This is a genomic window from Mesorhizobium sp. (assembly GCF_041661565.1).
GTDB lineage: Bacteria > Pseudomonadota > Alphaproteobacteria > Rhizobiales > Rhizobiaceae > Mesorhizobium.
The window spans coordinates 1-54,863 of sequence record NZ_JBAZUD010000014.1; the positions used below are offsets into that span (position 1 = coordinate 1).

Here is a 54,863-nt window from a genome sequence, read left to right on the forward strand (position 1 = left end):
CGCGAGATGAACCGGCGTTCTCAACTCCATTTTCGAAGCCTTCAAAGCCGCGGCCAGGGCCGAGGCGACGAAGCCCTTCATGTCGGCCGCTCCCCGCCCGTAAAGCCTGCCGTCGCGTTCGGTCATTACGAATGGCGGCACAGTCCAGTCCTGGCCGTCGACGGGGACGACGTCGGTGTGGCCCGACAGCAGAACGCCCCGCACGCCGGTCGGACCCATCGTGGCAAACAGGTTGGCCTTGCTGCCGTCCGGGCTGTAGAGGATCTGGCAGGTGGCTCCCGCCTCTTCCAAAAGGTCGGCTGCAAAACGGATCAACTCGATGTTGGAGTCGCGGCTCACCGTTGGAAACGCGATCAGCTTTTCGAGGATCGTGACACTGTCCATCGTTGCAATTCCGCGGCGTGCATCAATATTGGCCGGCGCCCCCAAGCCTCTATGCGCGGACTTGCAACACGCGCCATCCGGGCCGGCAGACGGGAACGCGTCCCGCGCTTACTTCGGCGCCATCCGGATGGCTCCGTCCAGCCGGATCACCTCGCCATTCAACATGGGATTGTCGATGATCGCCTTGACCAGGCTGGCGAACTCACTCGGCTCGCCGAGGCGTGATGGAAACGGAACTTGCCGCGCCAGGCTTTCCTGCGCTTCTTGCGGCAGGGATGCCATGAGCGGGGTGAGAAACAGGCCGGGCGCGATCGTCATGACGCGAATTCCATGCCGGGCCAGTTCTCTGGCAATCGGCAGCGTCATGGCGGCCACTCCACCTTTCGACGCCGAATAGGCCGCCTGTCCAATCTGGCCATCAAAGGCGGCGACGGAGGCCGTGGTGACGATCACGCCCCGTTCTTCGCCCGCCAGACCGAGGGAGGCGAGAGCCGCCGAGAACTTGGCGATCACGTTGAAGGTCCCGATCAGATTGACGTTGATGATGGCCGCAAAATCCTTCAGCGGCATGGGAGCACCGTTGCGGTCCACGACCTTGGCCGGTGGTGCGATGCCGGCGCAGCTGACGAGGATTCGGGCCTTTCCATGGAGAGCTTCTGCTCTGGCCAACGCTTCTTCGACCGAGCGTTCGCTGGTCACGTCGGTCATCACGAAGGAGGCGCCGATGGCCGCCGCCTTGGCTTCGCCGAGGCTTTGGTTCATGTCCAGGATTGTCACCTTCGCGCCCGCCTTGACCAGCATTTCAGCCGTCGCCGCGCCAAGGCCTGAAGCGCCCCCCGTAACGATTGCCGCGTGTCCCTCGATCTTCATGCGGAGTCTCCTGATCGCTTTGGCCGATGCGTTCGCGGGTCGGTCACTTGACCCACCCAGCCGGTTGCGCGCTTGCAGATTGCCAACTAGTTTACTTGTGAGTATACGTATTACCAGAAAGTCATAAACGTCAAGCATAAGGTGCTTTGTGGAGCTCACCGAAAGCCAGGGATTGATCCAGGACATGGCCAGGCGATTCGCCGCCGAACGGCTGTCGCCCAACTCGGCCGACTGGGACGAGACTGCGCACTTTCCCCGTGAAGTCCTGAGAGAGATGGGTGCTCTGGGATTGATGGGCATGCTTGTCCCCGATGAGTATGGCGGCTCGATGTCCGATACCGTCGCCTATGCCGTCGCCCTGGAAGAGATAGCGGCGGGCGATGGTGCGATCTCAACCATCATGTCGGTCCACAACTCGGTTGGTTGCGGACCAATACTGCGCTTTGGGACCGAAGAACAGAAGCGGCGGTTCTTGCTGCCCATGGCGCGCGGCGAAAACCTGGGCGCGTTCTGCCTGACGGAGCCGCATGCGGGCTCGGACGCATCGGCAATCCGCACCCGCGCCGTAAAGAGCGGCTCCGGGTGGGTCATCAACGGTGTCAAGCAGTTCGTCACCTCGGGGCGGAACGCGGATATCGCCATCGTTTTCGCGGTCACGGACAAGACCGCCGGCAAGAAGGGCATGTCGGCTTTCATTGTCCCGACAGCCAATCCAGGCTGGCGGGTGGCCTCCATCGAGAGAAAGACGGGCCAGCATCTGTCCGATACCGCCCAGATCGCGCTGGAAGATCTGGTGGTACCCGCCGATCATCTGCTCGGTGCAGAGGGCGAGGGCTACAAGATCGCCCTGGCCAACCTTGAAGGAGGGCGCATCGGCATCGCGGCCCAGTCCGTCGGCATGGCGCGCGCGGCGCTCCACGCCGCTGTCGCCTACGCCCGCGATCGCGCCAGCATGGGCGGGCGGCTGATCGAGCATCAGGCTATCGGCTTCCGTCTCGCCGACATGGCGACCAATCTCGAAGCAGCGCGGCAGTTGGTGCTGCATGCGGCGGCTATGAAGGACGCGGGCCGGCCGGCCCTGCAGGCGGCCTCCATGGCAAAGCTTTTCGCGTCGGAAATGGCTGAGAGGGTGGCTTCGGAGGCGATGCAGATATTCGGCGGCTATGGCTACACAAGGGATTTCCCCGTGGAGCGGATCTGGCGCGATGTGCGCGTGTGCCAGATCTACGAAGGCACGAGCGATGTTCAGCGGATGGTCATCGCCCGTTCGCTCGCCGCCTGATCTGGAGAGCCGCGATGATCGCCGATCCCGTCACTATCGTATCCGCCAAGCGCACGCCGCTTGGGGGGGCTGCTGGGCGATCTGAAATCGCTGAGTGCCAGCGAACTGGGAGCTGTCGCGATCCGTTCGGCTGTCTCCGAGGCCGGGATCGCGCCCGAGGCCGTCGACACGGCGCTGATGGGCTGCGTTCTGGGTGCAGGGCAGGGTCAGGCGCCCGCGCGCCAAGCCGCGCTGAAGGCCGGCCTGTCGAAGGCCACCTCCTGCACCACCCTGAACAAGATGTGTGGGTCGGGCATGCAGGCGATGATGCTCGCGCATGACCAGATAATCGCCGGCTCATCCACCTTCGCCATCGCCGGCGGAATGGAGAGCATGTCGAACGCGCCTTTCCTCATGACGCAGATCCGTGGCCGCCTGCGCATGGGACACGGAGAGTTCAAGGATCACATGTTTCTGGACGGGCTCGAGGATGCCTATGACAAGGGCCGGCTCATGGGCACGTTCGCCGAGGATTGTGCTGAGAGCTACGGGTTTTCCCGCGAGGAGCAGGACCGCTATGCCGTGGCCTCGTTGAATCGGGCCCTGGACAGCGAGAGGAGCGGCAAGGCCGCCGCCGAGATCGTGGCTGTCGAGGCCCTCGACACCCATGGCGGCCCGATTCGCATTGAACTTGACGAGCAGCCGGCGCGGGCGCGGCCGGAAAAGATCGCGACTTTGAAGCCGGCGTTCCGCAAGGAAGGCACGGTTACGGCCGCCAATTCGTCATCGATCTCGGATGGTGCGGCTGCGCTGACGATGACGCGGGCGTCGCACGCCGAGCGCCTGTCGCTGGAACCGCTGGCGCGGGTTCGCGGCCATGCCTCCTACGCGCACGAACCGTCGCTGTTTCCGACCGCGCCAGGCTTTGCCATCAAGCGGCTGCTTGAGCGCGTTGGCTGGGCCCTGAAGGACGTCGATCTTTTCGAGGTGAACGAAGCCTTCGCCGTGGTCCCGATGGCCGCGATGCGCGACCTCGGCATCCCGCATGAGCGCATGAACGTGTTGGGCGGGTCTTGCGCGCTCGGTCATCCGATAGGGGCCTCGGGCGCCCGCATCTGCGTTACGCTCATCAACGCGCTTAAGCAGTACGGGTTGAGGCGAGGCGTCGCTGCCGTGTGCATCGGTGGCGGCGAAGCCACCGCCATCGCAATCGAATTGCCGTGAGGCCGCATGTCGCTTGTCCTTACTGATTTCGACGCAAGCACAGGTGTCGGCCGATTGACGCTGAACCGGCCGGATGTCCTCAACGCCATAGACGTGCCGATGGCGCGGGCGTTCAATCGGGCCGTTCTGGAACTGACGAACAGGGAAGGGCTGCGCGTCATCGTTCTGATGGGATCGGGCAAGGCCTTTGCGGCCGGCGGCGACGTGCCGGCCTTCATGGCTGACGGCATCGACAAGGCTTCTTTCGTCATCAACGAGTTGCTGGATTCCTTGAACCCGGCGATCATCGCCCTGCGCGCGCATCCGGCCCCGGTCATCACGGCCATACGCGGCGTTGCGGCGGGCGCCGGCCTGTCGCTTGCAGTCTCCGGCGACTTCGTGATCGCGGAAGAAGGATCGCGTTTCATCGTCGCCTACGATCGCATCGGCGCCTCACCCGACTGCGGCCTGACCTGGTTCCTGCCGCGGCGGGTCGGCCGCGGGCTGGCCTTCCAGATGATGTTCAACAATCGAAGCCTCACTGCCAGCGAGGCGCTGGAGCACGGCCTGATCGACCGCCTGACGACCGAAGCTGCGTTCGAGGAGGCGTTGGACGAAACGGCGCGGGCGATCGCGTCCGGTCCGACGTTTGCCTATGGCGCGTATAAACGGCTATTGGATGGAGAGCTTGGTCTGGCAGAACAGCTGGAAGCTGAACGATCCAGTCTGATCGCGGCGACGGCCAGTTCGGATTTCGCCGAAGGCGTCAACGCTTTCGCAACCAGGCGGGCGGCGACGTTTGCCGGGCGATAGCACTTCCAGGAGTCTTGGAGAATGAGCACAGAGATCGACAGCAAATCCACGTCGCCCTGGCCGACGAAGGTGGAGCGAAAACGCGATCGGGCCGTGAAGCGCGAGGCGGTGCTGCACGCGGCCGTGCAGGCGTTCAACAGCAAGGGGTTTCATGCGACGTCGCTCGACGAGGTCGCGGCGTCGCTGAACGTGACCAAGCCAACCATCTATCATTATTTCGCCAACAAGGATGAGATCCTGTTCGAGTGCGTGCGGATCGGCCTCGACGACATCCAGAAAGCCGCCGACGCCGTTCAGGCCAAGGGTGGCACGGGCTCTCAGAGGCTGATGGCCTTGATGCGCCGATACGCCCTCGTGATGACGCAGGATTTCGGCATCTGCGTGACGCGAACAGCCGACCATGAGCTCTCGGCGCAGACCAAGGAACAATTCCGCGGCCTGAAGCGCGAGATCGACTACGCCGTGCGCCGCGTCGTGGCGGACGGCATGAAGGACGGGTCGCTGGCCGCGGGCGATCCAAAGATCGTGACCTTCACGCTGACCGGAGCGCTCAACTGGATCGCGCGCTGGTACGAACCCGGCGGGCCACTTTCGCCCGAGGAGATCGCCGACGGCTGCGTCGCGACGCTGATGAACGGCCTGTCGCCGCGATCGGATTCCTAGCGCCGTGGCGATCCCGGAACCTCTCCTCAAGGGCTTGCGACTGCCGGCCATCGCGGCACCCATGTTCCTCGTGTCGGGTCCAGATCTCGTTGTCGAGGTCTGTCGATCTGGCTTGATCGGAACCTTGCCGGCACTCAACCAGCGCACGAGCGCGGGGTTCGACGCCTGGCTCGACGAGATAGGCGGCCGGTTGAGCGCGACACCCGATCCTGCATGCTACGGAGTGAACCTGATCGTTCACAAGTCCAATCCACGCCTGGCCAGCGATCTGGAGATCGTCGTCAAGCACCGGGTGCCTCTGGTCATAACGTCGCTCGGGGCGGTTCGAGACCTGGTGGACGCCGTGCATGCCTATGGCGGCCTGGTCTTTCACGACGTGATCAACCGGCGTCACGCGCAGAAGGCGGCGGAAGCCGGGGTCGACGGGATCATCGCTGTCGCCGCGGGAGCCGGTGGCCACGCCGGATTGACAAGCCCGTTTGCCCTGCTGTCCGAGATACGCTCTTTTTTCCGAGGCACGCTCGTGCTGTCGGGGTCTATCGCCAATGGTGGAGACATCGCTGCAGCGCGGGTGATGGGCGCCGACCTCGCCTATATGGGCACACGCTTCATCGCCACGCGGGAGTCGTTGGCGGCGGAAGACTATAAGCGGATGATCGTGGGCGCTTCCGCCGCCGACATTATCTACACCGCCGCGATCTCGGGCGTGAACGCCAACTTCCTGCGCCCCAGTGTCCTGGCGGCCGGGCTCGATCCCGACCAGTTGCCGGCGCATGCCGAACTCGACATGAAGAACGAAGCGAAGGCGTGGAAGAAGGTCTGGTCCGCCGGGCATGGTGTGGGCGCCGTCACCGACATCCCGGCGGCATCGGCCCTTTGCCAAAGACTGTCGGGCGAGTATCGCGATGCCATGTCCATGGCAGGGTTGGACCGCTTCGGCGTCTAGCGGTGGACCGGCCCGGAACTATCAACCAGCAATCCACCGCCGTGCACCGGCGCCGATGGTCCAGGAGATATGAATGACCAAGCATGCCTTTATCGCGGGTTACGTCCGCACGCCCTTCACCTTCGCCCGGAAGGGCGCTTTGGCCGGCGTCAGGCCCGACGACCTCGGCGCGCATGTGGTGCGATCGCTGCTGGAGCGAACCGGCGTCGCCGGCGAAGAGATAGAGGACGTCGTGTGGGGGTGCGCGTTTCCCGAGGGAGAACAGGGGCTCAATATCGGCCGCATTGTCGGCCTGCTCGCGGGGCTGCCCGAAACCACGGCCGGCATGACGGTGAACCGCTGGTGTGGCTCCTCGATCCAGGCCGTGCAGGTGGCCGCCGGAATGCTGCTGATGAATGCAGGGGAGGCCTTCGTGGCGGGCGGAACCGAGAGCATGTCGAAGGTGCCGATGATGGGCTTCAACATGGTGCCGCATCCCTCCTGGTCGGCGCGGCAGGTCGAGGACTTCGCCAATGTCGGATTGACCGCGGAGCGCGTGTCCCGGCAGTTCGGCGTGACACGCGATGATCAAGACCGCTTCGCCCTGGCCAGCCACGCAAAGGCGAGGGCGGCACAGCTGGAAGGTCGCCTCGCGGACGAAATTGCTCCCTATACGCTGGCCGGTTCGGTTATCGATCAGGACGGCTGCGTCAGGGAAACGAGCCTTGAAAAGCTGATGGAACTGAAGCCGGCCTTTATCTCGGACGGGACGGTGACAGCGGGTTCGTCGTCACCCATGACCGACGGAGCCTCGGCGGTGCTGGTCTGCGGCGAAGCGTTCGCAAAGCGCAATGGCCTGGATCTCCTGGCCCGCGTCGAGAGCTTTGCCGTGTCTGGTTGTGCTCCCGGCATCATGGGCATGGGGCCGGTCGAGGCGTCGCGGAAGGCGATGCGGCGCGCCGGCATCACAATGGCGGATATCGACATCGTCGAGATGAACGAAGCCTTCGCCGCCCAGGCGGAGGCATGCCGCAGGGAACTGGGCATTCCCGAAGAGAAGCTCAACGTGGACGGCGGTGCCATAGCGCTGGGCCATCCTCTAGGGGCCACTGGCGGCCGGCTTGTCGGAAAGGCTGCGACGTTGCTCAGCCGCGGAAAGCACGGGCGCGCGCTCGCCACGCAATGCATCGGCGGCGGAATGGGGATCGCGATGGTCCTCGAGGCTGCTTGAACAGGGCGGGCCGGAACTTAGCTCGCCGAAGGGTGAGGCACTGGCCTGCCTCCAGGGGTACGGGGCCTCAGAATGGATCCCGGGACTCGATCAGGTCCAGGGCTCTTCGTGCGATCACGGATGCCAGGCGGCCAAACTTTTCAGCGTTGTCGGCCGCCGCGTTGCCGGTCCTTCCACGCGAAGCGATGCCCTGGAAAATCACGGCGTTGCGCAACAACGCCAACACCATGTGAAACTTGTTCAATCTCATGCCGGACTTGGCGGCTGCGTCATAGCAGGAGATGAAATCCTGCATGCTCGGCAGGCCTTGCTCGGCAAGGTCGAGACCGAGGATGCCGCCATAATCGTCGGGGGCCAGAAACCAGCTGTAGACGCATGTGTGAGCAAGATCCGCCATGGGGTGGCCCAGTGTCGAGAGTTCCCAATCCAGGACCGCAACGACCCGCGGCTCGGTCGGATGAAAAACCAGGTTTCCGATCCTGAAGTCGCCGTGGACGATCCTGGCGGGACTCTCGGGAGGCAGGTTCAAGGGCAGCCATTCGATGAGCTGGTCGATCTCCGGGATATCGCCGGCCTTTGAGAGCTGCCATTGGCGGGTCCAGCGTGCGATCTGGCGCGAGAAGAAATAGCTATGCTGGCCGAACGAGGACAGGCCCACCGCCTTGAAGTCGACCTTGTGCAGCTCGGCCAGCATGCGCGCCATCGAGCGATACATTTCAGCCCGCTCCGCTTGCGGGGCGCTGCCCAGCCGGCTGTCGTGGAAGATACGCCCTTCGACACGCTCCATCACGTAGAAAGGCGTGCCCATCAAGTCGCTGCCCGCGTGGAGAAGCAAGACCCGCGGCACGCATACGCCCGTGCCTCCGAGAGCCTGGAGCACCTGGTATTCCCGCTCGATCGCATGCGCGGACGGCAAGAGAGGACCGTCGGGCTTCTTGCGCACCACCAGCCGGCGATTGTCGAAGTTAGCGAAAAACGTCGGGTTGGACTGCCCCCCTGCGACCGGCTGCAGGTCGAGAGCCCCGGCAAGTCCTGGGATTTCCGACTTCAGGAATGCTTCGAACCGCTGGGTGTCGATCAACTGTGGAAAGCCTCATCTTGTTGGATTGTCCGACAATAGGACTCAAGTATATGGTCGTCAATCGCCTTGGCCTTGCCCACTCTTGACCTGAGTAAAATTTAGCCCGATTATCGGGTTGTCGGACAAACGGGCTGTGAACAGATCCGGACTCGCGGTACCGGCTGCCTGACGCGGGCGGTCCCGCAAGGGTTTGATTTGCAGCTGGCGATCTTGGAACATGCTCAATGTCCGCCACGTGCCCTGAAGGAGCTGAACATGTCGTTTCCCGCCACCAGGAACGAGGTGCACTATCGCGAACGGATCGTGCGTTGCTTTGCGGATCGGCCCGCCAACCTCGACGAGGTTCTTCGCGATGCGGTGCGGCGGGCGCCCGATCGTGTGGCGCTGGTTTGCGACAGCCAGCGGATCACCTATCGGCAGTTGAATGAGATTGCCGACCGGATTGCGCGGAACCTTCTGCATGCCGGCTTCCGCAAGGGAGATCGCCTGGCCCTATTGCTCGGCAACGGCCTCGAATTTGTCTACGCGATAGCCGGCGCCACGCGCTGCGGCATGATCGTGGTGCCAATGAACGTGCGCCAGAAGCGTCCCGAGGTGGAATACGTCCTCAACCAGTGCGAAGCCGCGGGCATCATCTACGACGCCGAATATAGGCCCAGCATCCCAGCCGAGGCGGACGTTCCTTTCCTGCGGCACCGCTACGTCGTTGGCGACGACGATGGGGAGCTCTTTGGCGATCTGTGCGCAGACAGGGCGAGCGTGCCGTTTCCAGAAGTCGCGGAAGAAGATCCCTATTGCCTGCTTTACACTTCCGGCACGACAGGCAAGCCGAAAGGTGCGGTCCTGACCCATCTCAGCACGATCCACACGCTGCTGCACTACGAGCACGGTTTCGCGCTGCAGGAGGGCGACTCGGCGATCCTCGCTGTCCCGGCGTCTCACGTAACGGGTTTGGCTGCCATTATCCTGACGACCATACGCGTTGCCGGCTGCATCGTGATTCAGAGGGCGTTCAAGACGCGCCCATTTCTCGAACTCGCCTCGCGCGAGAAAATCACATTCACCGTTCTGGTGCCGGCAATCTACAATCTGCTGCTGCTCGATCCGGATTTCACGACCTTCGATCTGTCATGCTGGAAGGTGGCGGGGTTCGGTGGAGCCCCCATGCCGGAGGCGACGATAGAAGGTCTGGCCCGTGCCCTGCCGAAGCTCGCCCTTTGCAACATCTATGGCTCGACCGAGACCAGTTCGCCCGTGGCAATGACGCCTTTGGGCACGCAGGGCAGGGCGGCGGCCTCCGTCGGTAAGGTGCTGCCCTGCGCCGACATCATTGTTGTCGACGAGCAGGGCAGGGAAGTCGCGCCGGGAAAGAGCGGCGAACTGCTGATCGGCGGTGCCGTCGTCGTTCCCGGCTACTGGAACAATCCAGCGGGAAATCAAGCGGGTTTTGTCATGGGCTACTGGGTGTCCGGCGACATCGGGGCGGTGGACGAAGACGGCAATGTCCATATCCTGGATCGCAAGAAGGACATGATCAACCGGGCCGGGTTCAAGATTTACTGCGTCGAAGTCGAAGGCACGCTTTCCCACATTCCCGGCCTCGTGGAATGCGCCGTGATAGGCAAGCCGGATCCCGTGCTCGGTGAACGCGTCCATGCCTTCATTGTCACCGACGGGTCACTGACCGACGGCGAGTTTGTCAGGCAGTTCTGCGCCGAGCGGCTGTCCGACTACAAGGTGCCGGACGGGGTGACGTTCCTGCCGCATCCGCTGCCGCGCAATGCAAACGGCAAGGTGCTCAAGAACGAATTGCGGGAACGTCTCGCGCAGAGTGGTGGCTGATCCAATGGACTTCGAATATTCCAACAAAGTAGAGTCCCTGAGGGCCCAACTTCGCCTCTTCATGGAACAGCATATCCTCCCCAGCAACCAGCGCTGGCACGAGATCGCGCGCTCGGGCGTCTACCCGAGCGAGGTGATTGAGCCCTTGAAGGCACAGGCGCGGGCCGCGGGCCTGTGGAACCTGTTCCTGCCCGCACTTCGAACGGACGAACCGGGCACCGCGTTGAGCAACCTGGAGTATGCGCCCCTGGGCGAGCTCATGGGCCGTGTTCCATGGGCATCGGAGGTTTTCAACTGCAGCGCGCCGGACACTGGCAACATGGAGATCCTGCACACGTTCGCCTCGCCAGAGCAGCGCGAGCGATGGCTGGATCCGCTGTTGCACGGCAAGATCCGTTCCGCCGTATCGATCAGCGAGCCCGACGTCGCATCCTCGGACCCGACGAACCTGGCCACCACGATCGACCGTGACGGCGATGAGCTGGTCATCAATGGGCGCAAATGGTTCACCACCGGCGCCCTGCATCCCCTCTTCGCCTTCACCCTTGTTTTCGGCGTCTCCGACCGCTCCGACGGCGCGGCCAGGCATCGCCGCCATTCCTTTGTCATCGTGCCGGTTGGCACGCCCGGATTCAGCATCGTGCGGGATGTCTCCCTGATGCACCATCACTCGCCCGAAGGACATTGCGAGGTGCTGTTCGACAACGTCCGCGTTCCGGTCGCCAATCTGTTGGGAGAGGCAGGGGCGGGATTCGCCATCGCGCAGGCGCGCCTGGGGCCGGGCAGGGTCCATCATTGCATGCGCACCATCGGGCAATGCGAAGTCGCCCTCGAACTCATGTGCGAGCGGGCGTTGGCACGATCGACATTTGGCAAGCTGCTTGCCGACAATGCCAACATTCAGGACTGGATCGCCGAATCTCGCATCGAGATCGAACAGGCGCGGCTTCTAAACCTGAAAACCGCCTGGCTGATGGACGTGGCAGGAACGAATGCCGCCAAGCGCGAAATCTCCGCGATCAAGGTTGTGGCCGCGAGGCTGCAGACGAAAGTGGTCGACCGGGCGATGCAGGTCTTCGGCGCCAAGGGCCTGACCGCGGATACGCCCCTTGCATTTCTGTGGACCTGGGGTCGCGCTCTACGCTACATAGACGGGCCCGACGAGGTGCACTTGCGCGGCATTGCAAAAGAGGAATTGAAGGCCACCAAGCTGCGCTGTGCAGCAGCGGATGCCGTACACCGGAACTAGCCCTTCGGCCTGGCGCCGAGGGATGATAGCCTGGTACGGCGGCTAAGAGAACGCCATGCTGACCATCGAAAAACTGAGCGCTCCTCCGGCCTACCAAGTCGTGTCGAGCGAGTTGCGCCGCCACATTCTTGGCGGTTCGCTTAACCCGGGCGACGCTTTGCCGAGCGAGCTCGCTCTCGCGACAAGTTTCGGTGTCAATCGATCGACGGTTCGCGAAGGCATCAGACAGCTGGAAAGCGACGGTCTCGTCCGGCGCGAGGGGCGCAAGCGGCTTGTCGTCACCGTGCCGAACCATTCGGATTTGACGCCGCGAGCGACGCGGGCGCTGCTCATGAGTGCCGTGACGTTCGTCGAGCTGTGGGATGTCTCGCGCGTGCTGGAGCCGCTCGCCGCGAGGCTCGCCGCCGAAAATGTCTCGAAAAGCGAACTGGACGGGCTCAATCGCAATCTTGATGCCACCAGGGCTTCGGTGAAGCAGGGGCTTTCCCCAGGCAGGCTCGACATGGAATTCCACACCTTGTTGTCGGAAGCGGCCCACAACCACGCACTTCTGCTCTGCCGGCAGCCGATCGGCACGCTGCTGTATCCCGCGTTCGAACAGGTTCACCCGCAATTGCCCCAAGCTGCGGCCCGGCTGATAAAGGCTCATGAAGAGATCGTCGACGGGCTGGAGCGGCGCGATGCGGAGCACGCCGAGCTGTGGGCGACCAGGCATATCGAGGACCTGAAGCGCGGCTGGCTGAAGGCAAATCTGTCGCTCAGCGAGCAGATTGACCGGTCATTGATAAGCTGATCTGCGAGACGATGGATGCCGCCGCAAAATCGCACGGCATCGGCCTCTACACGGCTTCAAGCTGAACTCGCCACACGTCGATAGACGTGGCGATCTCGAATGAAATCATTGAAGAAACGCCCCTTTGACGATGCCTGTCTGAAGGCGGCGTAGGTTTCCGGGGCGACGTCCTCATAGTCATAGCGGTAGCCGCTTGGCACAAACCAGACCGAGAGAATCCTGGTGGCCGGATCGTATCTGGTGTTTCGGATCACGGTCGATGGCATGGCTTGCACCCGACGGATAGTCGGATAAACCCGTCGGCGGGCCGGGAGTTCCGCGGCCGTTATCCTTGCTGCCTGCTGGCATGAGCCCATGGCGGGCAAAATCCGGCGGACGCATTGGCCGATATTGCCTGGTTGGCCGGCGCTCACCATCTAGGCACGATGTCGCCGCCCAAACTGAAAACACCCGTTCGCGCCGCTCCGCTCCAGCCCGATCTCTTTGGCGCCGGCGACGACCTGCCGGAAGGGTTCCTCTACCAGGCCGAGTTGATCACGCCGGATGAAGAGAGCGAACTCACCCGGCATCTTGAAGGCCTGCCTTTCCAGGCTTTCGATTTTCATGGCCATCTGGCAAACCGCCGCGTCGTTGGTTTTGGCCTGCGCTACGACTATGACCGGCGCCAAGTCGTGGAGGCGCCTCCTATCCCCGGCTTTCTGCTGCCTCTGCGCGATAAGGTCGCGGCGTTCGCGAGCCGGCCCGCCGAAGCGTTCGCGCAAGTGTTGATCAATGAATACCGGCCTGGCGCCGGCATCGGCTGGCACCGCGACAAGCCCCATTTCGAAGAAGTCGTAGGCGTCTCGCTGCTGGCGTCCTGCGATTTCCGGCTGCGGCGCAAGAACGGCACGAAGTGGGATCGCCGGACCATCGTCGTCGAGCCGAGGTCGGCCTATCTCATGGCTGGACCGTCGCGCTCCGAATGGGAGCACAGCATTCCACCGCTTGCCGGGCACCGCTATTCCATCACCTTGCGGACATTGCGGATCGAGGGTCGCTGAACACAGCCTGCTGTGAACCAGTCCAGGACGCGGCCACCCTTCTGGTCCCTACGCCATCTAATTGATGACCATGCCGGAGAGCGGCTCGACCCAGAACAGACTATCCGTGACGGCTTTGACGCCGGGGACGTTTTCCGCCGCGACGCGCGCAGCCAGGCGCTCACGTTCGTCGAAGATCGGTCCGCTCAGGTCCACGATGCCTTTGTTCACGCTCACATGGATCGTACTGGTTCCCGCCCAGCTCTGGCCGGCGAGTTCGGCAACGATATTGCGGCGGATCTGTTCGTCATCCCCGTCCTCCGCGTCCGAGGCCGGCAGGACGCGAAGCAATGCCCGCAGAAGATCGGAGCGGGTGATGATGCCGACGACCTTGCCGCCCTCGACCACCGGCAAGCGGTTGACATGATGGCGCGCCATCAGGTCGACAACGTCCTCGAGCGACGCGTCGCGAGTCGTCGCGACGACGTTGTCCGACATCACCTCCGAGACCCGGCGTCCGTTGGCGTGCACGTATTCGTCCGCGACCTTTCCGGGGCTGACGAGAAATTCAAGCCAGCGCGAGCGCTGGCGCTTCGTGCCCAGTTCTCCGCGGCGCAGGAAATCGCCCTCGCTGACGATCCCCACCAGGGTGCCGTCGGCGCGAATGACCGGAAGGCCACTGATCTTCCTGGACAGCATCATTGTCGCCGCCTCGGCGATCGACGCCGAGGGCTCGATACCCACAACGGGTGATGACATGACGGCTTCGGCCCGCATGGGTATCTCCTTCAAGAGGTCGTTGAGCTTCTGACGGGTCAGTCCCGACCCTTTGCGGCAGGTCCTTGTTTCACGCCTCGCGGCACAGCCGGGCGGTCTTCGCGCATCTCGAACCACATGGCGTTGAGGATGGCGAAGGAGCAGGCGAGGCCGACGCCGAGGATCCAGGAAAAGTACCACATGATGTTCCGCTCCTTAGGGCGTTGGATCGTCAATATGCGTTGGGGTTGCGGCCGATGGAGGTGACCGTGACGGTGCCGCGCATGACGCGATAAACCCATGCGGTGTACATCAGCACGAGCGGCAGGAAGACGATCGTCGCCAGCAGCATGATGAACAGGGTCAGGTGGCTGGACGACGCATCCCAGACCGTCAGGCTTGCATTCGGGTTGAGCGAGCTTGGCAAAAGAAAGGGAAAGAGCGACAGGCCGGCGGTCGAAATGATGCCGACGATGGCGAGCGTGCTGCCAAGCAGGGACGTTTTCCAGGCATGTCCCTTCAAACCGGCATAGGCGACGAGCGGGCCAAGCAGTCCGAGGGCGGGTGCGATCATCATCCACGGATGGGCGCCATAATTGACGAGCCATGCGCCGGTGGCGGTCGTCACCGTCTTGCCGAGCGGGTTCGATGGGCCGAGCGGATCCTGCACGCTGGTCACCGCATAGCCGTCCATGGCGAACGACACCCACAGCCCGGCCAGAGCGAACAGGACAATGCTCGCCACGGCGGCATAGCCGCCATAGAGCCTTGCCCGCGCGGCGAGCGCGCCTTCGGTTCGCGCCGCGACGATGACAGCACCGTGCGTCACCAGCATGGCCACGCTGAGGAGGCCTGACACAAGCGCGAAGGGCCGCAGCAGGCCGAAGAAATTGCCGGCATAAGAGGGGCGAAGCGTGGCGTCGAGGTTGAAGGGAACGCCAAGCAGCACATTGCCGACGGCGACGCCGAAGATCAGCGCGGGCACGAAGCCGCCGATGAACAAGGCCCAGTCCCAGACGGAGCGCCAGCGCGGATCCTGAATCTTGCCGCGGAACTTGAACCCTACCGGGCGCAGGATCAGTGCCAGCAGGATGGTGATCATGGCCAGGTAGAAGCCGGAAAAGGAGACGGCATAGAGCGCTGGCCACGCGGCGAAAATGGCGCCGCCGCCCAGCACCAGCCAGACCTGGTTGCCCTCCCAGGTCGGGCCGAGCAAGTTGATCAGCACGCGTCTTTCGTCATCGGTGCGCGCGATGAAGGGCAGCAGCGCGCCGACGCCCAAATCGTAACCGTCCATCACGGCAAAGCCGATGAGCAGGACGCCAAGCAGAAGCCACCAGATCAGCCGGAGACTCTCGTAGTCGAGGGGGATCGTGTTCATATTGCTTGCTCCTCGCTCAGCGGGCGGGATGGGCGAAAGCGCCCTTGGGAATACGGACCACGCTGCCAGCGTCGTCTGTGGCCGCATTGTGCGGGCTTGGGCCGGCCTTGATGGTCTTGACCATCAAGATCACCATGACGACCAGCAGGCTGGTGTAGAGGGTCAGGAAGAAACCGAGGCTGATCACGAGATCGGTCAGCGTCAGTCCCGACGCGGCGTAAAAGGTGGGAAGCACGCCTTCGATCGCCCAGGGCTGCCGGCCATATTCGGCCACCAGCCAGCCCGATTCGATCGCGATCCAGGGTACTGGCAGGCTGAACAGCGCGATCCTGAGCAGCGTGCGGTTCTCGCCGAGCTTGTGACGGGCGCTCAGCAGGAAAGCCGTGGCGAAGAACAGGATCATGTAGAAGCCGAGCCCGACCATGATCCGGAAGCTCCAGAACAGGGTGGCGACGTCCGGAATGGTATCGAGCGCTGCCTTTTGAATTTCTTCCGGAGTGGCGGCCTGCACATCGTCGCGATAGCGCTTGAGCAGAAGCGCGTAGCCAAGGTCATGCCAGTTCCGTGCGAAGTCGGCACGCGCCGTTGCGTCGGCCGGATTCTTGCGGATCGCGTCAAGGTTCGCCGAGGCCACGATGCCGTTGCGGATGCGTTGTTCGGCGTGCTCGACCAGCGGATGGATGCCGGGAACCTCGGTGTCGAGGCTGCGCGTGGTGACAAGGCCCAGCACCCACGGGATCTTGATCTCGAACCGGTTGCCGTCCTTGCCGGGAATGGCGAAGAGCGTCAGGCCGGCGGGCGCGGGCTCCGTCTCCCACATGGCCTCGAGGGCGGCGATCTTCATCTTCTGCTGTTCGGTGGCGACATAGCCGCTCTCGTCGCCCAGCACGACGACGGACAGTGCCGAGGCGAGACCGAAGCTGGCCGCGACCACCATGGAGCGCTTGGCCAGCTCTATATGCCTGCCACGCAGCAGGAAGAACGAGCTGATCGCGATGACGAACATGGCGCCGGTGGTGTAGCCGGCGCTCACCGTGTGCACGAACTTGGCCTGCGCCACAGGATTGAAGATCACGGCCATGAAGTCGGTGACTTCCATGCGCATCGTGTCGGGATTGAAGATCGAGCCGACCGGGTTCTGCATCCAGCCATTGGCGATCAGGATCCACAGCGCCGAGAAATTGGCGCCGAGCGCCACCAGCCAGGTCACGGCGAGGTGGCCGACCCTGGACAGCCTGTCCCATCCGAAGAAGAACAGGCCGATGAACGTCGCCTCGAGGAAGAAGGCCATCAGCCCTTCGATGGCGAGCGGCGCGCCGAAGACGTCACCGACATAGTGACTGTAATAGCTCCAGTTCATGCCGAACTGGAACTCCATGACGATGCCGGTTGCGACGCCCATGGCGAAATTGATGCCGAACAGCGTGCCCCAGAACAGCGTCATGCGCCGCCAGATGTCGCGCCCTGTCATGACGTAGACGCTCTCCATGATGGCCATCAGGAAAGACAAGCCGAGCGTCAGCGGCACGAACAGAAAATGGTACATCGCGGTAGCAGCAAACTGCAGCCGTGAAAGGTCGACAACGGTGAAATCGATCATGCCTGTCTAGCCTTGTTAGATGACCCGGCCGTCTGCCGGGCGTCTCTCCAGCTAGGCCGTGCCCATGCAGGCGGCATTGATCTCCATCAAAGCGATCCGGCGCCCGTATGGGCAAGAGACTTACCAGTTGCGACGCGGCGATCGCTCGCGACATTGGAGCGAACGGATGCTGCGGACAGGGTCAACAGAGGCGGATGCGATGCGTGACCAGGGGCGCTGGATGATGCGTCTGTGGCGGCATGGCCGCGCGCCCATGATGGTCGCGGTCGCGCTGCCGCTGGTTTCCGGCCTGTTGCTCGTCGGGCAGGCCTACCTGCTTGCCTCGGTGCTGCATCGCGCCATCGTGGTGGGCGCTTCGCCGCGTGACCTGCTCACGCCAGTGCTCGCCATTGCCGGCCTTTTCACCATCCGCATCGCGTTGGCTGTCGCCGCCGAGCGCTGCGGCACCGTGGCGGCCGAGCGGATCAAATTGTCCCTGCGAACCGCGTTTCACGCCGACCTGCTGGATCACAGGCCCGACTGGACGGCCGCCCGGTCATCGGGAGCGCTGAGTTCGGCGATCATCGACCAGGTCGAATCCCTCGACGGCTTCCTTGTCCGTTTCCTGCCGGCGATGGCGCAGGCGGCGATCCTGCCGCTCGCCTTCGCGATCATCGTTCTGCCCGTCGATTCGGTCGTGGGCCTGCTGTTTCTCGTCACCGCGCCGTTGATCCCGCTTTTCATGGCGCTGGTCGGCTTGGGCGCGGAAGCCGCCAGCCGGGCGCAGGCCGAGGCGTTCGCGCGTCTCTCCGGCCTGTTCGCCGACCGCTTGCGCGCGATCGTTACCCTGAAGCTGTTTGGCCGCGCCGAGAGCGAGATCCAGACGGTGAGACTGGCGAGCGACGATTTGCGGCTGCGCACGCTGGCTGTCCTCAAGATCGCTTTCCTATCGTCCGCCGTCCTCGAATTCTTCGCCGCGCTCGGCGTCGCCGGGGTGGCGCTGTATGTGGGCCTGACCTACCTTGGTTTCGTCGATCTTCGCCATTCGGCCCTGACCCTTCAGTTCGGGCTGTTCTGCCTGCTGATGGCGCCGGAAGTCTATCAGCCGCTGCGTCTGCTGGCGGCGAATTATCATGACCGCGCCGCGGCCAAGGCGGCCGTTGCCGAACTGGCCAGGCAATTCGACGCCCTGCCGGATTTCGCCGCACCCGAAGGGGTTGAACCGCCGACATCAATCGCCAACCTGGCGGCACCCATCGCGGTGGACATGAATGGCATCAGCTTGCGCACCCCTGATACAAGCCGGCTCGTCATGGACGACGCGGCGCTGCTGGTCCCCGCCGGGCGGCATGTGGCTCTGGTCGGCGAGAGCGGCATCGGCAAGTCGACGCTGCTGGAAGCCATTGCCCGCATGCGGGCGTATGAAGGTACGATCCTGCTGGATGGCCAGGACCTTGCGCGCATTGCCGAGCCTGAATTGCGGACGCGAGTGGCCTTTCTCGGCCAGCGCCCCCGCCTGTTTCACGGCACCATCGCCGAAAACATCAGACTGGGCCGTCGGCATGCCAGCGATGCCGAGGTGCATGAGGCCGCCCGGCGCGCCGAGGTCCTGCCTTTCGCGACCGCATTGCCGGATCGCCTCGACACGCTGATCGGAGAGGGTGGCATCGGGCTCTCGGGCGGCGAGGCGCATCGCGTGGCGCTTGCCCGAATTTTCCTGCGCGATCCCGGGCTTATCCTTCTCGACGAACCCACCGCGCATCTCGACACCGAAACCGAGGCCCGGATCCTCGACGCGTTGATGGATTTCGCCGCCGGCCGGACGATGATCGTGGCAACGCATTCGGCGGCCGTCGCGGCGCGGCTCGACAGGGTCTACCGGATCGTCGGCGGCAAGGTCCTGCCGGGGCCGCACATGCGTGCCGCGCGACCGGCGCCGGCATTGGAGAGCGTGGCATGACGGCATTCTGGTTCTTCCGCCCGCTGTTCCAGCGCCATGCCGCACGACTGGCGTGGACGCTGATCTTGTCCGTCTTCACGCTCGCGGCTGGCATCGCGCTGGTATCGGTTTCCGGCTGGTTCCTGACGGCCGCCGCGCTCACCACCGCCGCCGCGAGCTTCAACCTGTTTGGCCCATCCTCGCTGATACGCGGCCTGTCCTTCATCCGCATCCTGTCGCGCTATGGCGAGAAAGTCTTCGGCCACGACGCCACCCTCCGCCTTCTGGCCGATCTGCGAGGATGGCTGTTTGCCAGCCTGTTTCCACGCGTGCCGCTCGCCGACCGCGGCCTTCGCCACGGCGACCTCGTCAGCCGCCTGACCGCCGACATCGATGCTCTCGATACGGTCTTTCTTGTCGCCATCGGCCCCATGCTCGCCGCGCTTCTGCTCGGATCGGCCATGGCCACGGGCTTATGGGTTTTCATTCCGGCGGCAGGCCTGTCCTATGCCATCCTGGTCGGCCTTGCCGTCCTGGCAGTGCCGGTTGTTCTGATCCTGGCATCCCGTCGCATGGGAAAGGAACTGGTCGAGGCGTCCGCCGCCGCGCGTATCGCGGTGCTGGATGGCATCGACGGTCATGCCGACCTCATTGCCTTTGGCGAAACCGCTACGGCACGGGCGTCCTTTACGAATTCGGCTGCGCGGCTGGCCGGCGTACGGCGCCGATTGGCAATGGCCGGGACGCTGGCGGCAGCCGCCACGCAGGCGCTTGCCGGCGCTGCAATGATCAGCGTGCTCTGGTTCGGCATTGCGGCGGTTCATGCTGGAACGATCGGCGGACCGCTGCTCGCGGGCCTGCTCATGGGAACAATCGCCAGCTTCGAGGCGACCGGCGCCCTCGTTCGCGGAGTCGCCCGACTGGGTGTATCGGCGGCTGCCGCCGCAAGGCTGAAAGCTATTTCGACGGCCAGGCCGATGGTCGTTGATCCGGTCCGTCCGCTCCCCCTGTCGAACGGCGATGTGCGCTTCGAGAAGATTGTCTTCGGCCATGATCCCCGGCGCCCCGTGTTGCGAGGCCTCGACCTGCATGTGAAGCAAGGCAGCCGTGTCGCGATCATCGGCCCCAGCGGCTCGGGAAAATCAACCGTTCTTGCCTTGCTGTTGCGTCTCTACGATCCACAGTCTGGAAGGATCTCCATTGGCGGCGCGGACATCCGGACGGTCGCCCTCAGCGATCTGCACAAGAAGGTCGCGCTGCTGAGCCAGGACTCTCCCGTTCTGCTCGGGACCATCCGCGAGAATCTGCTGATCGGCCGCGCCGATGCCAGCGATGCCGCCATTTGGCGTGCGCTGGCCGGTGCCGGGCTCGCGGATTTCGTGCTGGGCCTGCCGGAGGGGCTCGACGCATTCGTCGGCGAGACCGGCCGAACGCTTTCGGTCGGTCAGGCGCGTCGGCTGTGCCTGGCGCGCACGCTCCTGTCCCCGGCCGGGATACTGGTCTTCGACGAGCCGACTTCGGGGCTCGACCGGGAAGCGGAACTGGCATTCCTGGCCGATCTCGACAAGGCGACGGCGGGCCGCACCGTCATTCTGGCAACGCACGCCGCAATGCCGGCCGGGGCGGCCGATCACATCCTGCGCATGGTCGATGGACGGCTGGAAAGCGCTTGAGGCGGCGCCTTGCGACGAAAGCCTGATAGTGCCCCGTTCCCGGAGCTTCGAGAGCATACCTGACACCGTCTCGATGGGTCAGCCCAAAAGAAGCTGCCAGGCTGCGACCGGCCGGGTGCAATAGGTCCGCAAATTGTTGGGTTATGCGGGCCTGATGGCTGCAGCGGATCCCGCGATCCTGGAGGCGGGGTAGGCGGCCTAGCCGCCATCTCCCGTCAATTCAGGGAATCAACCTTTGATGACGATTCGCGATCCGAGAAGTTCGGTTATGTCCCTAAGCGAGAATACTCAGTGCGCCGAAGTACCGTTCGCGATCACCTGATCGACGGCCTTGATCAGCGCGTTGCCGAGCAGCGGCTTGACCAGGATCAGCACCCCGTCGGGTTCTGGCGCCGCCCATGGGCGATCCACCAGCAGGATGATCGGCCCGGGAAAGCGCGCGAGATCGTGCCTCCCGTTCGCCCAATCCGGCACGGCGGCTTCATCGACGACCGCGCAGCGTATCGACGAAGTGAGCGGAGACGCGATTGCCCTCGCAAGCTGGGCCTGCGAATCCACGACATAGCCTTCGGCCTCGAGCGCGAATTCGAGGGATTTCCGAAACCCCGGATTGGGGGCGATGACAAGAACCATGCTGCCGACGGTCAAAGGACCATATCCTCCAGATAGCGGCCAGGCAGGGTACCGAGTTAGCCGCGATCCGTGAACATAGGGAAACCTGGTGGAGGGCCGCCTTGCGCTGCATCAAATCAGGGCGGAGGCCGGCATATGCTTAGCCGGGGTTGAATTTCACCGCCAATGCCATCCGCACGAGCTCAGGCAGGCTTTTCGCGTGCATCTTCGCCATGACGTTGGCGCGATGGACCTCGACCGTACGCGGACTGATGTTGAGATCGTAGGCAATCGTTTTGTTGGCATGGCCGGCGACGACGCCCGAGAGCACCTGCTGCTCGCGCTCCGTCAGGTCCTTCAGCCGTGCCTGTATGGCCGTGATGTCATTGGCGCCGGAGTGGGCTTCCTGGAGTTGTATCGCCGCGCGCCCTATCGCATCGATGAGCACCTGGTCCTCGAACGGCTTTTCGATGAAGTCGAGCGCGCCCGCCCGCATGGCCTCCACGGCCATCGGCACGTCGCCATGGCCGGTGATGACGATGGCCGGCAGCATCGCGTGCGCTGCCTGAAGCGCGCGCAGCAGTTCAACGCCGCTCATGTCGGGCATGCGCAGGTCCGTCACCAGGCAGCCATTGCTGATGCTGGGTGCGAATGCGAGAAAATCCGTCGCCGAATTGTGCACTCGCACAGCGAATCCATTCATGCTCAGCAGGAACGCAAGCGACTTCCTGACCGCCTCCTCGTCGTCGACGATGTGGACTGTATAATCAGCAATCGCCATTGCGGACGTCATCCTCGATTGTCGGCAGCGTAAAGCGGAAGGTGGCGCCGCCATTGTCGTTCTTGGCCCCCGATATCTTGCCGCCATGCGCCTCGACGATACGCTTGGAGATGGACAGGCCGACCCCCATGCCGCCTGGTTTGGTGGTGACGAAAGGCTTGAACAGCTGCGCCGCGATATCCTCGGAAATGCCGGGTCCGGTGTCCGAAACCTCGATGACGACGGCTCCATCTCCATCGAGCGCGGTGCTGACGACGAGTTCGCGCCGTTCGCTGTCGCGCATGGCTTCCATCGCGTTGCGCATCAGGTTGATCAGGACCTGCTGGACCTGGACGCGGTCGGCCATGACCGACTTCGCTTCTGGCGCGAAATCATACACCGAGCGGATGCCGCGTTCGCGAGAGCCGACGAGCGCCAGCGTGCCGGCCTCTTCAATCAGCTTGCGGATGTCTTCCGGCGCCTTCTCGGTTTCGCCGCGCGTCACGAACTCGCGCAGGTGGCGGATGATCTGCCCCGCGCGCAGCGCTTGCCTCGCAGCCTCGTCCAGGGCTTCCCGCATCCTGGAGGCAAGGGCATCGTCGAGGTCACGAAGCAGGCGGCTGCAGCCCTGGACATAGTTCGCGATCGCTGAAAGCGGCTGGTTCAATTCGTGGGCAAGCGTGGATGCCATCTCGCCGAGTTCGTTGAGCCGCGCCATCCGCGCCAGTTCGCCTTGGATTTCTTCGAATCGGGCGGCCGACTCCTCGCGCTCCGTCAGATCGCGGATGAAACCGGTGAAAAACGTCTTGCCGCCAGTCTGCATCTCGCCAACCGCCAGCTTCATGGGGAAGGTGGACCCATCCTTTCGCCGCCCGACGACGACCCTGTCGATGCCGATGATGCGTTTTTCGCCTGTCGCGAGATATCGCTTCATATAGCCGTCGTGTTCGTGGTGATACGGCTCGGGCATCAGGATGCGGACGTTGCTCCCCACCACTTCCTCCTCGGCATACCCGAACTGCCGGACCGCGGCGGCGTTGAAGGAGACGATGGTGCCGTCCTTCTCTATGACCACGGTGGCGTCGAGGGCCGTGTCAAGGATCGAGCGGAGATGCGCGTCCCTCGCTTCTAGCGCGCTTTGGTTCCTGTCCATCAGCCGTCTCGCATGATGAAGCAATTCCCCCAGGAAGGCGATGACCATACCCGTGATCGCGAAGACGGCGAGTTCGAAGCCGTTGCCGGCGCGCGCCGGCTGCAGTGCGACCAGGTAGAAGGCGGCTGGAAACGAAAGCAGGACAGCGACAATGCCGGGCCCTATTCCTCCTGCTATTGATGCGGCGAGGATAGCTGGAACGAACAGGATGAAAACGGCCGTTTCATCCAGAACGCCTTGCAGTGCGAATCGTATGGCGAAGGCTGTCGCCACGGCGACGATCGCCAGCAAATAGCCATTCAGTCCCTCGAATTTTCGGGAAAGAATCAACTGCAGGAAGCGGCCCCGCGATCCGGTGATGTCCCTTGCCGGCATGACGTGGCCACCAACTTTCAAGAGCGAGCATCAGCACTTTAGCGATTTTTCATGCACTCAACATGATCCGCCGCCGTCACGCAATGCGCTTCGCCACCGGAGCGGATGCGGCCGGTTGCCACTGGGTCCTAACCACGATTCCTGGTTGAACTCAACCGGCCGAGGAACGATGGATTGACGCGGATGCCGGCGTCACCCGGATCGTTGCCCCCTCTTTGCTCAATCCTTTGCCTCGCGTCCGGAGACCGACGTGACGAGGATCCGGAAAAAAATATGCGGCGTGCTGTTCGCCACCACCGGAATGACCGGCTTGAGCGCCCCAGGCTCCCACCAGTCGGAATGTTTGCTGAGCAGCGACCACGCATGGTCCCGCTCGCGCTTGTGGCCGATACGGTCCGGCAGTTCTTCGTAGCTGCCATCCACGACGACGCTTTGCCAGCCACGCCCGTCGCCCTGTTCGTCGACCTGAACGGAGACCAGGGGGTTGGTCCGCATCCATTCGATCTTCTTGCCCGGCATGGAAAACCCGTAGAGGTAATCGCTGGCATAGGCATAGTGGATCGGCACGACGTAAGGCTGCCCGTCCTTGGCGCAGGCCAGGCGGCCGACGCGGTTGACCGACAGCAACTGGGTGCATTCGAAGGTTGTGAGCGTGCGGATCTGCATTGGTGAGATCTCCTGTTCATGGCATTTATCGTGGTCTTCGAGCCGAGCGCCATCGGCCAGGCTGCATGGTCGCCAGAACCAGACGAGTCTATCTCGTTCGCCGCCGCTACATCGTAGCACACCCGTCGGCCAGCGCGGCGATGTCATGCAGTGCGGACTTTCATGCGGACTCGGCACCGATCCTGGTATCCTGCATGACCAAGCTCCCTTGGAAGAGAGCCTTGGATCCGGGCATTGATTGCGATCAAGCCGGGCATTGATTGCGACCGAGGGAGACAGCCGGCCAGGACCCGCGAAACGTGGTTTCTTGACCGGCATCAAAGCGTTGCGCGCCGGCGGGTGCTTTCCATTGTCGCATCCAACCGCGTCCAAAAAGGCATCGCAATGTCCTACAGGTCAATCATCGTCAATCTTGGCATCGATGCCGACCCCGAGCCCATGATCAAGATCGGCGTCGACCTCGCGGAACGGTTCGGAGCGCGTCTGATCGGCCTGGCAGCCGCCGACGTCCCGCCGCTGGTCGCCACAGGCGATGGCATGATCTACGAGGGGGAGGTCATGCAGATCCAGCACGAGGAAATCGAAAAACAGCTTGGCGAACGGCGCGCCGCATTCGAGAAGCTGGTGCCGGTGTCCGTCCGCGGCGAGTGGAGGCAGGCCGTCGGCGGTCCGACACGCTTCCTCACGGGTTCGGCCCGGGCGGCCGATCTCATTGTCACTGCCGGCGGACAAGCCAGCAATGTCTATCGTGCCGTCGATATTGGCAGCCTCGCGCTCGACGCCGGCCGGCCGATTCTCGTGGTTGCGGGCAACGCCGACCATGTCAGTGCGCAAACCGTGCTGGTCGCTTGGAAGGACACCAGGGAGGCGCGACGGGCGATGGCGGACGCATTGCCTTTGCTGAGCATGGCCAGCGAGGTCGTCGTTGCCACGATAGACAATGATGCCGACGTGGGCATCTCCAAGAGCTTGGCCGACGTCCTGGCGTTTCTCGAGCTGCACGGTGTCAAGGCGCGAACCGAACTGATCGCCGGCAACGGCGACGGTGGCCAGTTGCTCGCATTCGCACGGTCGATCCGAGCGGATCTTGTCGTTTCCGGCGCATACGGACACAGTCGCCTGCGGGAATGGGCATTCGGCGGGGTGACGCGCACGCTGCTCGAGGACAATGCCATCAATCGCTTCCTGTCTTACTGACGACAGGGTGGTTCAGCTATCCTGGACTCTAACCGACACTCAGAGGGGATGCCGGACAAAATGGCCAGCTGGCAACCAAATGGGCCGTCATCCGTTTGCCTCCGCAAGCTCGCATTGCGCGGGCGGAACAGTGATTTATCCGCGCCATGAGCGATCCTGTTCTCCTGACCTTCAATCCCGGCTCCTCGACCATCAAGCTCGGCCTCTTCGCGATCACCCGCGGCGCGCCCCGCCGGCTTGGCGCGGGGGTCATCGACCTGCGCCATCAGCCGTTGCTGCTTGAGGTCACCGAAGGCCATGCCAATACCAAGATTCCGCTGAAAGCGGCTGTTTCCGACGATTTGCACGACGTCATCGAGGAAACCCTCGCCTGGCTGGCGCGCCACTTCTCCGTGAGCGCGCTCGCCGCCGTCGGACACCGGGTGGTTCATGGCGGTGACCTGTTCACGGGCCCGCGGGAGATCACCGACGAGACGCTCGCCGCGATCGAGGCGCTGGTGCCGCTGGCACCGCTGCACCAGCCGCAAAGTGTTCGCCTGATAAAGGCGGTCCGGCACCTGCGGCCCGGCCTGCCGCAGATTGCCTCCTTCGACACCGCGTTCCACCGCAGCCAGAGTGATCTCGTGCGCCGCTTCGCGCTGCCGCGTTCACTCTTCGACGAGGGCATCAAGCGCTACGGTTTCCATGGCCTCTCGTACAAATACATAGCCGCGCGGATGCGCCAGGTCGTCCCCGACATCGCAAGCCGCCGTATCGTCGTCGCGCATCTGGGCAGCGGCGCCAGCCTGTGCGGGCTTGAGGGCGGGGTCAGCCGCGACACAAGCATGAGTTTCTCGACGCTGGACGGCATCCCGATGGCGACACGTTGCGGCGCCCTGGATCCGGGTGTCCTGATCCACCTCATGAAGCAGCGCGGCCTGTCGATCGAGGCGGTCGAGGACATGCTTTACCACCAGTCCGGCCTGCTTGGCGTTTCCGGCATCAGCGCCGACAGCCGCGACCTGATCGGCAACGAAACACCGGCCGCGCAAGAGGCGCTGGACCTGTTTGCTTTCCGCATCGCTCGCGAGACGGCGGCCATCGCCAACACGCTGGGCGGGCTCGACGGGATCGTTTTCACCGCCGGTATCGGCGAGCATCAGCCCCAGATCCGCGAAGCCGTGTGCGATCATCTCTCATGGCTCGGCGTCGGGATCGATCCGGTGGCGAACGCGGCGAACGCGACGCGGATCGAGGCGCCGGACTCCAGGGTCGCCGTCCTCGTCATCGCGACCGACGAAGAACAAGTGATAGCCGACGAAGCCTGTTCGGTTTTCCTGGCGCCAAAGGCGGATCGATGACCTCCGCGGCCCACCTTGCGCACAAGCCTGTTCCGGGCCCGCGCCCCGACCTCGCCACGTTCTGGACCCGTACGCCTGATTTTCTCCAGGCGGCTCTCCATTGCGGCGACGGCGGCCTGAGCACGGCGGACGCCGAAGCCAGGCTTGCCGAATATGGTCCCAACAGCGATGCGGCGGCGAAGACCGACGGTTTGTGGCGGGCGATCCTGCGTCGTCTGCTCGAGCCGCTCTCGCTGATATTGCTGGCGGCGGGCATCGTCTCGCTGATGACCGGCGACGTGATCGGCGGCGGCATCATCGTCGCGATCCTCGTGCTTTCGATCGGCCTGGATACCTTGCAGGAGGGACATGCGGTCAAGGCCGCCGAAGTCCTGCGGCGCTCCGTGGCGCTCAGGGCCGAAGTCAAGCGCGACGGCGTCTTTCGCGAGGTCGACGTCGACTATGTGGTCCCTGGCGACATCTTGCGCGTCCGCGCCGGAGACATAATCCCCGCGGACGCCCTGATCCTTGCCAGCACGGCCTGCACCGCCGGCGAAGCGGCCCTGACCGGCGAACCCTATGCCGTCGAGAAGCGTCCGGGCATCGTCACGGGGACGAGCCCCGGACAGGCGTCGAATGCCCTGTTCCGCGGCGCGGTCACGCAGACCGGGGAAGCGATAGCGCTGGTCGTCGGCACCGGCCGGTCGACCGTGTTCGGCGCCGCCGCCTCGGCGCTCGCCGAGACCGAGGGGGCATCGCCGTTCCAGCGCGACCTGCACCAGTTCGGCCTCGTCATCGCGCGGCTGAGTCTCGCGCTTGTTGTCGTCGTCCTCGCCACGCGGGTCCTTATGGGGCGCTCGGTGATTGACTCAGTGCTCTTCGCCGTGGCGCTTGGCGTCGGCCTGACCCCCGAACTCCTGCCGATGATCACGACCGTAACCCTGTCGCGCGGCGCCATGCGGATGGCGCGCCGCAAGGTCATCGTCAAACGGCTTGCCTCGATCCATGATCTCGGCGCGATGACGGTCCTGTGCACCGACAAGACCGGCACGCTGACTTCGGCCGAGATCACGCTTGCCCGCAGCGTCGGTCCGTCTGGCGGTGAGGATCCGCGCGCCGCCCGGCTCGGCGCCATCGCCGCCGACCTCGGCGGTGATCGCGGCTCGCTGGACGCGGCGCTGATCCAGGGCGCGGCCGGTGCGTCGCTGGGCTGGACCCTGTCGGGGCGGCACGCCTTCGATTTCAACCGGCGGCTCGGTTCCGTGCTCGCGGCCGGTCCAGAGGGTCTGCTGCTGATCGTCAAGGGCGCGCCGGAAGCCGTTCTGGCGCTTTGTTCCGCCCAACGAAGCGGGGACATCGCCGGGCCGATGGGAGAGGTCGAACGCGCGCAAGCCACGGAACGGGTCCAGGCCCTTGCGGCCGATGGTCTTAGAACCATCGCCGTCGCCTCGCGCCCATGGGCGGGAACGGCGCATGAGGTGGAATCGGCCGACGAGACGAATCTCGTCTTCGAGGGGCTCTGTGCCTTTGCCGACCCGCCGAAGCCGACCGCCGCGGCCGCCATAGCGCGGCTGGCTCATGCCGGTGTCAGGCTCAAGATCCTGTCCGGCGACGATCCGGTCGTGGTGAGGCGCCTTGCCGGCCTGGTCGGGCTGAACGCCGACAGGGTCCTGTCCGGCGTCGACATCGTGGCGTTGAGCGATGAGGCGCTCGCCGTCCAGGTCCAATCGGTCGACGCCTATGGACGGCTGGCGCCGGACCAGAAATCCAGGATCATCAAGGCGCTGCGGGCCAGGGGCGCGGTCGTCGGCTATCTGGGCGACGGCATCAACGACGCGCCGGCGTTGAAAGCGGCCGACATCGGCCTGTCGGTCGATGGCGCCAGCGGCGTCGCGCAGGCGGCCGCCGACATGATCCTGCTGGCCTCCGACCTCGAAGTCGTCGCTGACGGCGTCGAGGAGGGACGCCGGACGTTCGCCAACATCCTCAAATATCTGCGTATGGGGGCAAGCTCGAATTTCGGCAACATGCTGTCGATGGCGGTCGCCGCCATCGCGCTGCCTTTCCTGCCCATGCTGCCGACGCAGATCCTGCTGAACAACCTGCTCTACGACCTGTCCGAACTCGGCATTCCGTTCGACGGGGTCAGGGCCGAGGCCACGGCACGTCCGCAAGTGTGGGACATTCGCGGCCTGCTGCGTTTCGCCGGCGTGATGGGGCCGCTTTCCTCGCTGTTCGATTTCCTGACCTTCGGCGTGCTGATCCTGGTCTTCCACGCCTCGGCGGCGGAGTTCAGGACCGCCTGGTTCCTCGAATCCATGGCGACGCAGATCCTCGTCATCTTCATCATCCGCACCAACGGGCGGCCCTGGCAGGATCTGCCGCGTGCGCCGCTGGCGATATCCTCGCTGGTGGCGCTGGTCGTCGCCATGGTGCTGCCGTTCACGCCACTCGGTCCCTGGTTCGGCTTCGAAGTGCCGCCGGCGGCGATGCTGGCGGGGATCGGTTTCATCGTGATTGCCTACCTCGTTTCGGCTGAACTGCTGAAACCACTCGCTCTCCGGCCCGGCGCCGCGCCAACCGGACGAGCTCATCGGCTTCCATTCTGACCCCCGCTATCAGGAGCATCGCAATGACATCCACGACATCACCGGATCTCGCAAAATCGCCGACGCCTCTGGACCCGGACATGCACCGGCTGATGCATGCCTGGTGGCGGGCGGCGAACTACCTGTCGGTCGGACAGGTCTATCTGCTCGACAATCCGCTGCTGCGCGAACCTCTCAAACCTGAACATGTGAAGCCGCGCCTGCTTGGCCATTGGGGGACGACGCCCGGCCTGAATTTCATCTACGTCCATCTGAACCGCGCCATCAAGGCAAGGGACCTCGATGTTCTGTTCATCGCCGGTCCCGGCCACGGCGCGCCCGGTGTCGTCGCGAACACCTATCTCGAAGGGACCTATAGCGAGCTCTATCCCGATATCTCCCGTGACGAGGACGGCCTTCGCCGCCTCGTGCGGCAGTTCTCGTTTCCCGGCGGCATCCCAAGCCATGCCGCCCCGGAGACGCCCGGCTCGATCCATGAGGGCGGCGAGCTCGGCTATTCGCTCGCGCACGCCCATGGCGCGGTGCTCGACAATCCGGGCCTGGTGGTCGCCTGCGTGGTCGGCGACGGCGAGGCCGAGACCGGGCCGCTGGCGGCGTCCTGGCACGGCAACAAGTTCCTCAATCCGGCCGCCGACGGCGCGGTCCTGCCGATCCTCCACCTGAACGGCTTCAAGATCGCCAATCCGACGGTGCTGGCGCGCATCTCGCCGCAAGAACTCGAGTCGCTGCTTCGCGGGTACGGCTACGATCCGATCTTCGTCGAAGGCGATGACCCCGAGCCGATGCACCAGAAAATGGCAGCGGCCATGGACGCAGCCTTCGACAGGATAAAACACATCCAGCAGGAGGCGCGCGAAGCCGGCGTCACCGAGCGGCCGCGCTGGCCGATGATCGTGCTGCGCAGCCCGAAAGGATGGACCGGGCCGAAGACGGTCGACGGTCTCAAGAGTGAAGGATCGTGGCGTTCGCACCAGGTCCCGTTCAGCGACATGACCAAGCCGGGTCACCTGCAGCTGCTCGAGGACTGGTTGCGCAGTTACAAGCCGCTCGAACTGTTCGACGAGTCCGGACGGCTGCACGCCGAAATCGCCGCCCTGGCGCCGGCAGGCGACAGCCGCATGAGCGCCAACCGGCATGCCAATGGCGGCGCCCTGAAGCGCCCGCTTCGCTTGCCCGACTACACCAGCTACGCGGTCGCGGTGGCAGCCCCCGGCGACGTCAACGCCGAGGCGACACGGGTAATGGGCGCGTTCCTGCGCGACGTCATGCAAGCCAACGACGCGACCCGCAATTTTCGCGTTTTCGGGCCTGACGAGACGGCCTCGAACCGCCTGCAGGCGCTCTTCGAGGTCACCAACCGCGCCTGGGATGCGAGCGCCACGACGGAGGACGACCACCTGGCGCCATCAGGGCGCGTCATGGAGGTGCTCAGCGAACATCTCTGCCAGGGCTGGCTCGAAGGCTATCTGCTGACCGGGCGCCACGGCCTGTTTTCCTGCTACGAGGCCTTCATCCACATCATCGATTCGATGTTCAACCAGCATGCGAAATGGCTGAAGACGTCGCGCGACGTGCCGTGGCGTCAACCGATCGCATCCCTGAACTACCTGCTCACATCCCATGTCTGGCAGCAGGACCATAACGGCTTCAGCCATCAGGATCCGGGCTTCATCGATCACGTCGTCAACAAGAAGGCCGACACCGTGCGGGTCTACCTGCCGCCGGATGCCAACACGTTGCTCTATGTCACCGATCATTGCCTTCGAAGCTGGGACCGGATCAACGTCATCGTTGCCGGCAAGGCGCCGGCGCCGCAATGGCTCGATATGGATGCCGCGATCAAGCACTGCACGCAGGGCATCGGCATCTGGGAGTGGGCCAGCAATGATCGCGGGGGCGAACCGGACGTCGTGATGGCCTGCGCCGGCGACGTCCCCACGGTGGAGACGCTTGCCGCCGTCGATCTGCTTCGGGGGTATATACCGGACCTGAAGGTGCGGGTCGTCAATGTCGTCGACCTGATGACGCTGCAACCGCGTTCCCAGCATCCGCATGGACTTGCCGACAGCGATTTCGACGCGCTGTTCACCAAGGACAAGCCGGTGATCTTCGCCTATCACGGTTATCCTTGGCTCATCCACCGCCTGGCATACAAGCGCACCAACCACGACAACATGCATGTGCGCGGCTACGAGGAGGAGGGGTCGACCACGACCACCTTCGACATGGTGGTCCGCAACAGGCTCGACCGCTTCCATCTCGTCGCCGACGTGATTGACCGCGTGCCGAGGCTTGGCGCCGCGGCCGTCTACGCCAAGCAGGCGATCCGCGACAAGCTGGTCGAACACGATCGCTACATCCGCAAGCACGGCGTCGACATGCCGGAGGTCCGGGACTGGCGGTGGTCCGCGAATTCCTGAGCCGATGAGCCGGCCTGAGCGGGTCGCTCCCGCTCAGGCGGTTTTGGATAGTTGCGGCAACTTGGCGGCAAGTTCGGTAGCATAGCCCTTGCTTGGCCGCTGCCACTGCGAAACCGAGGCCGGCCGTTCTCCCGTGACCAGCTCTCGCATTTCGGCGAGGTAGGCCTGGACAAAGAAAGACGGCTGGCTCTCGAGCGCGGTGTAGGGCCCCGGCCGGTAGGCCCTCGATGCGACGCCGTCGGCATTGTCCTCGGTGATCTTCTTGTCCTGCACCGTGGTCACGTCCCACATCCAGGTGATCGCATCGACGTGGATGTAGCTGTCGGCGTCCTTGTCGACAAGCCAGGTCAGGATGACGTCGGTTTCGCTGGCGCTGCGCGGGATCATCTGGAAGAGCGTGACATAGTCATTGGCACAACTGGCGAAGGACAGGCGTCCGAGCCGGAAACCTGTCTCCCCGCCATCATAGGCGGGGCGGCCGCCCATCAGGCACGAGACAGGCTGGCCGCTGTCGGAAAGCGTCTTGCGGCCGGGGCCGATCGGCTTGCGGTGCATGCCGAACGGCGCCGTGTCGAGGCCGCCGGGCTCCCACGCGCCCTTGGCGAATTCGGCATCGCCGATGACGCTGTGCCAGGCTTCGAGTTCTTCCTGCCATTGCGCCGCCTTGTCCTCGTCGCGGACAGCGGTCACCTTCACATGGGCGTTGACCCTGAAATATTCGGGATGCGCGGGGCGACAATGGTAGCACTCGAGAAAATTCTCGAGCACCAGCTTCCAGTTGGCCCTGGTCGGATAGCTCTTGCGGGCGGCGATGCGCGCGCGATCGATACCGTTCTCGCGCAGGCCGCTGGTCAGTGCATCGGCGACAGGCTGAACGTCGGGCACCTTTGCTTCATCGAGGGCGCACAGAACGAGGCCCGCAACATATTTGGTCGGCACGCGATGCAGTCCGAGCGCCTCGGGATCGACGGTCTCGGGAATATCCTGCCTGCTCTGCAATTCTCCCGTCAGCCGGAACGACCATGCATGATAGGGACAGACCAGCAGATTGCTGCGACCATCCTTGACGCAGAGCCGCGAACCGCGATGGGTGCAGACATTGTAATAGGCCGCGATGTCCTCTTCGCCGTCGCCGAAACGGACGACGATGATCTCCTCGTCGAACAACTGGCGCACGATGTAGCGCCCCTTTTCGGGCACCTCGCTCGCATGGGCAACGAGCGACCACTGGCGCGGAAACCACAGATCGCGCTCGATCGCGAAAATCGCCGGATCGGCGTAAAAGGGTTGTTCCAGGGACCAGCCCGGTCGGTGCCGGTCGATCAGGCCGACGAGCTGGTTCTTGTCGATGGGCTGGCTATTCGGTGCGGGGGCCTGCACGGCAACACCTTTCTGCTCGCTGAGAATGATATTTCGATAGAGTTTGCGCTACGGAAACGCTTGCCGCAAATACAAATATGATAGAGCGTCATGCTCAAAAGGCATGAGGATGCGGCCGATAATGAAAACGCTCAAGACGTCGCTTCCACTGTTGAATGCCATGGTCGTCTTCGAGGCCGCCGCGAGGCTTGGCGGGCTGACGCTCGCCGCCCGGGAGCTCAACATCGCGCAGTCGGCGGTCAGCAGGCATGTCGCCAATCTCGAGCACCAGCTGTCGATCGAACTGTTCACGCGCAAAGGCAACCGTGTCGCCATCACCGGGGCCGGGATGACGCTGGCCGAGGCGATCCGCGACGGGCTGACCACCATCCGGCAAGCGGTGGAGGCGTTGACCGGGCACGACAGCGACACGTTCGTGATCGGCTGCAGCCACGACTTCGCGCAAGCCTGGCTGATGCCGCGCTTTGGCCTCATCACGTCGCGAATCGCCGATGGCCAGGTCCTGCTGCGGACATCCAACGACTACAGGGATTTCGACCAGCCGGAAGTGACGCTGTCGATCCGCTTCGGCGAGCCCGCACACTGGCCGGAATTCATGGCCGAGAAACTGTTCGATGGCGAATGGTTCCCGGTCTGCGCCCCGGCGTTCCTGGCGCGACACCCGGCGCTCGCCTCGGATGAGCCGGCTGCTTTCTTGGCCGTGCCGCTGATCCACCAGCTCACGCCGCCGGGCGCGATCGACAGCTGGCAATCGTGGATCGGAACCGACCGCGAACTGGATGGACCGCGCTTCACCAGCTACATGTCGATGATCCACGAAACCATCGCCAGCCGAGGCGCAGCGCTTGCCTGGGCCGGGTTTGCCGACGAGCATATCAGCCGTGGGCAACTCGTCCGGCTGACAAAGACGTCGCGTCGCCACGACGGCGCCTTTCACATCGTGATGCGCAAGAATGCCGGCCCGATCGTCAGGGCGGTCGCGCGGGCGTTGCGCGACAGCGTCGGCAACAGCTCAACGGGCATCGGCGACACCTGACAGGTCAGTCGCGTCCAAACCGCGACGCCTCGTGACGCGCGCCCCAGGCCGGCATGGCGGCTTCGATCTCGGCCTCCGACTTGAAGGCATCGGATGCGTAGCGATCGACGCGGAACCGCTCGGTCGAGACGAACGGGGTCTGCCCGAGCATCAGTTCGGATGAAAGCCTGCCCAGACCAGGACCATGGGTGACACCGCTTTCATTGTCGCCGCCCACGACCACGACGTTGTCGCTGCCGGGGACCTTGCCGACTATGAGGCCATTGTCGGGCGTGTAGCACGGCACGCCTTGCGCCCAGCTCGCGATTGTCGAGCCGCGCAACGGCGGAAATATCGTCTGCAGCTCGGCAAGCTCCTGCCCGGACGTCTCCTGCATCAGCGCGACATTGTCCGGCTGGCCGGGTTCGATGTCCTTGTCGGCGGTCTTGTAGAGGGGCTTGTAGTGCCTTCCGGTTCCCCACATCACCGCCCCGAAGGTTTCGCGCAGCCACAGCCGCAACTCCCGGCACTGAACCGTGGGGATCTTCGACGGCAAGCCACGATCATCGGTGACGATGCGCGTCGCGATGACCCGCAGCAGCGGCAGTTGCCAGCCGAGTCCCGATATCACCTGGTTGTTCCACGCGCCGGCGGCAACGATCACGCCGTCGGCCTCGATGCGACCCTGATCCGTGTCGATCGTCACCCGGTCGCCGACATCCTGGATCGCCGTCACCCGCGTCCCGCTGCGAAAGGTGCCGCCAAGCTCGCCGATCCGGCGGGTCAGCACACCCATCGCCAGCTTGGTGTCGATCTGGATGCCGTGCGGGTTGTAGGCGGCAGAGTGGACCCGATCCGGATCGATGAGGCCCTGCATCTTCTGGCCGATCTGCGCGGCGTTCAGATCCTGCATCTCGGGCGGCGCGTAAGGCGAGTCCAGCACCGGCCGGACGAACCGCTCGCGTCCATCCTCGGTCAGGGCCATGATCAAGGTGCCATTTGGCCGATAGCCGATCTCGACGCCGACTTCGTGCAGCCTGCGATAAAAATCGAGACCATATTGCTGCAGCTGCAAGCCTTCCTCGCCAAGCGGGATCATGCCGGCCGACCAATGGGAGACAAAGCCGGCGCCGGCGCTGGTGGTCGCGGCGCCCGGCTGGCCCGCATCGATGATCGTCACCCGGCGCACGCCCGATTGCAGGAGATGGAAAGCCGCGCTGCAGCCGATGATGCCGCCGCCGATCACCGCGATGTGTCGGTTGTCGCCTCCGCCATTGCCGCCGTTCGAGCTCATCCCTGGTCTCCCTTTGCTGATGATCCGGCCCCGTTGGCTGGGCCGACATGTCTTTCCAGCCACCACAGAATGCGGGCGGCGCTGTCGATATATTCGGGGTAGCCGCGCAGGCTGTGACCGGCATTCGGATAGATGACAAGCGCGCTCGGCGCGCCTGATCTCAGCGCCGCGAAATGACATTCCTCGGCCTGGCCGGGCGGCGTGCTTTTGTCGATGGCGCCGGCCATGACCAGCGTCGGCACGATCTTCATCTGCTTGTGGAAGGCCGGGCTTCGCGAAAAATAGTCGCCTCCGGATTCCCACGGCGATGTCGTCAGCATGATCTCGTCGAACTCCGGGATCTGCGACGTCCGGTGCTGGCTGTACCAGTCGCCGACCGGAGAGATCGGGATGGCGGCGGCGAAACGGTCGCTCTGCGACGGCAGCCATGCCGACATGAAGCCGCCATAGCTGGTTCCGGTCACGGCAACGCGCGCGGCGTCGACCAGACCCTGGGCAACCAGCGCGTCGACCCCGCTGATGATGTCCTGGGCGTCGGCTCCGCCCATGTCGCCCTTCACGGCGCGGGCAAAATCATCGCCGCGCCCTGTGCTGCCTCTTGGGTTCGGGAACAGGACCGTCCAGCCGCGACTGGCAAGGATGGCGGCGGCGCGCGACCGTCCGAGCCAGCGGTTGCGGTGCGCCGAAACCGGGCCGCCATGCACGTCGACCAGAAGCGGCGTCGGGGCAGGGGCCGCCTTTGGCCGCAACAGCCAGCCCTGGATCGCCAGCCCGTCCGGCGCGGTCCATTCGAAGGGTTCGATCGTGCCGCATCGTTCGGTTGCGCTGGCGGCGCCGGGCGCCGCCAGCGATGCAAGTTCGACCAGCGTGCCATCGGTCACTTCCGCCAGGAACGGCGCGCGCGACCAGGATTCGGCGATGAACAGCGACCCCTCGTCTCCGATCGGGATGGAGGCGGGCACCCACTCGCCATGCGTGAGATCGCGCGAGGCCCAATGTTGCGTGGCAACCGATCTCTCGACCGAGAAATCTCCACCTGCCGTTTCATGGCCGCGCGCGCCGGCAAAATGGATCCTGGTCGATGACCGCCATTCGATCGACGTCACGTCGATGCCCAAAGTGTCCGCCGTGGCAACGTCGCCCGTCGCCGGATCGAGGATGGAAAGCAGACCCGAAACCAGACCGCGGTCGCTGCAGAAGGCCTGGACGAACGCGACCTTGTCTCCGCCCGGCGCGCCCCTGACGCAGCCGATCTGGTCCCTCGGCGTGTGGACGATCCGCGCCTCGCCCGAGCCGGCATCGATCAGCGCAAGCCGCGCTTTGTACCAGCTGCCTTCGCCGTGATCGTCGCTGACCAGGGCTGCAACGCTGTTGTTGCCGGACCAGCTTGCTTCCCAGACATTCATCGGGGGCGCCGTGAGCCGGCGTGCGGCACCCTTGAAATCCCAGACCCATACCGTGCGCCACAAATCCTCGCCTTCGCCGAGCCGCACTTCCGGCAGCCAGGTCACGGCTTCGGAAGGCTGCCTCTGCGCGTGGCCGCCGTGGATGCCGGCAAGATCGGCCGCGGCCCCGGCCACCACCAGGAGAAGTTTCGTCCCATCCGGCGACCAGTCGATCTGCTCGATGCGCCCGCGCAATGCCGCGCTCGCGACGACGGCCTCGCCGGACCTTGTCTCGATCAGGTCGGTCGCTTCGCCATCACCCTTGCAGGCGAGCGCCAGCAGTGCGCCATCGGGGGAAAGGCGGATCTGGCGCGCCTCCCTGTTGCTCAGCCGCGTGATCGCGCCGGTTCCGCGCTCGACCTGGTAAAGCCTGGTGCTGGGCCCGTCCTCAAGCGGTCCTTCGAGGCCGTGGCCCAGGAAATAGACATGTCCCGAACCTTGATGGCCGCACAGTGAGCGCCCGCCGAAAACATGTCCCGGCGCGCCCAGTAGCTCGCTGTAGAATGCATGGGCGGCTTCGAATTCGGCCGACGAGCGAAAATCCCGTTGCATCGAATAGCCTCACATGGAGATGTTCCTGATCCGCCGTGCATCCACCCGGCATAGCTTCGCCGCAGGGTCCAACCAGCAGCGACGGTGACCATACAGTCTCAATCGGAGCTGTCTAGACACATGTGTCCGTGGCCTGATAGTTGAGAGGGACTGCATCTGGATCACGCATCCCGAACGCTGCTTGATCCGCCTTCCCTTTGTGTTGGTGTGGTTGAAAGCGAGGACCAAGTGAGCATTCCGTCCGCGGCCCGAGCAATTTTCGACAGTGAAATCATATGGGATGCCCATTCCGGCTTCATGCCGGACCCGGCGGCCGACCTGAACAATCTGCGGATATGGCGCGATGCCGGCATCAACTATCTGTCGGTCGATGTCGGTTTCGACCTGCTCCCCTGGGAGCAGACAGTCCGGACCCTGGCGAATTTTCGCCACTGGATCCTCTCCAACCCGGACCACTACACGCTCGTTTCCTCGGTAGCGGAAATCCGTCAGGCCAAGCGGGAGGGCAAGCTGGCGATCACCTTCGACATCGAGGGCATGAACGCGCTCGACGGTCGCATCGAGATGGTCGAGTTCTACCATCTTCTGGGCGTGCGGCAGATGCTGTTTGCCTACAACAGGAACAACCTCGCCGGCGGCGGCTGCCATGATGTCGAGACCGGCCTGACGGCATTCGGCCGACAGGTCATCGACGAGATGAACCGTCTCGGCATGTTTGTCGACGTCACCCACACTGGCTATCGCACCAGCATGGAGGTGATGGACTATTCCAACAGGCCGGTCATCTTCTCCCATTCCAATCCCAAGGCCCTGTGCGGCCACGGCCGCAACATCACCGACGAGCAGATCAAGGCCTGCGCGCGCACCGGCGGGATTGTCGCGATGGTCGGGCTCAACCGGTTCCTGGGAGACGGGCGCACGGATTCGGAAAAACTGGCCGACCATATCGAATATCTCGTCGATCTGATCGGCCCGCGTCACGTCGGCATCGGGCTGGACTACGCCTTTCCGGTCGACGTGAAGGGCATCGACCGCATCATATCAGACAATCCGCAATTCTGGCCCACCAACGAATATCCGGAAGGGGCGACCACTTACGCGGCTCCGGGGCAGATGCGCGAACTGGCGGAGGTTCTGCTTCGCCGTGGCCGGTCGGAGACGGCCGTGCGTGACGTCATGGGCGGCAATTTCATGCGCCTGGCAGGCGAAATCTGGCAGTGACCGATCGAGCGTTCTTTGGCGTCACTGTCCTTTGAGGCGACAGCGGCGAGCTGGCCCGACGGCTCCCGGGCCTCTCGTCAATGACGGCGGCCAGATCGGCGATCCTGAATTCCCGCAAGGCCGATCGTATCCAAGATTCAGACATACCAAAAAAAATTTCGCTAGACATACATGTCTATAATCCGCAATTTGAGTGAGCGACGAATTCTGGCGGCCGGGGACGGGCCCTTGCTGCAGCACAACGAAAAACAGCAGAGGGGTCAGCATGTCCATCCTAGCCAACACCAGGGTTTCGCGGCGCAGCGTGCTTGCCGGGGCTGGCGCCTTCGGCCTTGCCTCGATGGTCAATCCGAGCATTTCCTGGTCGAGCGATGGCCCGATCCTCAAGGTCCGCTCCTATGCAGACATCCAGACGCTTGACCCGGCATTCCGTCTGGCGGCGCCGGAAGGCGACATCACCAGTTCTATTTTCGCCGGCCTCGTCGTGACGACCCCGGGCGACAGCTGGGGCTGGCGGCCGATGGCCGTGGAGACGATCAAGCAGCTCGATCCGCTGACGGTCGCGTTCCAGCTGCGCGACAATATCGGCTTCACGGATGGTTTCGGTCAGATGACGGCGGAAGACGTCAAGTTTTCGATCGAACGCATTGCCGACCCGGCCAACAAGAGCCCCTATTCCGGTGATTGGGCCACGCTCAAGGAGGTCGAGGTCAAGGACAAGCTTTCGGGCGTCATCCATCTGAACAAGGCCTTCGCGCCGCTGTGGACGTCGACCTTGCCGACGCCGTCCGGCACCATCCTTTCCAAGAAAGCCATCACCGAACTCGGCGGCAAGATGGGCGTCAAGCCTGTTGCCCAGTCGGGTCCCTACATCCTGAAGGAATGGCTGCCCAAGCAGCGCACGGTGCTTGTGCGCAATCCCGACTGGAAATACGAGCCAGGCGCCTTCGCGGAGATCCACATCCATCCGATCGAGGATGAGAAGACGGCCGAACTCGGCTACGAGGCCGGCGACCTTGACTACACCTGGACAGCGGTCTCCTCCATCGCGCGGCTGAAGCAGACGCCGCCGCCGAAGACGAAGGTGGTTGAGAAGCCCTCGCTGGCCTTTGTCTGGCTCGGCATGAACCAGGATGCCGCCCCTTTCAACAATGCGAACATGCGCCGCGCGGTTCAGTACGCCGTGGACCGCAAGGCGGTGGTCGACGCCGCCTATTTTGGCGCGGCCGCCACGGCCACCGGCATCATCGCACCCGGCCTGCCCGGCCATCGCGAGAAGAACCTCTTCGAGTTCGATCCGGACCGCGCCCGCGACATGATCGCCAAGGAGGGGCTGGCCGGCACGACGATCACGCTCGACATCCTCAACAAGACCGAGCGCCTGACTGCCGCGCAGGTCGTGCAGTCGAACCTGCAGGACGTCGGCCTGAACGTGGAGATCAAGCAGAACGACAGCGGCACTTTCTGGACCCTCGGCGCCAAGGAAGGCGACTATTGGAAAAAGCTGCAGATGATCATCAGCCGCTTCTCCATGCAGCCCGATCCGAGCTGGGCCACGGCCTGGTTCACGCGCGACCAGATCGGCGTCTGGAACTGGGAACGCTTTTCCAGCGAGGAATTCGACAAGCTCAATGCCGAAGGCATGGTCGAGCTCGATCCGGCCAAGCGCGATGTGATCTACAAGAAGCTGCAGGACCTGATGGAGGAAAACGGCAACTACGTCTTCCTGACCCATGAGGTCACGGGCGTCATGCACCGCGACACGCTGGTGCCGGGCCTGAAGCCGAATGGCGAGCCCGTGTTCACCGATTTCAAACCGGTATGACTTCGGCTGGCGGGGCCTGTCCCCGCCGGAGACCTTCCGGCAGGTATTCGAAATGATCGGCTACGCCCTCAAGCGCCTGTGGCTGGGCGCCATCATCATCAGCGTCGCCATGATGATGATGTTCGCCATGATCTACCTCATCCCCGGCGACCCGGCCTCGGTCGCATTGGGCCCGCGCGCGACGCCGGAGATGATGGAGGCTTTGCGCGTGCGCATGGGCCTCGATCAGCCGGTGTGGCGGCAGTTCCTGCATTTCTATGCATCGGTCTTGAGCGGTGACCTCGGCACCGAGGTCTTGTCCAACCGGCCAGTGCTGGACGTGGTGATGGAACAGCTTCCATTCACGCTCGCGCTGGTGGTCGGCGGCATCACCTGGTCCGTGGCGCTCGGCATCCCGCTTGGCTGCATCGCCGCGGTGCGGCGCGGCGGCTTTGTCGATCAGGTCATCGGGGTCCTGTCGGTGGCGATGATCGCCGTGCCTTCCTTTGTCGTCGCCATCTATTCGCTGCTGGTGTTTGCCGTCGCCCTGCAATGGCTGCCGGCCATCGGCGCCGGCGAGCCGGGTGACCTCGGCAGCCAGATCCAGCATCTCATCTTGCCATCGCTGGCGGTCGGCCTCGGCTGGATCGGCTACATCTCGCGGATGGTGCGCGCCTCGATGCTGGAGACGCTCGAAGCCAGCCATATCCGCACCGCTCGCGCCTTCGGCCTCACCGAACGCCGGATCGTCTACACCTACGCGCTGCGCATTGCCGTGCTGCCGACGATCACCTTGCTCGGAGTAGGCATAGGCCACATGCTGTCGTCCTCCGTCTTCGCCGAGATCGTCTTCGCCCGCCCGGGCATCGGCAAGCTGGTCTACGAGGCGATCTCGGTGCGCAACTATCCTATCGTCTCGGGCGCCGTGCTGGTGACCACGGTGTTCTTCGTCCTTGTCAACGTAGCGGCCGACATCCTGGTCGGCATATTGGATCCCCGTGTCAGATCTAGTTTCAACTGAGCTGTCTCCAGGCAGCGGCCGCCTTGTCGGCCTCTGGCGCGCCCTGCGCCGCATCATGCGCGAGCCGCTCGGCGCGGTCGGCCTGACGCTGGTGACGGTCGTGGTGCTGTCGGCGGTGTTTGCCAGCGTGCTGACCAGCTATGCGCCGAGCAAGATATCGCCGGCCGAGCGCTTTGCCTCGCCAAGCCTCCTGCACCTGCTAGGCACCGATCATCTCGGCCGCGATCTCTTCACCCGTGTGCTCTATGGCGGGCGCATCGCCCTCTTGATCGCTCTGGGCGCGACAGCGGGGTCGCTGGTTGCCGGGGTGGTGCTCGGGCTGATCGCCGGATACGGCCCGCGATGGCTCGACAATGTCCTGCTCCTGGTCTTCGACGCGGTGAAGAGCTTTCCCACCGTCATGCTGGCGCTGACACTGGTGACGCTTTTCGGCCCCTCGCTCTATGCGGTGGTGCTGGTGGTGATGCTGGTCAACGTGCCGGGCTATGCGCGCATCATCAGGACGCAGACGCTGGTGCTGAAATCCGCCGAACATGTCATGGCGGCGCGCTCGATGGGCGCCAGCGCCGCGCGCATCCTGCGCGTCCATATCCTGCCCAACATCATCGGTCCGATCCTGATCCTGATATCGATGGACATCCCGGTGGTGGTGGCGATCGAAGCCGGCATGAGCTTCCTCGGGCTCGGCGTGCGGCCGCCGACGCCGAGCTGGGGCGCGATCCTCAATGACGGCTTCGCCAACATCCGCGATTCCTACTGGATCGTGATCGCCGGCGGCTTGCCGATCGTGCTGACCACGCTCGGCTTCACCTTCTTCGGCGAGACCTTGCGCGACCTCTTCGACCCCCGGCTGAAGGGACGCGCATGACGGTTCTCGACGTCAGGAACCTGAGCGTTGCCTTCCACACCGGGAGCGGCCGGCTGGAAGCGCTCAAGCAGGTGAGTTTTTCCGTTCCGGCCAACCGCAGCGTCGGCGTGGTCGGCGAATCCGGCTGCGGGAAATCGACCCTCATCAACGCCATCCTCGGCCTTCTCGCCGACAATGGCGAGATCTCGTCGGGCGAGATCATCTTCGAGGGCGACAAGGATCTGGCCCGGCTCGACCCGACCGCGATGCGCGCCCTGCGCGGCCGCAGGATCGCCACCGTCTTCCAGGATCCGATGGGCGCGCTCAATCCCGTGCTTTCGGTGGGACGCCAGATGCGCGACATCCAGTACCGCTCGGGCCTGTCGAAGCGCGACAAGGATGCGCGCTCGGTCGCCATGCTGCGCAAGGTTCGCATTCCGGACCCGGAAAGCCGGCTGGCGCAGTTTCCACACGAATTCTCCGGCGGCATGAAGCAGCGCATCGCCATCGCCATGGCGTTGATGATGGAGCCGGCGCTGCTGATCGCCGACGAGCCGACCACGGCGCTCGACGCGACGCTTGAGGTGGCCACCATCGAATTGCTCAAGGACCTGCAGCGCGACATCGGCTGCTCGGTGCTGTTCATCTCGCATCATCTGGGCGTGATCGCCGAACTCTGCGACGAGATGATCGTGATGTATGCCGGCGAGGTGGTGGAGAGCGGGACGACCCGCGAGATCTTCCACGATCCCCGCCATCCCTACACGCAGAAGCTGCTGGCCTGCGATCCCGCCCGGCTGTCGCACCGTGTCGCTCGGCTGCCGACCATCCCCGGAACCTTGCCGGACCTGCGCCATCGGCCAAGCGGCTGCGTCTTCCAGCCGCGATGCGACCGAGCCGACGCGCAATGCCGGGCCGACAGGCCACCCAATGCCGTAATTGGCGGCTCTCATATCGCCCGCTGCTGGTACGCCGACATATCCTTGGCAGGGGTAGGCGCATGAGTTCCGACGACCTGCTCAATGTCAGCGATCTGCGCGTCTCATTCCGGGTCGGCGGCCTGTCGGCCCGGCTTGCCGGGCGCGCCACCGAGATCGAGGCGGTGTCCGGCGTCGGCTTTAGCCTGCAGCGCGGCACCACCTTCGCGCTGGTCGGGGAATCCGGCTCGGGCAAGACCACTCTGGCACGCACGCTCAACGGCCTGCAGCCTGCTGTGGCCGGTTCGATCCGGTTTGAGGGACAGGAACTGCGTGGCCTGTCGAACGCCGCCATGAAGCCGGTGCGGCGGCGCATGCCCATGATGTTCCAGGACCCGGTCGGCTCGCTTTCGCCACGGCTCAGCGTGCGAGCGCTGCTGTCGGAACCGTTCATTATCCATGGGCTGTCGAACCGTGACCTCGACGCGGAAGTCAACCGGCTTCTCGCGCTGGTCGGGCTGCCCCGCGAGTTCGCCGAACGCTATCCGCACCAGCTTTCCGGCGGCCAAGCGCGCCGCGTCGGCGTGGCGCGGGCGATTGCGCTGGATCCGGTCCTGGTCGTCGCCGACGAGCCCACCGCCGGCCTTGACGTCTCCGTGCAGGGAGAAGTGCTGAACCTGCTCAACGACCTGCGCGACCGCATGGGCCTGTCGATGCTGATCATCACCCACAACCTGCATGTCGTGCGCCAGATCGCCGACCGCATGGCGGTGATGTATCTCGGCCGTTTCGTCGAGCAGGGCGACACCGAGGCGATCTTCCGCGCTCCGCACCATCCCTATACCGCAGCGCTTCTGTCGGCCAATCCGGAACCGGATCCAGACAGGGTTCATCAGCGCATCACGCTGCCGGCGGATGTGCCTTCCTTGCTGGCGCGCCCCTCCGGATGCGAATTCCACACACGCTGTCCGCGGGCGCAAGCTCGGTGTGCGGTGGACGTCCCGCTTCCGGCCATGGTCGGCGAGAGCCGCCTGACCTGCCATTTTCCGCTGAACACATAATGATCGCCCCGGTTCAGGCCGGGACGCTGAAAGGAGCCGCCATGCAAGATATCCGCGTCGTCACCGATTTCCCGCGCAAGGTCCGCGAGATCGAGAACCTGTGGATCCCGATGCCTGACGGCATCAGGCTCGCCGCGCGCGTCTGGCTGCCGGAAGACGCCGAGACCGATCCGGTGCCGGCGATCCTCGAATATCTGCCCTATCGCAAGCGTGACGGAACGGTGGAGCGTGATGCGCTGACGCATCCCTATTTCGCCGGTCACGGCTATGCCGGCGTGCGGGTCGACATGCGCGGCTCGGGCGATAGCGAAGGGCTGTGCAAGGGCGAATATCTCAAGCAGGAACAGGACGATTGCCTGGCGGTCATCGAATGGCTGGCGCGGCAGTTCTGGTGCTCGGGCAGCGTCGGCATGATCGGCATCAGCTGGGGCGGATTCAACGGCCTGCAGGTCGCCGCGCGCCGGCCGCCAGCGCTGAAAGCCGTCGTCTCGCTCTGCTCGACAGACGACCGCTACAACGACGACGTGCATTATCTCGGCGGTGCCATGATGTGCGACAATCTGATGTGGGGAACCACCGCCTGGGCCATCGCCATGACCCCGCCCGATCCGCTCATCGTCGGCGACCGCTGGCGCGATCTCTGGGAACAGCGGCTGAACGGCAACGGCATATGGATGCAGGACTGGTTCGAACACCAGCGCCGCGACGACTTCTACAAGCACGGGTCGATCTGCGAGGACTATGCCGATGTCGAAATTCCGGTCTACGCCGTGGGCGGCTGGGCCGATGGCTATCCCAATCCGATCTTCCGGATGCTGGAGAAGCTCAGCGGCCCGCGCAAGGGCCTGATCGGGCCCTGGGGCCACAAATATCCCCACTTCGCCATGCCCGCCCCGCGCATCGGCTTCCTGCAGGAGTGCCTGCGCTGGTGGGATCAATATTTGAAGGGGATCGACACCGGCATTGCCGACGAGCCGATGTTGCGCGCCTGGATCCAGGAACCCGCACGACCGGCGGCGATCTACGACGAACGGCCCGGCCGCTGGGTCGCGGAACCGGCCTGGCCGGGACCGGGCGTCGGTGAAAAGGTGCTGAACCTTGCCCCCCATGTGCTGAGCGAAGCCAAGGGCGAGGACGCGATCCTGGAGATTTCGTCGCCGCAGACGGCCGGCTTGTCTTCCGGCGCCTGGTGCGGCTATGGCGTCATGCCGACCTTGCCGATCGACCAGCGTAGCGAGGAGGGCAATGCGCTGGTCTTCGAGACCGCACCCTTGACCGAGGCGATCGAAATCCTCGGTTTCCCCGAATTCGAAGTCAAGCTGTCCTCAGACAAGCCCGTGGCGCTTCTCTCCGCCACCCTGTCGCAGGTCTTCCCTGAAGGAGCCGCCTCGCGCGTCAGCTATGGCATCCTCAACCTCAGCCACCGCGACGATGACCTCGACATCGAGCCGATGGTGCCCGGCCAGGCGGAGACGATCCGCATCAAGCTGCGCTGCTGCGGCCAGCGTTTCGAGGTTGGCGACCGAATCCGGCTGGCGCTGGCGACGTCGCATTGGCCGATCGTTTTCCCGACGGCGGAACAAGCGACGCTGTCGATCCATTGCGGCGACAGCCGGCTGATCCTTCCGGTGCGTATGCCGCAGCCGCTTGATGATACGCTGGCTGCCTTCCCGGGTCCGGAAAGCGCCCGGCCGATGGACCAGGAGGTCGTGGCCAAGGGCGACGGCTTCCAGCGATCCGTATCGACGGACCAGGTCACTGGCGAGACCGTCTACCAGGTGATCAATGACGGCGGCACGGTGCTGCATCCGCATACGCGGATGATTGTCGGCGCGAGGCATGTCGACCGGTTCTCGATCCACCCCGACGATCCGAACTCGGCGGTCGGCACCTGCACATGGGATAAATCCTTCGGCCGCGACGACTGGCTGGCGCGTGTCTCGGTAAAGGCCACCGTGCGCGCGCTGCGTCATGCATGGCGCATCGAGACCCACATCACCGCCCATGACGGTGACGAACTGATCGTCGACCGCAGGGAGGTCAAGGAGTACCCGCGCGACCTCAACTGAGCCGCCAGGCCTTGCCCGGCTCTGGTTGGCGACCGAACCGGCCGCCAGCCCTACTCAACCGTCGCCGCGCGTGCGCGCCCATATGCGTCGACGGATGGAAGAAGTGGTCGCGATCCAGGGCGAGTTCGTTGGCCTGGTCGAGCATACGGAACTCCGTAGCAAGGCCGGGCGAAAAATGTGGGATCCGTACCCGGAAATCGTGCGGCAAAGGTGCGACTTTTCGCAACCTGTGCGCAAGATCGAGCGGAGTCGACATTGCATGGGGATATCACTATATAGCGGCGGCTTCGACCCGCTTGCCTTGAGGGCAGCGCCCCGAGGCAGCTGTGAATATGCTATGCATCGCTCCATCGATTTGTGACGAAATCGTCTCAGAAACCGGAATAAGCAAGTAGAAACAATGGCGCGAAGCTGGAGCTGTCCAGCCGATGTAAGCGACCCTCCAGAAAAGAAATGCCTTTGTACCCTCGATTTGCCTTGGCTCCATGGACTTTGGACGAGATCGGCTTGCCGGTTCGCGGCGACTCGGTTGGAATGAGGCCATGCATCCTTTGCGGGATGTCGACGTTTATGATTACCAACCGGCTTTGCCGCCAGGGAACAGCAGTATGAGCGAACACGCGATCGAGTTCTTGCGGGGATGGATCGGCGAAAAGGTCCATTGCCAGCCTTCCCAGGCCAAGCTCGAGAAGCAGGCGGAGACCCTCGCCAGGGAATGCGCCGCCAAGGCGGCGGAAGTGGGCATACCGCTTGAAGACATCCAGGAAGAGGTCGGCGACATTCAGGAACTGATTGCCTCAAGGCTCGAGGAAGCCGCCGAGGCCGACGAAAACCGGCAGGCGTCCAGCAAGGCCGAGGAATAAGCTCGAGACCATCCTGTCTGTGCGCGCGGGCCGTATGGCCCGCGTTCTTGTCTTAGCCGACCTGCTCTGTCAGTTCGAACGTTTCTTTGAGCCACGCCTTGGGCAGCGCCGGGACGAAATTGCCGTCACGCCCGGTCATGTCGTCATTGGCCACCAGCGCATTGAGGATCGCTTCCTCCACGCTTTGAATCACCGCGTCGAAGAACGGATCGATGTCCGCGTCTGGGATGAACTCCGCTTTGGCAAGGCGGCCGGCCGGCGCCAGCGCCGCGCCGGGATTGGCGGTCGTGAAGGCAAGAAATATATCGCCTGAGCTGTGATACCCGAAGCCGCCGGTCATGGCGACGCCGAGCGGCACGCGGCGTGCCAGCCGCTTCATCTGATGCGGCAAAAACGGCGCGTCGGTGGCTATCACCGCGATGATCGAGCCTTTCTCGGCGCGCGGCTTGCCCTCTCGGATTGCCGGCTCGGCAAGATCAGGCCCGGCCCTCAGGCCACGAATGGTGAGGTTGCGCCGTTTGCCGAAATTCGACTGAACGAATGCGCCCACCGTGAAGGTTCGTTCTTGCCATGCGACGATGCGCGACGCTGTCCCCGAACCCGCCTTGAAGCCGAAGGTGATCATGCCGGTGCCGCCGCCGACGCTGCCTTCCTCGATCGGCCCGGTGCTCGCGCCATCAAGGGCTTCGGCGACATGGTCGAAGGTCAGATGGTGGCCGTTGATGTCGTTGAGGAACCCATCATAGGTCTCCGCCGACACCGGCAGGCCCCAGGCGCTGTCGAGTGCCTCCGGCAATGTGTCCTGCATCCAGCGTAGCGTGCCGTCGCGTGAGACACCGCAGGAATGGGTATTGGTGATGGTGACCGGAAAATTGAAAGCCCCGGTTTCCTCGATGATGTGCGAGCCGGTCAGTTCGCCGTTGCCGTTCTGGCTGAAGATGCCGGCGAAAACCGGCGTTGCAAGGTCGGCGCGCTGCCTCGGCAGGATCGCCGTCACGCCGGTGCGTACCGGACCCGCACCGACGACGAGCGTCCCGTCGCCGGAAATCAGCGTCGAATAACCGACGGCGACGCCGGGCACGTCGGTGATCGCATTGTATGGTCCGGGCCGACCATCGAAGCCGATGCCGTAGCTTCGTGCGCGCGGTTTGCCGGAGGGAGTTGCCAGATGATGTGGATGTAAGGTCATGGTCTTAGAACAGGGATCCCTGGTTGCCGGGCTCTCTCGCCTTGAGGTGCCTGGCGGCCGGTTTCGGCCGCGCCGCGCCGCTGGTCGCCACCGCATCGGCGGTGCCGTCCGCGAACTCAAGCGACAGCGCCATTCCCGAGGCCACCTCGGCCGCTTGCTTGATAACCGCGCCGTCGGCGTCCTTCACCAGGGCGAAGCCGCGCGCCAGAACCGCCTTGTGCGACAGCGTCGCCATCAGCCTGTCGGCCTGGGCGACGCGCACGCGCAAACGCTCCAGCCTGAGCACCACAGCTTGCGTGCCGCGCCTCGTCAAAGCTGTCAGCAGGTCCCTCTGAACGCGTTGCCGCCGTGCCGTCGGCTCGATCGTGATGCGTCCTTCAAGCAAGGCCAGTTGCTGCCGGTGTCGCCGCAGCGATGCCTTGGCACATTTCGGCAACTGGTCCGCCGCACGATTGAACTCCGCCCGCCGGGTACGCGCCAATGCGCGCAACGCCCCTTGCGCGCGCAAGAGAGTGCGGTCGTTGGTGCGCCGCGCCTCGGCGATCCGCTGCGACAGCATCGCCGGTGTCAGCTTGACCGCGAAGAACCGTGCCCGCTTGCGTTCGGTGGAGACGATCAGGCCTCGGCTAAGCCGGCTTGCCGCCTCGTCGAGGTGCCGGCGCGGCAGTGCCAGCAATTGATCGGGCGAGGGGAGGGCGCGAGCGGCCGCGCGAGCCGCCTGCCGCTTGCGCTCGAAATTGCGCGAGATGGCCGCCTTGAGCCGCGCGCCGAGGCTGGCAAGCGTCGCCTCGAGATCAGCTTTCACTGGCACCGCCATTTCGGCGGCACCCGTTGGTGTCGGCGCCCGCATGTCGGCGGCGAGATCGATCAGCGTCCAGTCCGTCTCGTGGCCGACCGCCGAGATCACCGGAATGTCGGAGGCGGCAACGGCACGCGCCAGCGCCTCGTCGTTGAACCCCCACAGATCCTCGAGACTGCCGCCGCCGCGCGCCACGATCAGCACGTCGGGGCGCTGGATGGCGCCGTCCCAGGCCAGTGCGTTGAAACCCGTGACGGCATTGGTCACTTCCACGCCTGACGTCTCGCCCTGTACGCGCACCGGCCAGACCAGCACATGCAAGGGGAAGCGGTCCTTGATGCGATGGATGATGTCGCGGATCACGGAGCCTGTCGGCGAGGTGACGACACCGATGACGCGCGGCATGAACGGCAGCTTGCGCTTGCGACCGGCATCGAACAGCCCGTCTGCCTGCAGCCGCCGCTTGCGCTCTTCCAGCAGCGCCATCAGGGCGCCGGCGCCGGCGGGCTCCAGATTGTCGATGACGATCTGGTAGTTCGACTTTCCGGGATAGGTGGTGAGCTTGCCGGTGGCGATCACCTCCATCCCTTCCTCGGGGCGGAATTTCAGCCGGCTCATCGTGCCCTTCCACACCACGGCGTCGAGCCGGGCGCGGTCGTCCTTCAGCGCGAAATAGGCATGGCCGGAAGAATGCGGCCCGCGATAACCCGAGATCTCACCGCGCACCCGCACATTGCCGAAAACGTCCTCGACCGTGCGCTTGAGGGCGCCGGAGATCTCGCTCACCGTATATTCGGCGGCGTTGGTGCGTGATTCGGATGCTGCTTCGCTCATGCTGCGATTGGCGCGCTCATGCCGGCTCGCGTCAAGGCCTGTGCCGGCGGACAAGGCTTGCCTTGCCGTCGCTCAGCGGCGGCGGCACCGGCGCGGCGGGTTCTACCAACCGGGCAAAATCTGGTTCGGCTTCGTGCGTTTCATCTTGGAGAAGGCCAGGGCGGCAAAGTCGAAACTCCCGGCCTCCTCGCCGACCGGGACGGAAATATTGTCCAGGCTTTCCGAAATATGACGGGCGAGCGCATCGACGATTTCCGGCCGCGAGGTCTGGCCGCGCATGATGCCGATGCGGCAATCCGGCAGGGTGCCAAAGCCGTCGGCTTCGCCCAGCACCCGCATGCCGGGCCTGAGCGCGCATTCCGGCAGCACCGAGATCGCCAAGCCCGACAGCACGGCGGCGGTGATGACTGTGGCGGAAAAACTGGTGAACAGGATGCGGTAGTCGCGGTCCTGCTGGTCGAGCACGTCGACGGCCGCGCGCCGCCAGATGCAGTTCGGCCGGCCAAAGGCCATTGGCAGCGTCGGTTGTTCATGCGTCGCGTGGTTAGCCGAGGTCACCCACAGCAGCGGCTCGCGCCGCACCACTTCCGACTGGCCGCGCGTATCATTATGCGTCACCAGCGCCAGATCGAGATTGCCGCGCTTGATGTGTTCGACCAGCCCCGGCGTCGGTTCGCAGATAACGGTCAGTTCAACGCGCGGATTGGAGCGCGTGAAGCGCGCCATGATCTCCGGCAGGAAACGGTCGGCATAGTCGTCGGGCGTGCCGATGCGAATCGTGCCTTCGAGCCGCCGGTCGTCGAAAGCCGCAAGCGTCTCGCGGTTGAGGTAGAGCAGCCGCCGTGCGTAGGACAGCAGCTTGTCGCCTTCCTCGGTCAGCCTGTTGATGCGTCCGTCCTTCTGGAACAGCGGCTTGCCGATCCGCTCCTCCAGCCGGCGCATCTGCATCGATACCGCCGACTGGGTCCGATGCACCTCCTCAGCCGCCCGGGTGAAGCTGCCCGTGTCCGCGATGGTGATGAAGGTCTGCAGTTGATCGAGATCGAGCGGCGCTTTCATCGACTTGATCCATCATTGATGTTGATGCCTAGGATTAGAAACATTCGTTGGATTAATCAATCACGCGCTGGCAAATTCCTGTCATCCACATGAACGCATGTGAATCGAGACCGAAGCGGCGCTTTATCCAGCGCCGGTCGTCGGGTTCTGTCCGACCGAGCCTGAAGGAGACCGAGATGGCCACGTTTGATTTCGCCACCGAGACTTCGCGCGTCAGCTCGCGACCGGCTGTTGCGGCGCGCGTGGCAAACACCCTCTCCAACATTTACCGCGCGTGGAAAAACCGCCGTGCCTTCTATCGGCTTGGCGAGATGTCGGATGCCGAACTCGCCGATATCGGTCTGACGCGCGGCGATCTGCATGTCGCCGTCGACGTGCCGTTTGGCCGCGATCCGACCGCGATCCTGCGGGAAATCGCCAGCGATCGCGTCGAAACGATCGAGGACATCGCCCGTAAGGTCGCCTGATCATGGAATTCCGGTCCCGTGAACCTGTCTGAGGTTCGGCGCGACCGATAGTTATGCAGGCCCCCACTCCCTGCCGGATCCCCGCCGGCCCGCCTGCATCCTGCCCGGTCCTCCAAGGACCGGGCTTTTCTTTTCGGCTCTCCCGGACCGTCGATTGGCCGGCTAGATCTAGCGCTTGGCCCGCGTGAACTGATCGAACAGCGTCTCCACGCCCTTCATATAGTCGTCGCGCTGCTGGGCGCCGGTCTCGAACATCTTTCCGAACAGATCGTCGAACGGATTTGGCGGCTTGTCGCTCGGATTGGTCCGCGCTTCGGATGCCGGTGGCGGCGCCGGCTGCGCGCCGGGCATGCCGAAGCCGCTGCCCGACTTCAGCATATCCTCGAAAATCTTGCCCAGCGGATTGTCGCCATAGGGGCTTTGCGTCTGTTGAGGCTGCGCCTGCCGGGGCGCGCCGCCGCCGAACATGTCCTGGAAAACCTTTCCAAGCGGATTGTCACCGTATGGGTTCTGCGTCTGCTGCGGCGGACTCTGCGATTGTGCGCCGCCACCGAACATATCTTGCAAGACCTTTCCGAACGGATTGTCCATCGGGCTCTGCGGAGCCTGCTGCTGTGGAGGAGCCGGGGCCTGCATGCCGCCTTGCCGCATCATCTGCCCGATGATCTCGCCAAGCGGATTGCTGACCCCCGCAAACCCGCCGGTGGACTGCATTTGATTTGTCGTCTGCTTGAACAGTCCCCCCATGACCATCGAGGCGATGGCCGGCAGCATCTGCTGCAGGATCTGCTGGCTGACGCCGCTCGCCTGCGCCGCCTGGCTGGCCACGGCGCGCGACAGGTCCTTCGAACCGAACAGATGCCCCAGAATGCCGTTGCCTTCATCGACGCCTTGCGGCGAGAAGGCCCTGGCCGCGTCCTCGAAATACTTGGCGTGCTGTCCGCTTGCCATCGCCGTCATGAAGGCGCCGAGCCCATAGGGATCGGCGGTGTTGCGTTGCAACCCCTGCGAGAAGGCCGGCAGCAGTGCCGCCACCGCCGACTGGGTCTGCTGCATTGAAAGCCCATACTGCTCAGCCAGCGCCTGCAGGCCATTGCCGTTCTGGGCCTGCGCCAGGATATCGAACAAGGAAGGCATTGGTCTCTCCTCCGGAAATCCTCGTCGGAGAAGCTAATGCATGTCGCCCGAAAGTGACATCGTTTTTGGGAGAACGCCATTCATCAATAAAGCGCGTCGCCTGGATCGCTTCCGACGCGACGCGCTTTGGTTGGTTCCACTGCCGAATGAAGCGGCCTTGCCAATCGATCGGCGTTCAAGCCAGCTTCAATAGGCGTATTCCATGAACACCGGCTCGATCGAGCCGCCCCAGCGCGTGTGATAGGCCGAGAGCATCTCCTCGGCGCTGGTGGTGCCCCGCGCGACGACTTCATCGAGCGTGTTGAGGAACGAGGTCTCGTCGTAGCCGTCACGGTTCTTGCGGCCACGGTTCTTCAGGCCCATGCGCGAAATCACCATCACGTCGCGCGCGATTTCGCGCAGCGTGGTGTTGCGGAAGGGAGCGGAAATGCCCTCTTCCGGCACCGCATTGCGCATCGCCAGCACTTCTTCATAGGTCCAGCTCGAGGTCAGCGCCTCGGCGGCGTCGAGCGCCGCTTCGTCGTAGAGCAGCCCGACCCAGAAGGCCGGCAGCGCGCAGATGCGCCGCCATGGTCCACCGTCGGCGCCACGCATTTCAAGGAAGCGCTTCAGTCGCACATCCGGGAACAGCGTCGACAGATGGTTCGCCCAGTCGCCGATGGTCGCCAGCCCGTCGGGCACCTCATTGCGGGCGGCTCCGGCCATGAACTGGCGGAAGGTGATGTGCGTCATGTCGTGATAGCGCCCGTCGCGGATGATGAAATACATCGGCACGTCGAGCGCCCATTCGACATAGTCGGCGAAACCGAACTCGGGCGAAAAGCAGAATTCAAGCAGGCCCGACCTCTGGTTGTCGGTGTCGCGCCAGATATCCCCGCGCCAGCTCTGCAAACCGTTCGGCCGGCTCTCGGTGAAGGGCGAGTTGGCGAACAGCGCGGTCGCCAGCGGCTGCAGCTTCAGCGACACCTGCATCTTGCGGCGCATATCGGCTTCGCTCTCGAAATCGAGATTCACCTGGATCGTGCAGGTGCGGTACATCATGTCGAGGCCCTTGGAGCCGACCTTGGGCATGTAGCGCGTCATGATCTCGTAGCGCGATTTCGGCATTTTCGGCGTCTCGGCCAGCGACCATTTCGGACTGCCGCCAAGGCCGAGAAAGCGGATGCCCATCGGTTCGGCGATCTCGCGCACCTGAGCCAAATGGGCATTGCCCTCGCGGCAGGTCTGGTGGATCGTCTCCACCGGTGCGCCGGACAATTCGAACTGGCCGCCGGGTTCCAGCGAAATCGCGCCCTGGCCGGTCGGCTCGACCAGGCCGATGATGCGGCCGTCATCGATGATCGGATCCCAGCCGAGCTTCTGCTGCATGCCTTCGAGAATGGCGCGGATGCCGCGCTCTCCGCCATAGGGCACAGGCGCGTTGCCGTCGACATAGAACGGGAATTTCTCGTGCTCGGTGCCGATGCGCCACTTGTCGCGCGGCTTGTTTCCTTCGGCCAGATGTTCGACGAGCTCGTCGACGCCTTCGATCGGCCGGAAATCGGTTGTGTCGCGCGCCATGGTTCAGCCCTCAGAGGCGGTCGGGCGACCGCCGGCGGTAAATGGACGAAATGTCAGCAGCCGATCAAGCGAAAAATCCTGAGCCAGAGGTCAAGAGGAATTGAAGGCCACGATCCGGGGCGGCCTCTTGCAACAAATCAACCCTTACCAGTCCCCGATCGTCGCCTGGATCACCGCCAGGGCGGCCACCGCCGCCGTGTCGGCGCGCAGGATGCGTGGCCCAAGCGGAATGGCGGTCACGAAAGGCAACGCGCGCAGCACTTTGCGTTCATCCTCGGAGAAGCCGCCCTCCGGTCCGACCAGCAGCGCGAGCTTCTTTTCCTCCACCGCCCGCAACGCGGAGAGCGGATTGTCGGTCGAGGCGTCCTCGTCGCAGAAGATCAGCCGCCGCTCCCTGTCCCAGCCGGCCAGCAGCCGTTCGAATTTTTCCGCCTCGCGCACATCCGGCACCGCCAGGATGCCGCATTGCTCGGCGGCTTCCACGACGTTGGCGCGCAGGCGGTCGATCGAGGGCTTCGCCACTTGCGTATGCTGGCTGATGACCGGTTGCAGGATG

At 64.3% G+C, this 54,863-nt stretch carries 46 protein-coding genes and 2 pseudogenes; 26 read left to right on the forward strand and 22 right to left on the reverse strand.

Going from position 1 to position 54,863, the window contains the following annotated elements:
- Positions 1-384: M20/M25/M40 family metallo-hydrolase (locus WC739_RS04405; RefSeq protein ID WP_372951797.1), on the reverse strand; the 384-nt coding region annotated here is incomplete at its 3' end.
- Between the two features lie 108 nt (positions 385-492).
- Positions 493-1,254 carry an SDR family NAD(P)-dependent oxidoreductase gene (locus tag WC739_RS04410; RefSeq protein WP_372951798.1) on the reverse strand — a complete coding sequence of 254 codons (762 nt, stop codon included), beginning with the start codon at positions 1,252-1,254 and terminating at the stop codon, positions 493-495.
- Between the two features lie 148 nt (positions 1,255-1,402).
- On the opposite strand from WC739_RS04410, the gene WC739_RS04415 reads away from it, so the two are divergent.
- From WC739_RS04415 to WC739_RS04440, 6 genes and pseudogenes are all read left to right on the forward strand, one after another.
- Positions 1,403-2,536, forward strand: a complete 1,134-nt coding sequence (locus WC739_RS04415; RefSeq protein WP_372951799.1) for an acyl-CoA dehydrogenase family protein — start codon at positions 1,403-1,405, stop codon at positions 2,534-2,536.
- A 14-nt stretch (positions 2,537-2,550) separates the two neighbouring features.
- Positions 2,551-3,739, forward strand: a pseudogene (locus WC739_RS04420) (acetyl-CoA C-acyltransferase).
- A gap of 6 nt (positions 3,740-3,745) precedes the next feature.
- The gene (locus tag WC739_RS04425) at positions 3,746-4,531 is read left to right on the forward strand and encodes an enoyl-CoA hydratase/isomerase family protein (RefSeq protein ID WP_372951800.1); all 786 of its coding nucleotides are present in this window, start codon (positions 3,746-3,748) and stop codon (positions 4,529-4,531) included.
- Positions 4,532-4,552: 21 nt separating this feature from the next.
- Complete coding sequence (locus WC739_RS04430; protein WP_372951801.1) at positions 4,553-5,194, forward strand: TetR/AcrR family transcriptional regulator; 642 nt, start codon at positions 4,553-4,555, stop codon at positions 5,192-5,194.
- A gap of 4 nt (positions 5,195-5,198) precedes the next feature.
- Positions 5,199-6,140 (forward strand): NAD(P)H-dependent flavin oxidoreductase, encoded by a 942-nt coding sequence (locus WC739_RS04435; RefSeq protein WP_372951802.1) that lies wholly within the window; start codon positions 5,199-5,201, stop codon positions 6,138-6,140.
- Positions 6,141-6,213: 73 nt separating this feature from the next.
- On the forward strand, positions 6,214-7,350 hold the full coding sequence (locus tag WC739_RS04440) for an acetyl-CoA C-acyltransferase (protein ID WP_372951803.1): 1,137 nt from the start codon (positions 6,214-6,216) through the stop codon (positions 7,348-7,350).
- 67 nt (positions 7,351-7,417) lie between these two features.
- Here WC739_RS04440 and WC739_RS04445 read toward each other — a convergent pair whose 3' ends face one another.
- Entirely contained in the window at positions 7,418-8,431 is a 1,014-nt protein-coding gene (locus tag WC739_RS04445; RefSeq protein WP_372951804.1) for a phosphotransferase family protein, read from the reverse strand.
- A gap of 255 nt (positions 8,432-8,686) precedes the next feature.
- On the opposite strand from WC739_RS04445, the gene WC739_RS04450 reads away from it, so the two are divergent.
- From WC739_RS04450 to WC739_RS04460, 3 genes are read left to right on the forward strand one after another with little or no spacing between them, the layout of a single operon-like run.
- Entirely contained in the window at positions 8,687-10,273 is a 1,587-nt protein-coding gene (locus WC739_RS04450; RefSeq protein ID WP_372951805.1) for a class I adenylate-forming enzyme family protein, read from the forward strand.
- Between the two features lie 4 nt (positions 10,274-10,277).
- Positions 10,278-11,522: an acyl-CoA dehydrogenase family protein gene (locus tag WC739_RS04455; RefSeq protein WP_372951806.1), complete on the forward strand. Its 1,245-nt coding sequence runs from the start codon at positions 10,278-10,280 to the stop codon at positions 11,520-11,522.
- Between the two features lie 55 nt (positions 11,523-11,577).
- On the forward strand, positions 11,578-12,315 hold the full coding sequence (locus WC739_RS04460) for a FadR/GntR family transcriptional regulator (RefSeq protein ID WP_372951807.1): 738 nt from the start codon (positions 11,578-11,580) through the stop codon (positions 12,313-12,315).
- 56 nt (positions 12,316-12,371) lie between these two features.
- On the opposite strand, the gene WC739_RS04465 is transcribed toward WC739_RS04460, so the two are convergent.
- A complete protein-coding gene (locus WC739_RS04465; RefSeq protein ID WP_372951808.1) occupies positions 12,372-12,581 on the reverse strand; it encodes a KTSC domain-containing protein in 210 nt (69 codons plus the stop codon).
- 159 nt (positions 12,582-12,740) lie between these two features.
- Between WC739_RS04465 and WC739_RS04470 the strand changes: the two genes are divergently transcribed.
- Positions 12,741-13,355: an alpha-ketoglutarate-dependent dioxygenase AlkB gene (locus WC739_RS04470; protein ID WP_372951841.1), complete on the forward strand. Its 615-nt coding sequence runs from the start codon at positions 12,741-12,743 to the stop codon at positions 13,353-13,355.
- 57 nt (positions 13,356-13,412) lie between these two features.
- Here WC739_RS04470 and WC739_RS04475 read toward each other — a convergent pair whose 3' ends face one another.
- Genes WC739_RS04475 through WC739_RS04490 form a run of 4 tightly spaced genes read right to left on the reverse strand, consistent with a single transcriptional unit; the run spans position 13,413 to position 17,068 of the window.
- Entirely contained in the window at positions 13,413-14,111 is a 699-nt protein-coding gene (locus WC739_RS04475) for a CBS domain-containing protein (protein ID WP_372951809.1), read from the reverse strand.
- Positions 14,112-14,149: 38 nt separating this feature from the next.
- On the reverse strand, positions 14,150-14,293 hold the full coding sequence (cydX, locus tag WC739_RS04480; RefSeq protein ID WP_372951810.1) for a cytochrome bd-I oxidase subunit CydX: 144 nt from the start codon (positions 14,291-14,293) through the stop codon (positions 14,150-14,152).
- A 29-nt stretch (positions 14,294-14,322) separates the two neighbouring features.
- Positions 14,323-15,471 carry a cytochrome d ubiquinol oxidase subunit II gene (cydB, locus tag WC739_RS04485; RefSeq protein WP_372951811.1) on the reverse strand — a complete coding sequence of 383 codons (1,149 nt, stop codon included), beginning with the start codon at positions 15,469-15,471 and terminating at the stop codon, positions 14,323-14,325.
- A gap of 16 nt (positions 15,472-15,487) precedes the next feature.
- Positions 15,488-17,068, reverse strand: coding sequence for a cytochrome ubiquinol oxidase subunit I (locus tag WC739_RS04490; RefSeq protein WP_372951842.1), 1,581 nt, complete (start codon positions 17,066-17,068; stop codon positions 15,488-15,490).
- 202 nt (positions 17,069-17,270) lie between these two features.
- Between WC739_RS04490 and cydD the strand changes: the two genes are divergently transcribed.
- Both cydD and cydC read left to right on the forward strand, forming a co-directional pair.
- The gene (gene cydD, locus WC739_RS04495; RefSeq protein WP_372951812.1) at positions 17,271-19,010 is read left to right on the forward strand and encodes a thiol reductant ABC exporter subunit CydD; all 1,740 of its coding nucleotides are present in this window, start codon (positions 17,271-17,273) and stop codon (positions 19,008-19,010) included.
- Entirely contained in the window at positions 19,007-20,662 is a 1,656-nt protein-coding gene (cydC, locus tag WC739_RS04500; protein WP_372951813.1) for a thiol reductant ABC exporter subunit CydC, read from the forward strand. The genes cydD and cydC overlap by 4 nt, the downstream gene beginning before the upstream one ends.
- A 288-nt stretch (positions 20,663-20,950) precedes the next feature.
- On the opposite strand, the gene WC739_RS04505 is transcribed toward cydC, so the two are convergent.
- The 4 genes and pseudogenes from WC739_RS04505 to WC739_RS04520 all read right to left on the reverse strand — a co-directional run.
- Complete coding sequence (locus WC739_RS04505) at positions 20,951-21,310, reverse strand: DNA-binding response regulator (protein WP_372951814.1); 360 nt, start codon at positions 21,308-21,310, stop codon at positions 20,951-20,953.
- Between the two features lie 124 nt (positions 21,311-21,434).
- Positions 21,435-22,049 (reverse strand): response regulator FixJ, encoded by a 615-nt coding sequence (gene fixJ / locus WC739_RS04510; protein ID WP_372951843.1) that lies wholly within the window; start codon positions 22,047-22,049, stop codon positions 21,435-21,437.
- Positions 22,042-23,562: a PAS domain S-box protein gene (locus tag WC739_RS04515; protein ID WP_372951815.1), complete on the reverse strand. Its 1,521-nt coding sequence runs from the start codon at positions 23,560-23,562 to the stop codon at positions 22,042-22,044. Before WC739_RS04515 ends, fixJ begins: the two co-directional genes overlap by 8 nt.
- A gap of 336 nt (positions 23,563-23,898) precedes the next feature.
- Positions 23,899-24,546: pseudogene (locus WC739_RS04520) on the reverse strand (pyridoxamine 5'-phosphate oxidase family protein); the annotation flags it as partial.
- A gap of 66 nt (positions 24,547-24,612) precedes the next feature.
- Here WC739_RS04520 and WC739_RS04525 point away from each other — a divergent pair.
- From WC739_RS04525 to WC739_RS04540, 4 genes are all read left to right on the forward strand, one after another.
- On the forward strand, positions 24,613-25,425 hold the full coding sequence (locus WC739_RS04525; RefSeq protein ID WP_372951816.1) for a universal stress protein: 813 nt from the start codon (positions 24,613-24,615) through the stop codon (positions 25,423-25,425).
- Between the two features lie 146 nt (positions 25,426-25,571).
- A complete protein-coding gene (locus WC739_RS04530; RefSeq protein WP_372951817.1) occupies positions 25,572-26,765 on the forward strand; it encodes an acetate/propionate family kinase in 1,194 nt (397 codons plus the stop codon).
- Complete coding sequence (gene mgtA, locus WC739_RS04535) at positions 26,762-29,353, forward strand: magnesium-translocating P-type ATPase (protein WP_372951818.1); 2,592 nt, start codon at positions 26,762-26,764, stop codon at positions 29,351-29,353. The genes WC739_RS04530 and mgtA overlap by 4 nt, the downstream gene beginning before the upstream one ends.
- A gap of 23 nt (positions 29,354-29,376) precedes the next feature.
- Positions 29,377-31,773: a phosphoketolase gene (locus WC739_RS04540; RefSeq protein ID WP_372951819.1), complete on the forward strand. Its 2,397-nt coding sequence runs from the start codon at positions 29,377-29,379 to the stop codon at positions 31,771-31,773.
- A 33-nt stretch (positions 31,774-31,806) separates the two neighbouring features.
- Here the strand turns inward: WC739_RS04540 and WC739_RS04545 are convergent, their stop codons facing one another.
- Positions 31,807-33,153: an SRPBCC family protein gene (locus tag WC739_RS04545; protein WP_372951820.1), complete on the reverse strand. Its 1,347-nt coding sequence runs from the start codon at positions 33,151-33,153 to the stop codon at positions 31,807-31,809.
- Between the two features lie 121 nt (positions 33,154-33,274).
- Between WC739_RS04545 and WC739_RS04550 the strand changes: the two genes are divergently transcribed.
- Positions 33,275-34,189, forward strand: coding sequence for a LysR family transcriptional regulator (locus WC739_RS04550; RefSeq protein ID WP_372951821.1), 915 nt, complete (start codon positions 33,275-33,277; stop codon positions 34,187-34,189).
- A gap of 4 nt (positions 34,190-34,193) precedes the next feature.
- Here WC739_RS04550 and WC739_RS04555 read toward each other — a convergent pair whose 3' ends face one another.
- On the reverse strand, positions 34,194-35,462 hold the full coding sequence (locus WC739_RS04555; RefSeq protein ID WP_372951822.1) for an NAD(P)/FAD-dependent oxidoreductase: 1,269 nt from the start codon (positions 35,460-35,462) through the stop codon (positions 34,194-34,196).
- Positions 35,459-37,459, reverse strand: coding sequence for a prolyl oligopeptidase family serine peptidase (locus WC739_RS04560; RefSeq protein ID WP_372951823.1), 2,001 nt, complete (start codon positions 37,457-37,459; stop codon positions 35,459-35,461). The genes WC739_RS04555 and WC739_RS04560 overlap by 4 nt, the downstream gene beginning before the upstream one ends.
- A gap of 228 nt (positions 37,460-37,687) precedes the next feature.
- Between WC739_RS04560 and WC739_RS04565 the strand changes: the two genes are divergently transcribed.
- The 7 genes from WC739_RS04565 (at position 37,688) to WC739_RS04595 (ending at position 46,399) form a co-directional block, all read left to right on the forward strand.
- The gene (locus WC739_RS04565) at positions 37,688-38,680 is read left to right on the forward strand and encodes a dipeptidase (protein WP_372951824.1); all 993 of its coding nucleotides are present in this window, start codon (positions 37,688-37,690) and stop codon (positions 38,678-38,680) included.
- A 265-nt stretch (positions 38,681-38,945) separates the two neighbouring features.
- A complete protein-coding gene (locus WC739_RS04570; protein WP_372951825.1) occupies positions 38,946-40,505 on the forward strand; it encodes an ABC transporter substrate-binding protein in 1,560 nt (519 codons plus the stop codon).
- 52 nt (positions 40,506-40,557) lie between these two features.
- Complete coding sequence (locus tag WC739_RS04575; protein ID WP_372951826.1) at positions 40,558-41,505, forward strand: ABC transporter permease; 948 nt, start codon at positions 40,558-40,560, stop codon at positions 41,503-41,505.
- Positions 41,483-42,373: an ABC transporter permease gene (locus WC739_RS04580; RefSeq protein WP_372951827.1), complete on the forward strand. Its 891-nt coding sequence runs from the start codon at positions 41,483-41,485 to the stop codon at positions 42,371-42,373. The genes WC739_RS04575 and WC739_RS04580 overlap by 23 nt, the downstream gene beginning before the upstream one ends.
- A complete protein-coding gene (locus WC739_RS04585; RefSeq protein ID WP_372951828.1) occupies positions 42,370-43,356 on the forward strand; it encodes an ABC transporter ATP-binding protein in 987 nt (328 codons plus the stop codon). The genes WC739_RS04580 and WC739_RS04585 overlap by 4 nt, the downstream gene beginning before the upstream one ends.
- Positions 43,353-44,330 carry an ABC transporter ATP-binding protein gene (locus WC739_RS04590; protein WP_372951829.1) on the forward strand — a complete coding sequence of 326 codons (978 nt, stop codon included), beginning with the start codon at positions 43,353-43,355 and terminating at the stop codon, positions 44,328-44,330. The genes WC739_RS04585 and WC739_RS04590 overlap by 4 nt, the downstream gene beginning before the upstream one ends.
- 41 nt (positions 44,331-44,371) lie before the next feature.
- Complete coding sequence (locus WC739_RS04595) at positions 44,372-46,399, forward strand: CocE/NonD family hydrolase (protein WP_372951830.1); 2,028 nt, start codon at positions 44,372-44,374, stop codon at positions 46,397-46,399.
- Here the strand turns inward: WC739_RS04595 and WC739_RS04600 are convergent.
- Complete coding sequence (locus WC739_RS04600) at positions 46,392-46,544, reverse strand: hypothetical protein (protein WP_372951844.1); 153 nt, start codon at positions 46,542-46,544, stop codon at positions 46,392-46,394. The genes WC739_RS04595 and WC739_RS04600 overlap by 8 nt on opposite strands.
- A gap of 463 nt (positions 46,545-47,007) precedes the next feature.
- Here WC739_RS04600 and WC739_RS04605 point away from each other — a divergent pair, with 463 nt between their 5' ends.
- Positions 47,008-47,262, forward strand: a complete 255-nt coding sequence (locus WC739_RS04605; RefSeq protein WP_372951831.1) for a hypothetical protein — start codon at positions 47,008-47,010, stop codon at positions 47,260-47,262.
- 52 nt (positions 47,263-47,314) lie between these two features.
- Here WC739_RS04605 and WC739_RS04610 read toward each other — a convergent pair whose 3' ends face one another.
- From WC739_RS04610 to WC739_RS04620, 3 genes are all read right to left on the reverse strand, one after another.
- Positions 47,315-48,451: a P1 family peptidase gene (locus WC739_RS04610; protein WP_372951832.1), complete on the reverse strand. Its 1,137-nt coding sequence runs from the start codon at positions 48,449-48,451 to the stop codon at positions 47,315-47,317.
- A 4-nt stretch (positions 48,452-48,455) separates the two neighbouring features.
- On the reverse strand, positions 48,456-50,084 hold the full coding sequence (gene xseA / locus WC739_RS04615) for an exodeoxyribonuclease VII large subunit (RefSeq protein WP_372951833.1): 1,629 nt from the start codon (positions 50,082-50,084) through the stop codon (positions 48,456-48,458).
- Positions 50,085-50,186: 102 nt separating this feature from the next.
- Positions 50,187-51,143 (reverse strand): LysR substrate-binding domain-containing protein, encoded by a 957-nt coding sequence (locus WC739_RS04620; protein WP_372951835.1) that lies wholly within the window; start codon positions 51,141-51,143, stop codon positions 50,187-50,189.
- Between the two features lie 176 nt (positions 51,144-51,319).
- Between WC739_RS04620 and WC739_RS04625 the strand changes: the two genes are divergently transcribed.
- Positions 51,320-51,610, forward strand: coding sequence for a DUF1127 domain-containing protein (locus tag WC739_RS04625; RefSeq protein ID WP_372951836.1), 291 nt, complete (start codon positions 51,320-51,322; stop codon positions 51,608-51,610).
- 168 nt (positions 51,611-51,778) lie between these two features.
- On the opposite strand, the gene WC739_RS04630 is transcribed toward WC739_RS04625, so the two are convergent.
- The 3 genes from WC739_RS04630 to WC739_RS04640 form a co-directional block, all read right to left on the reverse strand.
- Positions 51,779-52,747 (reverse strand): DUF937 domain-containing protein, encoded by a 969-nt coding sequence (locus tag WC739_RS04630; protein WP_372951837.1) that lies wholly within the window; start codon positions 52,745-52,747, stop codon positions 51,779-51,781.
- Positions 52,748-52,933: 186 nt separating this feature from the next.
- Positions 52,934-54,307: a glutamate--cysteine ligase gene (locus WC739_RS04635; RefSeq protein WP_372951838.1), complete on the reverse strand. Its 1,374-nt coding sequence runs from the start codon at positions 54,305-54,307 to the stop codon at positions 52,934-52,936.
- 144 nt (positions 54,308-54,451) lie between these two features.
- Positions 54,452-54,863: 16S rRNA (uracil(1498)-N(3))-methyltransferase (locus WC739_RS04640; RefSeq protein WP_372951840.1), on the reverse strand; the 412-nt coding region annotated here is incomplete at its 5' end.

What these genes read in the sequence shown, in the direction of transcription:
- WC739_RS04595 (WP_372951830.1), top strand. Translation starts at nt 44,372, where the DNA reads ATGCAAGATATCCGCGTCGTCACCGATTTCCCGCGCAAGGTCCGCGAG.
- WC739_RS04560 (WP_372951823.1), bottom strand. Translation starts at nt 37,459, where the DNA reads ATGCAACGGGATTTTCGCTCGTCGGCCGAATTCGAAGCCGCCCATGCA.
- WC739_RS04575 (WP_372951826.1), top strand. Translation starts at nt 40,558, where the DNA reads ATGATCGGCTACGCCCTCAAGCGCCTGTGGCTGGGCGCCATCATCATC.
- WC739_RS04410 (WP_372951798.1), bottom strand. Translation starts at nt 1,254, where the DNA reads ATGAAGATCGAGGGACACGCGGCAATCGTTACGGGGGGCGCTTCAGGC.
- cydB (WP_372951811.1), bottom strand. Translation starts at nt 15,471, where the DNA reads ATGAACACGATCCCCCTCGACTACGAGAGTCTCCGGCTGATCTGGTGG.
- WC739_RS04430 (WP_372951801.1), top strand. Translation starts at nt 4,553, where the DNA reads ATGAGCACAGAGATCGACAGCAAATCCACGTCGCCCTGGCCGACGAAG.
- cydC (WP_372951813.1), top strand. Translation starts at nt 19,007, where the DNA reads ATGACGGCATTCTGGTTCTTCCGCCCGCTGTTCCAGCGCCATGCCGCA.
- cydX (WP_372951810.1), bottom strand. Translation starts at nt 14,293, where the DNA reads ATGTGGTACTTTTCCTGGATCCTCGGCGTCGGCCTCGCCTGCTCCTTC.
- WC739_RS04475 (WP_372951809.1), bottom strand. Translation starts at nt 14,111, where the DNA reads ATGCGGGCCGAAGCCGTCATGTCATCACCCGTTGTGGGTATCGAGCCC.
- mgtA (WP_372951818.1), top strand. Translation starts at nt 26,762, where the DNA reads ATGACCTCCGCGGCCCACCTTGCGCACAAGCCTGTTCCGGGCCCGCGC.
- WC739_RS04440 (WP_372951803.1), top strand. Translation starts at nt 6,214, where the DNA reads ATGACCAAGCATGCCTTTATCGCGGGTTACGTCCGCACGCCCTTCACC.
- WC739_RS04470 (WP_372951841.1), top strand. Translation starts at nt 12,741, where the DNA reads ATGTCGCCGCCCAAACTGAAAACACCCGTTCGCGCCGCTCCGCTCCAG.
- xseA (WP_372951833.1), bottom strand. Translation starts at nt 50,084, where the DNA reads ATGAGCGAAGCAGCATCCGAATCACGCACCAACGCCGCCGAATATACG.
- WC739_RS04625 (WP_372951836.1), top strand. Translation starts at nt 51,320, where the DNA reads ATGGCCACGTTTGATTTCGCCACCGAGACTTCGCGCGTCAGCTCGCGA.
- WC739_RS04585 (WP_372951828.1), top strand. Translation starts at nt 42,370, where the DNA reads ATGACGGTTCTCGACGTCAGGAACCTGAGCGTTGCCTTCCACACCGGG.
- WC739_RS04610 (WP_372951832.1), bottom strand. Translation starts at nt 48,451, where the DNA reads ATGACCTTACATCCACATCATCTGGCAACTCCCTCCGGCAAACCGCGC.
- WC739_RS04530 (WP_372951817.1), top strand. Translation starts at nt 25,572, where the DNA reads ATGAGCGATCCTGTTCTCCTGACCTTCAATCCCGGCTCCTCGACCATC.
- WC739_RS04450 (WP_372951805.1), top strand. Translation starts at nt 8,687, where the DNA reads ATGTCGTTTCCCGCCACCAGGAACGAGGTGCACTATCGCGAACGGATC.
- WC739_RS04570 (WP_372951825.1), top strand. Translation starts at nt 38,946, where the DNA reads ATGTCCATCCTAGCCAACACCAGGGTTTCGCGGCGCAGCGTGCTTGCC.
- WC739_RS04515 (WP_372951815.1), bottom strand. Translation starts at nt 23,562, where the DNA reads ATGCCGGCAAGGGACATCACCGGATCGCGGGGCCGCTTCCTGCAGTTG.
- WC739_RS04635 (WP_372951838.1), bottom strand. Translation starts at nt 54,307, where the DNA reads ATGGCGCGCGACACAACCGATTTCCGGCCGATCGAAGGCGTCGACGAG.
- WC739_RS04455 (WP_372951806.1), top strand. Translation starts at nt 10,278, where the DNA reads ATGGACTTCGAATATTCCAACAAAGTAGAGTCCCTGAGGGCCCAACTT.
- WC739_RS04630 (WP_372951837.1), bottom strand. Translation starts at nt 52,747, where the DNA reads ATGCCTTCCTTGTTCGATATCCTGGCGCAGGCCCAGAACGGCAATGGC.
- cydD (WP_372951812.1), top strand. Translation starts at nt 17,271, where the DNA reads ATGCGTGACCAGGGGCGCTGGATGATGCGTCTGTGGCGGCATGGCCGC.
- WC739_RS04540 (WP_372951819.1), top strand. Translation starts at nt 29,377, where the DNA reads ATGACATCCACGACATCACCGGATCTCGCAAAATCGCCGACGCCTCTG.
- WC739_RS04425 (WP_372951800.1), top strand. Translation starts at nt 3,746, where the DNA reads ATGTCGCTTGTCCTTACTGATTTCGACGCAAGCACAGGTGTCGGCCGA.
- WC739_RS04465 (WP_372951808.1), bottom strand. Translation starts at nt 12,581, where the DNA reads ATGCCATCGACCGTGATCCGAAACACCAGATACGATCCGGCCACCAGG.
- WC739_RS04620 (WP_372951835.1), bottom strand. Translation starts at nt 51,143, where the DNA reads ATGAAAGCGCCGCTCGATCTCGATCAACTGCAGACCTTCATCACCATC.
- WC739_RS04460 (WP_372951807.1), top strand. Translation starts at nt 11,578, where the DNA reads ATGCTGACCATCGAAAAACTGAGCGCTCCTCCGGCCTACCAAGTCGTG.
- WC739_RS04605 (WP_372951831.1), top strand. Translation starts at nt 47,008, where the DNA reads ATGAGCGAACACGCGATCGAGTTCTTGCGGGGATGGATCGGCGAAAAG.
- WC739_RS04550 (WP_372951821.1), top strand. Translation starts at nt 33,275, where the DNA reads ATGAAAACGCTCAAGACGTCGCTTCCACTGTTGAATGCCATGGTCGTC.
- WC739_RS04525 (WP_372951816.1), top strand. Translation starts at nt 24,613, where the DNA reads ATGTCCTACAGGTCAATCATCGTCAATCTTGGCATCGATGCCGACCCC.
- WC739_RS04555 (WP_372951822.1), bottom strand. Translation starts at nt 35,462, where the DNA reads ATGAGCTCGAACGGCGGCAATGGCGGAGGCGACAACCGACACATCGCG.
- WC739_RS04600 (WP_372951844.1), bottom strand. Translation starts at nt 46,544, where the DNA reads ATGCTCGACCAGGCCAACGAACTCGCCCTGGATCGCGACCACTTCTTC.
- WC739_RS04590 (WP_372951829.1), top strand. Translation starts at nt 43,353, where the DNA reads ATGAGTTCCGACGACCTGCTCAATGTCAGCGATCTGCGCGTCTCATTC.